35 protein-coding genes are annotated in these 49,526 nt (G+C 37.9%); 20 read left to right on the top strand and 15 right to left on the bottom strand.

Annotation, left to right across the window (positions count from 1 at the left end):
• The 3 genes from ABR854_RS24075 to ABR854_RS24065 form a co-directional block, all read left to right on the top strand.
• A partial coding sequence (locus ABR854_RS24075; RefSeq protein ID WP_350268412.1) for a T9SS type B sorting domain-containing protein occupies positions 1–4,895 on the top strand: 4,895 nt, incomplete at its 5' end.
• A 293-nt stretch (positions 4,896–5,188) separates the two neighbouring features.
• Positions 5,189–7,750, top strand: a complete 2,562-nt coding sequence (locus tag ABR854_RS24070; protein ID WP_350268411.1) for an OmpA family protein — start codon at positions 5,189–5,191, stop codon at positions 7,748–7,750.
• 143 nt (positions 7,751–7,893) lie between these two features.
• Positions 7,894–8,382, top strand: a complete 489-nt coding sequence (locus tag ABR854_RS24065; RefSeq protein WP_350268410.1) for an ExbD/TolR family protein — start codon at positions 7,894–7,896, stop codon at positions 8,380–8,382.
• A 44-nt stretch (positions 8,383–8,426) separates the two neighbouring features.
• Here the strand turns inward: ABR854_RS24065 and ABR854_RS24060 are convergent, their stop codons facing one another.
• From ABR854_RS24060 to ABR854_RS24030, 7 genes are all read right to left on the bottom strand, one after another.
• Positions 8,427–9,494 carry a right-handed parallel beta-helix repeat-containing protein gene (locus ABR854_RS24060; protein ID WP_350268409.1) on the bottom strand — a complete coding sequence of 356 codons (1,068 nt, stop codon included), beginning with the start codon at positions 9,492–9,494 and terminating at the stop codon, positions 8,427–8,429.
• Between the two features lie 35 nt (positions 9,495–9,529).
• Positions 9,530–10,813 carry a 3-coathanger stack domain-containing protein gene (locus tag ABR854_RS24055; RefSeq protein ID WP_350268408.1) on the bottom strand — a complete coding sequence of 428 codons (1,284 nt, stop codon included), beginning with the start codon at positions 10,811–10,813 and terminating at the stop codon, positions 9,530–9,532.
• A gap of 70 nt (positions 10,814–10,883) precedes the next feature.
• Positions 10,884–11,945 (bottom strand): hypothetical protein, encoded by a 1,062-nt coding sequence (locus ABR854_RS24050; protein ID WP_350268407.1) that lies wholly within the window; start codon positions 11,943–11,945, stop codon positions 10,884–10,886.
• Between the two features lie 34 nt (positions 11,946–11,979).
• Positions 11,980–13,488 (bottom strand): 3-coathanger stack domain-containing protein, encoded by a 1,509-nt coding sequence (locus ABR854_RS24045; protein ID WP_350268406.1) that lies wholly within the window; start codon positions 13,486–13,488, stop codon positions 11,980–11,982.
• A 12-nt stretch (positions 13,489–13,500) separates the two neighbouring features.
• Positions 13,501–14,934, bottom strand: coding sequence for a tail fiber domain-containing protein (locus ABR854_RS24040; RefSeq protein ID WP_350268405.1), 1,434 nt, complete (start codon positions 14,932–14,934; stop codon positions 13,501–13,503).
• Positions 14,935–14,955: 21 nt separating this feature from the next.
• The gene (locus tag ABR854_RS24035; protein ID WP_350268404.1) at positions 14,956–16,737 is read right to left on the bottom strand and encodes a WD40/YVTN/BNR-like repeat-containing protein; all 1,782 of its coding nucleotides are present in this window, start codon (positions 16,735–16,737) and stop codon (positions 14,956–14,958) included.
• A 35-nt stretch (positions 16,738–16,772) separates the two neighbouring features.
• Positions 16,773–17,126 (bottom strand): LytR/AlgR family response regulator transcription factor, encoded by a 354-nt coding sequence (locus tag ABR854_RS24030; RefSeq protein WP_350268403.1) that lies wholly within the window; start codon positions 17,124–17,126, stop codon positions 16,773–16,775.
• A 397-nt stretch (positions 17,127–17,523) separates the two neighbouring features.
• On the opposite strand from ABR854_RS24030, the gene ABR854_RS24025 reads away from it, so the two are divergent.
• The 4 genes from ABR854_RS24025 to ABR854_RS24010 all read left to right on the top strand — a co-directional run bounded on the left by ABR854_RS24025 (position 17,524) and on the right by ABR854_RS24010 (position 24,390).
• Entirely contained in the window at positions 17,524–19,368 is a 1,845-nt protein-coding gene (locus ABR854_RS24025; RefSeq protein WP_350268402.1) for a sensor histidine kinase, read from the top strand.
• Positions 19,369–19,383: 15 nt separating this feature from the next.
• Positions 19,384–20,007 carry a response regulator gene (locus ABR854_RS24020; protein ID WP_350268401.1) on the top strand — a complete coding sequence of 208 codons (624 nt, stop codon included), beginning with the start codon at positions 19,384–19,386 and terminating at the stop codon, positions 20,005–20,007.
• A 122-nt stretch (positions 20,008–20,129) separates the two neighbouring features.
• A complete protein-coding gene (locus ABR854_RS24015) occupies positions 20,130–21,338 on the top strand; it encodes an exonuclease SbcCD subunit D C-terminal domain-containing protein (protein ID WP_350268400.1) in 1,209 nt (402 codons plus the stop codon).
• On the top strand, positions 21,328–24,390 hold the full coding sequence (locus ABR854_RS24010; RefSeq protein ID WP_350268398.1) for an AAA family ATPase: 3,063 nt from the start codon (positions 21,328–21,330) through the stop codon (positions 24,388–24,390). Before ABR854_RS24015 ends, ABR854_RS24010 begins: the two co-directional genes overlap by 11 nt.
• Positions 24,391–24,456: 66 nt before the next feature.
• Here the strand turns inward: ABR854_RS24010 and ABR854_RS24005 are convergent, their stop codons facing one another.
• Complete coding sequence (locus ABR854_RS24005) at positions 24,457–24,756, bottom strand: thioredoxin family protein (RefSeq protein WP_350268397.1); 300 nt, start codon at positions 24,754–24,756, stop codon at positions 24,457–24,459.
• A 152-nt stretch (positions 24,757–24,908) separates the two neighbouring features.
• Here ABR854_RS24005 and ABR854_RS24000 point away from each other — a divergent pair, with 152 nt between their 5' ends.
• Both ABR854_RS24000 and ABR854_RS23995 read left to right on the top strand, forming a co-directional pair.
• Positions 24,909–25,832, top strand: a complete 924-nt coding sequence (locus ABR854_RS24000) for an RluA family pseudouridine synthase (protein ID WP_350268396.1) — start codon at positions 24,909–24,911, stop codon at positions 25,830–25,832.
• A gap of 145 nt (positions 25,833–25,977) precedes the next feature.
• The gene (locus ABR854_RS23995; RefSeq protein ID WP_350268395.1) at positions 25,978–28,782 is read left to right on the top strand and encodes an outer membrane beta-barrel protein; all 2,805 of its coding nucleotides are present in this window, start codon (positions 25,978–25,980) and stop codon (positions 28,780–28,782) included.
• A 4-nt stretch (positions 28,783–28,786) separates the two neighbouring features.
• On the opposite strand, the gene ABR854_RS23990 is transcribed toward ABR854_RS23995, so the two are convergent.
• On the bottom strand, positions 28,787–29,941 hold the full coding sequence (locus tag ABR854_RS23990) for a dipeptidase (RefSeq protein WP_350268394.1): 1,155 nt from the start codon (positions 29,939–29,941) through the stop codon (positions 28,787–28,789).
• A 166-nt stretch (positions 29,942–30,107) separates the two neighbouring features.
• The gene (locus ABR854_RS23985) at positions 30,108–30,410 is read right to left on the bottom strand and encodes a DUF4286 family protein (RefSeq protein WP_350268393.1); all 303 of its coding nucleotides are present in this window, start codon (positions 30,408–30,410) and stop codon (positions 30,108–30,110) included.
• Between the two features lie 201 nt (positions 30,411–30,611).
• Here ABR854_RS23985 and ABR854_RS23980 point away from each other — a divergent pair, with 201 nt between their 5' ends.
• Positions 30,612–33,065 (top strand): YfhO family protein, encoded by a 2,454-nt coding sequence (locus ABR854_RS23980; protein WP_350268392.1) that lies wholly within the window; start codon positions 30,612–30,614, stop codon positions 33,063–33,065.
• A gap of 65 nt (positions 33,066–33,130) precedes the next feature.
• Positions 33,131–34,012: a hypothetical protein gene (locus ABR854_RS23975; RefSeq protein WP_350268391.1), complete on the top strand. Its 882-nt coding sequence runs from the start codon at positions 33,131–33,133 to the stop codon at positions 34,010–34,012.
• A 97-nt stretch (positions 34,013–34,109) separates the two neighbouring features.
• Here ABR854_RS23975 and ABR854_RS23970 read toward each other — a convergent pair whose 3' ends face one another.
• Together ABR854_RS23970 and ABR854_RS23965 are read right to left on the bottom strand one after the other, a co-directional pair.
• Positions 34,110–34,928: an anti-sigma factor gene (locus ABR854_RS23970; protein ID WP_350268390.1), complete on the bottom strand. Its 819-nt coding sequence runs from the start codon at positions 34,926–34,928 to the stop codon at positions 34,110–34,112.
• 61 nt (positions 34,929–34,989) lie between these two features.
• Entirely contained in the window at positions 34,990–35,568 is a 579-nt protein-coding gene (locus tag ABR854_RS23965) for an RNA polymerase sigma factor (RefSeq protein ID WP_350268389.1), read from the bottom strand.
• A gap of 115 nt (positions 35,569–35,683) precedes the next feature.
• Between ABR854_RS23965 and ABR854_RS23960 the strand changes: the two genes are divergently transcribed.
• The 6 genes from ABR854_RS23960 to ABR854_RS23935 all read left to right on the top strand — a co-directional run bounded on the left by ABR854_RS23960 (position 35,684) and on the right by ABR854_RS23935 (position 42,467).
• The gene (locus ABR854_RS23960) at positions 35,684–35,827 is read left to right on the top strand and encodes a hypothetical protein (protein WP_350268388.1); all 144 of its coding nucleotides are present in this window, start codon (positions 35,684–35,686) and stop codon (positions 35,825–35,827) included.
• 84 nt (positions 35,828–35,911) lie between these two features.
• The gene (locus ABR854_RS23955; protein WP_350268387.1) at positions 35,912–36,952 is read left to right on the top strand and encodes an agmatine deiminase family protein; all 1,041 of its coding nucleotides are present in this window, start codon (positions 35,912–35,914) and stop codon (positions 36,950–36,952) included.
• A 114-nt stretch (positions 36,953–37,066) separates the two neighbouring features.
• Positions 37,067–37,414, top strand: coding sequence for an avidin-fold protein (locus ABR854_RS23950; RefSeq protein ID WP_350268386.1), 348 nt, complete (start codon positions 37,067–37,069; stop codon positions 37,412–37,414).
• A 165-nt stretch (positions 37,415–37,579) separates the two neighbouring features.
• Positions 37,580–39,976 carry a peptidylprolyl isomerase gene (locus ABR854_RS23945; protein WP_350268385.1) on the top strand — a complete coding sequence of 799 codons (2,397 nt, stop codon included), beginning with the start codon at positions 37,580–37,582 and terminating at the stop codon, positions 39,974–39,976.
• 75 nt (positions 39,977–40,051) lie between these two features.
• The gene (locus tag ABR854_RS23940) at positions 40,052–41,398 is read left to right on the top strand and encodes a peptidylprolyl isomerase (protein WP_350268384.1); all 1,347 of its coding nucleotides are present in this window, start codon (positions 40,052–40,054) and stop codon (positions 41,396–41,398) included.
• A 97-nt stretch (positions 41,399–41,495) separates the two neighbouring features.
• Complete coding sequence (locus ABR854_RS23935) at positions 41,496–42,467, top strand: AAA family ATPase (protein WP_350268383.1); 972 nt, start codon at positions 41,496–41,498, stop codon at positions 42,465–42,467.
• A gap of 74 nt (positions 42,468–42,541) precedes the next feature.
• Here ABR854_RS23935 and ABR854_RS23930 read toward each other — a convergent pair whose 3' ends face one another.
• Positions 42,542–43,423: a Ppx/GppA phosphatase family protein gene (locus ABR854_RS23930; protein ID WP_350268382.1), complete on the bottom strand. Its 882-nt coding sequence runs from the start codon at positions 43,421–43,423 to the stop codon at positions 42,542–42,544.
• 172 nt (positions 43,424–43,595) lie between these two features.
• Positions 43,596–45,215 carry a sodium:solute symporter family transporter gene (locus tag ABR854_RS23925; RefSeq protein ID WP_350268381.1) on the bottom strand — a complete coding sequence of 540 codons (1,620 nt, stop codon included), beginning with the start codon at positions 45,213–45,215 and terminating at the stop codon, positions 43,596–43,598.
• A 216-nt stretch (positions 45,216–45,431) separates the two neighbouring features.
• Here ABR854_RS23925 and ABR854_RS23920 point away from each other — a divergent pair, with 216 nt between their 5' ends.
• Positions 45,432–46,688, top strand: a complete 1,257-nt coding sequence (locus ABR854_RS23920) for a sensor histidine kinase (RefSeq protein WP_350268380.1) — start codon at positions 45,432–45,434, stop codon at positions 46,686–46,688.
• Between the two features lie 175 nt (positions 46,689–46,863).
• The gene (locus ABR854_RS23915) at positions 46,864–47,547 is read left to right on the top strand and encodes a response regulator transcription factor (RefSeq protein WP_350268379.1); all 684 of its coding nucleotides are present in this window, start codon (positions 46,864–46,866) and stop codon (positions 47,545–47,547) included.
• 80 nt (positions 47,548–47,627) lie between these two features.
• Here the strand turns inward: ABR854_RS23915 and ABR854_RS23910 are convergent, their stop codons facing one another.
• Positions 47,628–48,086 (bottom strand): Lrp/AsnC family transcriptional regulator, encoded by a 459-nt coding sequence (locus ABR854_RS23910; RefSeq protein ID WP_350268378.1) that lies wholly within the window; start codon positions 48,084–48,086, stop codon positions 47,628–47,630.
• A gap of 251 nt (positions 48,087–48,337) precedes the next feature.
• Between ABR854_RS23910 and ald the strand changes: the two genes are divergently transcribed.
• Complete coding sequence (ald, locus tag ABR854_RS23905; RefSeq protein WP_350268377.1) at positions 48,338–49,453, top strand: alanine dehydrogenase; 1,116 nt, start codon at positions 48,338–48,340, stop codon at positions 49,451–49,453.
• Positions 49,454–49,526: the final 73 nt, after the last annotated feature.

Raw genomic sequence — 49,526 nt, 5'->3', positions numbered from 1 at the left:
GCACAGCAGGAAGTTATACAGCGACATGTATCAACAGTTGTGGTGAAAGTGGAGTGAGCAATGTAGTGGTTATCACGACAGGCAGTAGCCCAGCAGCTCCAGTAATCAGCAGCAATAAAAACAGCTTGTGTAATGCAGAAACGGCGACGTTGACAGCGACAGGTTGTACAGGTGCAATTGTTTGGAGCAATGCTGTAACAGGAACAAGTATTTCAGTAAATATCGCAGGTACATATACAGCTAAATGTACAGGTGTTGGCTGTGGTGAGAGTGGGGCATCGAATCAAATTGTTATTACAACAGGTTCAGCTCCAGTATCGCCAATTATCAGTGCGAATAAAGTAGAACTTTGTGGAACAGAAACAGCTACATTAACGGCATCTGGCTGTAACGGAACTGTTAAGTGGAGTAACGGAGTAACTACCAGCACAATTACGGTAAGCACAGCAGGAACATATACAGCAACTTGTAGTAATGTTTGTGGCGAAAGTGGAAACAGCAATGTTCTTATAATCAAGAAAACAGCTTTACCAGTAGCACCAGCTGTATCAGCAAACACTACAAGTGTTTGTGGAACAGAAAAAGCAAGCTTAGTAGCAAATGGATGTATCGGTCTTGTAACTTGGAGTACAGGTGCAACAGGCTCAACACTCGCTGTGAATGCATCAGGAACATACACCGCTATTTGTTCTAACATCTGTGGTGAAAGTTCACCAAGTCAAGGCGTAGTGATTCGTCAAGGAAACTCTCCTGCAGCACCAATCATTTCTTCTGATAAGATGAGTGTTTGTGGAACAGAAAAAGCAAACTTGATGGCAATGGGATGTACAGGAACAATTACTTGGAGTACAGGTGCAACTGGAACAACAATTCAAGTGAGTTCAGGTACTTATTCAGCAACTTGCGTAAATGGTTGTGGTACAAGTGGAGTTTCTAATATCGTAAATATCTCGAATGGTGGAACACCAACAGCACCGAAAGTAACTGCCGATAAAACAAATCTTTGTGGAACAGATACTGCAATTTTAACAGCAACTGGTTGCTCTGGAATTGTAACTTGGAACTCAGGAACAACAGGCAGTACTACATTATCTGTGTCAACTGCGGGAACGTATTCTGCAATATGTAAAAATGATTGTGGAACAAGTCTTGCTTCTGATAAAATAATAATTACTACTGGTGGAAGTCCATCTGCACCGAATGTGATAACAAACAAAACAGAAATTTGTACAACGGATTCAGCAGTATTAACAGCAACGGGTTGTTCGGGAACTGTAACTTGGAGTACAGGAGTAACAGGAAGTAGCTTGACAGTTTCAACAATAGGAACTTACACAGCAGTTTGTACAAATACTTGTGGAACAAGTGCCGCTTCTACATCAATCGTGATTAAAGCAAAAGCTGAATGTGGATGTACAGTACCAACAGCACCAACGGTAGTAACTAATAAAACAAGCTTGTGTGGAACTGAAGCTGCTACTCTTACGGCATCTAACTGTACCGCAACCGTAACATGGAGTACAGGTGCAACAGGAAGTGCATTATCTGTAACAACCGTAGGAACTTATACAGCAACTTGTAAAAATGAATGCGGTACAAGTCCAGTGTCAAATGCAATAGTGATTACAACAGGTGCTAAGCCAACTGCACCAATTTTGACTGCTGATAGAACAAGTCTTTGTGGAACAGAAACCGCTTTATTAACAGCAACAGCATGTTCTGGCACAATTACTTGGAGCACAGGAGCAACAAGTACGACACTATCGGTATCAACAGCAGGAACTTATACAGCAACTTGTAATAATGTCTGTGGAACAAGCGATAATGCGGCCGTAATTACGATAACAAGTGGTGGAAAACCATCTGCACCAATTATCACTACTAACAGAACAATCTGTTGTGATGCAAACTCTGCGACACTGACAAGTTCAATTTGTAGTGGCACAATCACTTGGAATACAGGTGCAACAGGCAGTGTTTTAATCGTGAATGAAACAGGAACTTATACTGCAATCTGTACAAATGCTTGTGGTACGAGTGATGCTTCAAAATCTATCACCATAACAAAAGTAAATCAGCCATTACCACCGGTAATTGCAACTGATAAAACTAATGTGTGTGGTAGCGAAACCGCAAAATTAACAGCCACTGGTTGTTCGGGCAATATCAAATGGAGTAACGGAGCAACTACTCAGACAATAACAGTGAGTACTGCTGGCACTTATACCGCAACTTGTAGTGATGATTGCAGTGAAAGTAAACCATCAAATGCAATCACTATTACTGCCAATTGTGGAACGGGATGTACAGTGACTGCTCCAGTAATTGCTGCATCGAAAACGACTATTTGTAAACCAGAGAATATCACTTTGACTGCAACAGGTTGTTCAACAGGAACAATAGTCTGGTCAACTGGTCAGACAGGAAGCTCGATAACGGTAAAACCAACAGCAACATCAACTTACACCGCCGTTTGTAATGTATCAAGCACTTGCTCAAGTCCATTATCAAATGCAGTTCAAGTGAAAGTCGGAACAGTCTCAACACCAACCCTTGCTTGTAGCACCGACTTAGTATGTAGTGGTGAATCTGCAACAATCAAAGCTTATGGATGCGAAGGAACGATAGTGTGGTCAAATGGTTCGACAGGTGAGTCAATCATCATAATTCCAGATGGCACAACTAAATACTCAGCAATTTGTAAGGTTGGAGAGTGTGAAAGCCCAAGTTCAGAGCATATTGGTATTGCAGTGGGTAGTCCTAACAAACCATTTGTCTCTTGTAAAAACAATGTAATTTGTTATGGTGGAACAGCTACCCTCACAGCTTCAGGTTGTACAGGAATCGTAGTTTGGTCTAATGGTTCAACAGGTGGTGTACTTACTGTTTCTCCAATCGTAGAGAAAACTACATACACCGCAATCTGTAAATCAATTGGTGGTAAATGTGTAAGTGATAGCTCAAATGCAGTCGTAATAACAGTTGGTAAGAAAGTAGAAGCACCGAAAGTGATTGCTGAAATCAAGAATGTATGTCCATTCAATACAGCAGACCTCAACACGGCAATTCTAAGCGAGCCAACCACAGTAGGAGGACAATTTGAATTCCATACCACAAGTTCACCAAACTCTCCTTTGGTAACAAACCCAGGAGTGGTAACAGCAGGTACATACTATGTATTTGAGCGTAGTGCAGTAGGTTGCTATGGCGATGGTGTAGCGGTGAAAGTAACCCTCACAACTTGTGAAGGTGGCGGTATAGACCCAAGTATCCCAGTAGTAGATATTGCAGTGAAGAAAGTAGCCTCTGCTTCGATTGTTCCAGTAAATGAAATCGTTACTTATAAAGTGACTGTTAAGAACAACGGACAGGTAAAAGCAACGGGCATAGAAGTACGTGACATCTTGCCAAGTGGACTAACGTTTGAAAGTGTAACCAGCAATGCAACATTTGCCAACGGAATCGTAACTCTCAAACTTGATTCATTAGTAAGAGGTGATAGTACAGTATTTACTTACAACACGAAAGTAACAGCGGCAGGTAAAATTGTAAACAAAGCAGAGTTATCGAAGATAAAAGAAACAGATAATGTTTTATCTAATAATTTAAGCGAAGCAATAATCAACGACCCAGCATCTGGACAACTAATAGGTTTGAGTAAAGTATGTGACCCAGCAGTATTGGTAAGCGACATGATTTACAACGTACCGTTCGTAATTTATGTAACCAACCTCGGTGGAACTGATGTAAGTAAACTACAAGTGAAAGACGACCTTGACCGTGCATTTGGTAGTGGTGCTAAGATTCTGAACGATACAATCAAAATTGTAGCAGACTCAGGCTTGGTAGTAAATCCAAAATACACAGGTCGTGGATTGAATACCAATATGTTGATTGACTCGTTGAGCAGCATCAAGAAAGGTCAGAAACTCGCAATGAGATTTACAGTAAAAGTTGACTTGAAAAATGCAACAATCACTGACTTCTTTAACGTTGCCGAAGTGACTGCCAACGGTAAGACTGACATATCAACTGACGGTGCAAACTCTGACCCTGATGGCGATGGCGACCCAACTAACAACGATGACCCAACACCAATTCAGTTTAAGTTAGATATTTCGCCAGACCGCCCAGCAATTGGTATCGCATTATCAGTAGCCGACTCAGCTAAGATTGATGCAACTTGTTACAGCGTAACTTATTTAGCCCTTGTGAAAAACTTCGGCAATGCTAAGTTGACAAACGTACAAGTAGCTGATAGCTTGAGCAAAACATTCGCCGATAGCGTTACTTACAAAGTATTAGGTTCGACCGTTAGAAGCAATAGTACATTGAAGTTGAATCCAAGCTTCGATGGTAAAGATGATGTAAACCTCTTAATCGCTGACTCAACCAGCAAATTGGAAGTTGGTCAATTAGATTCATTATTCTTTACTGTGAAAGTATTCCACAACGGAATCACTGGACCATTCAACAACAACGCTTATGCTAAGGCAATCGGTAATGGTAAAGTCGTAACTGACATCTCGAATGCAGGTACTGAAATTAAGATTAACGAATCAACGCCTACAAGATTAGTATTGCCAATTGGTGATGGTGAACTCGTCATCCCAGAAGCGTTCTCGCCAAACGGTGATGGCAAAAACGATACCTTTATCATTGAATTACCAGCGGGTGCTAAGATGATAGCGTGTGACATCTACAACAGATGGGGTCACGTAGTCTTCAAAGACAAAGATGGTATCTTGTCAAGTAAAGGATGGGATGGTAAATCAAACCAAGGTGTAAGATTCGGAACCGAAGGTGTGCCAGATGGTACTTACTATTTCGCACTCGATTACGAACTTGATGGACAAAGAGTTCATAAAGTGAGTTACCTAACTCTTGCGAGATAAGAATCTAAATCATATTTAACTACTAAGTGCCACTTCTCAAAACGTTTAAAAAACGTAATGAAAGTGGCACTTTTTTTAAGTAATATTACTTATTGAAACAGACCCCAATAGTACACTATTCGTTTCATGGATAAATAAGTACTATAATTTTTCATTCAGTTTAAAGTATTGATTATAAGTTAAATATCATATTTATGAATCATAAATCGTCAGTTATAAACTTTATAAAATGCCTAAAGGCATGATTTTTGTCAATCGTTCGTTATTTAAACAAGAAGCACCATTTTTTTGCGATGTCATTAAGGAGACTCATATTTATAATATATCTCACAACTACGACTTTTGCATTATTTGCCCAAAATACATCGAAGGTTTTTCAAAAAGCCAATACACAATTCGAGACACTGGGCTATGCAAAAGCGATAGAGCTATATGAGACTGCCCTGAAGAAACCAAAAGGTGCTACTGAAGAAGAAATCGTAAAAGCTAAACTTAATTTGGCTCTTTCCTATAAACTCGTAAAAGACTATACTAACTCTGAGCGTATTTATCGTGAAACTCTTAGTGCAAATCCAATCCTGAAAGGCGATGATATTAAAGCGTATCGCCATTTTGCACAGGTGCTAACGAGCAACGGAAAATTTCCCGAAGCCAATCAATATTGGCAAAAATTCAACGAATTACAAGAGCAAGATAAGCGTGGTGTAGAATTTATCAAGCTTAACAGTAATCGAGAAGCCTTGGAACGAAACGCAGGAAGTTATAGAATCGAATACGTAGGAATCAATTCGAGTAGTGCTGATTTTAGTCCTGTTTATTATAAAAAAGGCTTAGTATTCGTTTCGGGGAGAAGTGCTAATTCGGGAATCCGTAGAGTTTTTAATTGGGATGCCTCTTCGTTTCTCGACTTATTTTATCTCGAAGACCTAAAAGCAATCGGCAACGAAAGTAGTGGTGCATCGGCCATTGGTTCGAGTACGCAAACGCCCATTCAAAAGACCGCCCCACCATCAAAAAAACTCGGTACTGATTATTATACTCCGCCTACTCCCAACGATGCAAAAACTGTTGGCCGAAAAGGTAATGAATATATCACAGGAAGTAAAGATTTAGATTACGAAGAAAATCCAACGATTCCGACCGAAAAGTTTAGCAAAAATCTAAATTCAAAGTATCATGAAGGGCCTTGTGCATTTTTTCATGATGGCTCAAAAATCATTTTTACCCGAAATAGCCAAATCGGCGGGGGAGGGATTTTCGGGCAGAAAAAAAACGCAACTATTAATCGGTTAAAACTTTATTCAGCTGAATTTGAGGACAATGATTGGCGAAAAATCAAAGAAATTCCGTTCAATAGTAATGATTATTCGTGCGGACACCCAACCCTAACGATTGATGATAAAATCATGTATTTTGTGTCAGATATGCCTGGTGGTTATGGAGGCACTGATATTTGGATGACACGATACAATAACGGAGAATGGACAAAACCACAGAATTTGGGTGGAGCGGTCAATACTCGTGGAAATGAAATGTTTCCGTTTATTGACGAACGAGGAAACCTCTATTTCTCCTCAGATTTTCACCCAGGGCTGGGCGATTTAGATATTTTCTTTATTCCGATGAATACCGCAACGGGTATGCCGAGTGGTAAAGTGCGTAATATAGGAGCTCCGCTCAACTCCAATAAAGACGATTTCGGAATCATTACCGACAGCGAACGTCAAACTGGTTTTCTGAGTAGCAACCGCAAACGTGGCGGTGTGGATGATGATATTTATAAATTTACTCGCCTCGGTACGCTTTACGGTTGTCGAGAATTAGTAGTAAATATCTATGATAATGAAACCAAAAAACCTTTCGACCGAATCAGGTTTGAATACGAAATCAAAGGAAACGCCACGAGCCGAGAAAGTGCTATTACGAGTAGTCTCGGTACAATAAAACTCTGTCTTGAAGCCGATAATGATTTTAATTTCATTGTAAAACAAAATGGATTTCAAGCCGAAACCGTTAGTTTTTCAAACAAAGACGCTTCAGATTACGAATCTTCAAAATTGGATATTTATCTGAGAAAAGAAATAGTAGTTGTAGATAAGAACAAAAAAAATAAACCTGCTGAAATCAAAGCTCAAACCGAAAATGATATTTTGGTAGCACGCCGAAACGGAAATCCAGTTTCGACAATTTTCAGAGGTATCGTAACGGCAGGAAAAGACAGTACGCCCATTGCTGGCGTGAAAATCAAGTTTATCAACCAATGCACTGGCATTGCCCAAGAAATGATAACTGGCTCAGATGGTTCGTATGAGTTTAAACGTGAACTAAATTGTGATTATATCTTAGAGTCTTTTAAAGAAAATTTTGGTAAATCATCAGAATTAGTAGCAAAAGTTGGAGAAAAACGCAGTATTATTAATATTTTTCGTAAGAAAACTCCCGCACCAAGCGTAGGCTCGTTATTCGATACAAAGCTCTATAAAGTGGGTGACGTAGTGAAATTGGATAATATTTACTACGACTCCGAAAGTTATAAAATACGGAAAGATGCTGCCCGAGAACTCGAAAAACTCGTACGAACGATGCAGAAAAACCCTAATATGATTATCGAGATTCGTTCGCACACCGATACCCGTGGCAATGCTCTCGATAACCTAAGTTTATCGCAGCGAAGAGCCAACGAAGTAGTAGATTTCTTAGTTGATAAAGGCGTAGCTCGTGCCAGAATGCGAGGCGTAGGAAAAGGAGAGTCCGAACCTGTAAATAGTTGTGGTGATGGCGTACAATGCACCGAAGCCGAGCACCAACGCAACCGCCGAACCGAATTTAAAATTCTTTCGATTGAGAGAAAGTAATAGTTATTAATAAAGATTTTAACGTCGGCATCGCTTCAAGCGATGCCGACGTTTTTTATTTTATAATTTTCTTGGAAATTTAAAATAATATTTAGATATTTATCTAAATAATTAACAAGTATTCAACTTAAACTTTTACAACAATGGCCGAACTCACCACCAACACCCGCCAACCACGAGTAGATATGACCCCAATGGTAGATTTGGGTTTTCTGCTCATTACGTTTTTTGTATTTACCACAACTTTTTCATCAAATTTTATGATGAAATTGAATATGCCTGATAACTCTAATGACCCACGTCCACCGATTAAATACCAAAATACGCTAACGCTCATTTTGGGTAAAGACAATCGAATTTTTTATCACCAAAAAGGTCCCAAAGATTTGAATACGAGTCTTTTATCCGAAACAGCTTATGGCACAACATTAAGCAAACTAATTCTTGAAAAACGAAATAGTGCTATCGAAAAAGACAATTTTACGGTAATCATTCGCCCAACTGATGAATCTGTTTACAAAAACACAGTTGATGTACTGGACGAAATGAAAATAACCAACCAACCGCTTTATGTACTGACTGATATTTCTCCGAGAGAAGTGGAGGTGTATCAGAGTAAGGTGAAGTTATGAAATAATTGAGCCGCTTGAAAAACCTCAAGCGGCTCGAAAAATACTTAATTATTGCTTCTCGCTTTTACATTAATTTGCAAAGGACTATTTACATTGCCAATGCCATTGATTGAAAAATCAGTAATAAAAGGAATATTGGTTAAACCCGATGGCACAAAAGGAGTAGTACCCGAAAATGCTCCAATAGGTGTGCTACTTGGCCCAACCGTAAGTGCAGGTGAAGTAGGTGAAAGTTCTAAATTACTTTCAAGAAAAGGATTTACTGACCAAGGGTTGGTTACTTTAAAAACTGTACTTGAGCTAACCGAGTTTACATTGCCATTATTAGCTGGTAAGCCTGCATGTCTGGTGCATAAGTTATTGGATAAAGTTGTTCCTTGACAAGTTGTTCCCAAGGTGGCAAAAAAACTACCTGGGTCTCGGGCATCAAAAATATTTGCAGTGATGCTACTTCCATCTACATCATTAAATATATATTGTGTTGATTGATTAGCATAAAAAGTATTTCTGGTTATAGTAGCTGACACAAGACCACCAATCGTATTATTAATAATATTATTGGTAATAATACTATTATTTGTTGTTGCTCCAGCCCCAGAATCATTTCCTAAACCACTTATATAAGTTGCAAAGTTATTACGGATTATTGTATTGTTTGCAACCGTTGTTACACCTTCAATAGTTTGTTTTCCTAAGTAGATAGTATGTATCTTACATCGCTCGATAATACAATTAGCATCACTAATAGTAATTGTACTTGTTATGTTTAAACCAGTTATTCTACTTCCAGCACTGCCTTGATTCATATTAATATTCTGAATAGAAACTGTTCGTTTATCAAAACTTGAGCCCGTGACCAATGTTGGGTCATAACCTGTTCCAATAAGTGTAATTCGACGATTAATAGTTAAGCTACCGTAGTCTGTATTATCAGTATTAACAGGTTCAAGATAAATAATATCGCCAGCTACCGAGGCATCGTGGGCGGCTTGGGCAGTTGTGTAAATGTTTACACCAGTAACACCGGGTGTTGCATTTACTCTACGAATTGTCTGAGCCTGTGCAAAAAATGACAAACTCACGAAAAGAAAAATGTAATGGATGGTTTTCATAAAGTATTGATTTTAAATGGTTTGATTAATTGTTTTTATTCGCATCCGCCTTTTTGGGCGATAAAGATTGTTCCTCTGCCAGCTTCAAAGCCAGGGGCTAAAAGAATGTATCTTCCTGCTTCGTAAGTGGCCATTGTTGCATTGTTCAAGATTTTGTTTGATGCCGTTATACTCCCTGTCGTTGCGTTACTTTTAATAGCCGTAGTACCGCTGACAAAATCGTTTCCACTAATCGGCAAAACAACATCTTGCGGACAAGGCGGCGGACAGTTGGCCGATACAACGAGTGGAATTTCGGGGTAAGCATCAAGTGTCGGGCTGGTAGAAATAAGTCTGATTTTATACGAACCTAAAGCCGTACCAGCGGGTATCGTTGCGGTAATGTTTCCCGAAGTACTGGATGATAAACTTCCCAAACGACCGACCAATTGCCCGCTTTCGGTATAAAGGTCAGCATGGAAAATATTACCAGCATTAAAATTGCCATAAACCTGCACAGGAATCGCAAAAGTTTGAGCTAAACACCAAGTTGGCGGCACCGAACCAAAAGCCAACGCTTGGTTGCTAACTATAAAAGTATAACTATTCACTTGACTCCAACGACCGTTCATGTCTTTCGCCCGAATGTGCATATAATGTTGCCCCAAAGCTAATCCGCTCAGACTTACAGTTGCATTCAGGGTTGTGTTTGTTGTTGAAGAAATCGGTATCGAAGTGGCCAGCCCAAACCCAGGGTCGGTATCTATAAAATATTCCACTTGTGCCAAGTTTGGTACAGGAATAGCAGGCGGAACTGACCCCGAAACTCTTAAAAATGGATGGTTTGAAACCATAGTCCAACGTCCGTTTTCGTCTTTAGCTCTCACAAAAAACGTATGCAAACCTTCCGCAACATTTGCCATCGAGACAGGAATTGTGAGTGAATTGATAGTTTCTGCTGCACTTATCGTTACCTGCGTAGCCAGCCCGTAGCCAGGGTCAGTATCTAAAAAATATTCGATTTGTACAACTTTCGGTACAACAGGCTGAACTTGCGGCAGTAGCGTTACCCTCAAAAAAGGATGAGATTCTACCTGTGACCAACGCCCATTAGAATCTTTTGCCCGAATATGCAGTTTATGAAGCCCATCGCTCAGATTGGTCATCGGTACTTGAAAACCCAAGTCGGTGATGGTAGCAGCTTCGGTGATTGGTACGGTAGTAGCCAATCCAAAGCCAGGGTCGGTATCAACGTAATATTCTACTCTCGTAATGGTTTGAGCATGAAGCGAGTAGCTGATACAACCAATACAGAGTAGAAGTAGTCGAATATATTTCATGATAAAATGAGAGTTTGACTACTCCCAAGCAGAGATTTACTCGGAAGTAGTTAGATTTGACCAATAAAAATTAGTTGTTTCCTCTGACAGAAATCGTTACGTTCATCGGTGTTGATGGCGTATAAATACTGTTAGAAATTTGAGAAGAATAAGAAGTTATCTGGGGAATAGCTGGCAAACCCGATAAACGAAAGGGGTCAGCAGTACCAAATGGGCCTGCATCAACACCACCCAAACCTGCTCCTTTGGCTGGAGAACTATTGCTCAAAATATGGTGTCTTGGGATGCTTGGTACACCCCCATTTGCGTAGCCAAAAAGAGCTATGTCTAAAGGACCGTTGACATTGTTACTGCCTACATCGCAAGGTTTATCAATACAAACATTATTTGAACCTACTTTATTCGGGCAGCGAGGAGTGTAATAAAGGTTATCGCCATAAGAATTTGTAAAATGCAGAATATTAGAGTGCAATTGAATATTAGTCATATAACTTAAGCCCGAAAAAAGATAGTTATTGCGAATAAAGATATTAGAAATGGCACTTTCATTCTCATATTGACCACTTATCACTCCACGAATAATATTATTTGCGATAGTTATATTATTCAATGTTGTTATACCTGAATTATTTTTAAGGCTAAGACCAAATATATTCGAGTGTGATATGATAGAACTTGAAGGGTCTTGATTTACAGAAATCTTTAATAATTCAAGAAAGTAAAAATCACATCTTCTAAGAATAACTCTGGTTCTTGCATACATGTATTCAATTTTTAAACCTTCAATAATAGTTCCATCCCCGAAGTTAAGATTTACATTACCCACAATAGAAGTACCTGTATTATAAGGTGCGTTTGCTCCCAACAAATCTTTGTTTTCATCAATGCCATACCCATTTCCAATGATGTGAAGCCTTTTGCTACTTGTGAGGTCGCCATAACTTGCTCCTTGATATGAACTTTGAACATAAATAATATCACCCTCAGTAGCAGCATCGTGGGCGGCTTGCAAAGTGCTATACATATTTAGACCTAACGGAATATTCGGGTCGTTGGTTACTCTACGAATCGTCTGAGCTTGTGCGAAAAATGATAAACTCACGAAAAGAAAAATGTAATGAATGGTTTTCATAAAGTATTGATTTTAAATGGTTTGATTAATTGTTTTATTGACATCCACCTTTTTGAGCGGTAAATACTGTGCCGTTGTTTGCCACGAAACCAGGGTTGAGTGTTACGCTTTTTCCTGCTAAATAAGTTACTCGTGCTGTGCCTGTTATTTTGTTGGTAGCAACCACAATACCAGTTTGGGCATTGGTTTCTTTAATCAAAACCCCACTCGAATAGTCGTCGGCGGTGCTGACCAGCGTAAGCGAAGTAGCACAAGGCGGCGGGCAAACATCAAGAACACTAAACTCAACGCTTGGGTTGTCGGTGATGGTAGGTGAAGAAGAAACCACTCGAATACGGTAACCAGTACCAAGAGTAGTTGATGGCGGAATATTGGCCACAATACTACCCGAACTCACCGAAGCCAAAGTACCGAGCGTAGTGGGCGAAGCAAAACTCCCCGAAGCATCGGAAAGTTGAGCCGTGAAAACATTGTCAGAGCCGTACGTGCCAAACGCCTGAAATGCCACATTGAATGGAGCAGTTTTGCACCAAGCCGAAGGGGTTTGGCTCGTTACTAAACCAAAAGTGCTGGCAACCGTAAAGGGCTTAGTGCCGACCATACTCCATTGATTATTAGTATCTTTGACCCTAATATAAATGTTATGATTGCCCAGCGGTAAGTTGCCCAAAGCAGCAGTAAACGGAATTACGACTGGCGTTCCTACCGTAAAATTGACAGCCGTAGCCGCCCCGTAACCAGGGTCGGTATCAATAAAATACTCCATCGCTACTAAGTTTGGTAGGGTTCGTGTAGCTAAACTTTCCTTCAAAAATGGGCGAGTAATGACTGAACTCCACTGATTATTGGCATCTTTCACCCGAACTGTTAGGTAATGAAACCCTTCGGAGATATTATTCGGCAACGGAATAGAAAAACTATTATCGGTAGTAAGAGCCGCCGTGACAGGTACGGCCGTAGCCGCCCCATAACCAGGGTCAGCATCAATAAAGTATTCTATGGCTGTAATTGTTGAGGTGGGTCGAGGAGTCAAACTTTCCTTCAAAAACGGACGAGTAATGACTGAACTCCACCGATTATTGGCATCTTTTACTCGAACGGTTAGGTAATGAAATCCTTCTGAAATATTACTTGGTAGCGGAATTGAGAAACTATTATCGGTAGTGAGAGCCGCCGTAATGGGTACGGCCGTAGCCGCCCCATAACCAGGGTCGGCATCAATGAAATATTCTATGGCGGTTACGGTTGAGGTCGTACGGGGCGTAAGATTTTCTTTCAAAAACGGACGAGTAAGTACTGCACTCCATTGATTATTGGCATTTTTGACTCGAACTGTTATATAGTGAAAACCGTCGGAAATATTACTCGGTAATGACACCGAAAAATTGACATCAAGCGTAGTGCCAGCCGTAAACGGAATATCAACGCCCGCCCCATAACCAGGGTCAGCATCAACGAAATATTCAACTTTGGTAAGTTGCTGTTGAGCTTGTAATTGACTACAAAAAAGTAGTAAAAAGTAAACAAAGTATTGTTTTTTCATGAGAGTAGATGCTTATTTGCTCGTTTGTTGGTTTGTTTGTTGATTTTTTATGCTTTCGAATGTTGTAAGTTTCTGCTCAAAACCTTCCAGCATTTTCTTTAAAGCATTAATTTGAGCTTGTTGTTCCTTTACTGCATTGACCAAAGGCATCACGAAATCAGAATAGGCCAAAGAATAATATCCATCGGCCGATTTTTTCAAACCACTAAATGGTAGATTTAAGTCTTTCATTACTTGTTCAATGTCTTGAGCAATGAAGCCATCGTAGCGAATTTTGTTTTTATCATCAATGTAATTGTAAGAAGCAGTTTGAAGGCGATTGATAAAATCGAGACCGAGTTTAGTACTATAAATGATGTTTTCTTTGAGGCGTCTATCTGAAGGATTACTCCATGCTACTTGTCCTTCAATGACTGTCACAGAAGTGCTACCGATACGTACTTTATTGCTGGCATTTACTTTGGCATCGAAGCCTATGGCTGTTGCATTTGATAAGCCCGTTAGGGTCACATCAGCACCACTACCAATGCCTGTATTATTGTTGCCGGTTGTATTCGTATTCAGTGCATTTAATCCAACACCAGTGTTACTGCTACCAGTGGTGTTATTTTCAAGCGAAAAACTACCTACAGCGGCATTATTTGTACCTATTGTATTATTTTTGAGGCTTAATAGTCCATTGGCTGTATTTTGAGAACCAGTTGTATTTGTAGAAAGGGAAAAATGGCCAGTTGCAGTATTATAACTACCAGTTGTGTTATTTAAAAGTGCTTGATTCCCATTAGCTGTATTAAAGCTACCTGTCATATTATTGTTAAGTGCCCGACTTCCAACGGCAGTATTATTATTACCAGTTGAATTTGTACCAAGTGTAGAGAAACCAATCGCCGTATTCTCATTCCCGATGTTATTTACGGCTAAAGAAGAACTGCCTACTGAAGTATTCCAATAACCCGTTGTATTTGAAGATAAAGCTCGATTACCGACCGCACTGTTTGAAAATCCTGTTGTGTTTGACTGCATTGCCCACATACCAATAGCCACATTAGTTCGCCCAGTTGTGTTTTGAGCAAGCGTATTTCCGCCCACTGCTGTATTCTGAAATCCATTTGTATTAGAGCGTAAAGCATTTGTTCCAATACCAATATTAAGCTCTCCGCTACTATTGAAAAATAGGCTTGAATCTCCAATACTGATATTTCCATAGCCAGTAGTATTTGTGTAAAGACTATTTCTTCCGATGCCTATATTACTATACCCTGTTGTAATTGATTTAAGGTTATTAGTACCTAAACTAATATTAGTAGTAGAGCCATTACCGCTGGTTTTACCTTGAATACCTCGTGGACTTATAATTACCGAGCCGTCGCTGGTATCTTGGGTATTAATTTGAGCATGGCCTAAGAAGGTAATACTTGAAAATATTGAGATTAATATTCTTTTCATGAGTTCGTTTTGGTAAAATCTTTAATTACATCCTTCAATTTTAGTCGAAAAAACACTTCCATTGGTTGCCTGAAATGTAGGTAGAAGCGTCACGCTTTGAGTGGCTGAATAAGTGCTGTTAGTGCCTGCTGCCACACTTTGGGTAGAGGTAATTGTGCTTGCACGCTGCACAGAGGTAGTGGCTGTACCTGATAAAACCGAATTCAGATTGCTCACCGCAACTGCATTCGATACACAAACGGTATTACTATATCTCAAGATATTTCTTTCACTGGCAAAGTCTCGCCCAATTATCCAGCCACTGCTGCCACTCGGGTGCATGAAGATTCTATTGCCGATATATTGGCTTGGTTGGGTAAAAGATACTGATTCCTTAAAGAAGGTATTACCTCCATTTTTGGTTGTAATAATATCTGAACCGAGAATATTTGATGATAACATCCATCCCCGATTGCTATCAATAAATTGTAAAGAGTTAATACTTCTATTGGCATAAGTTGTGGTTTGTAGAGCCGAATACGACAGCCAGTTTGTTCCTCCATTGCTGGTTTTTGATACATCAGGGAGTGTAAGGTTTGGGTTAGAGCTACGCCCGCCTGTCCAACCCGTATCATTATTAAGGAAAGAAAGTTTTCGGATAACACCTGCACTTGTAGTCGTTGAAGTTGCCCAGTTTGTGCCGCCATCAATGCTTTTACGTACAAAACTCGTACTATTGGTCGAACTGCTACCTGCTACATAACCCGAATTACTATCAGTAAACTGAATATCAGTGTAGGTATCATTTGTTGAAGCTCCAGTATCAATACTGATTCTACTCCAAGTTGCTCCGCCATCAACTGTTTTAAGTACTACGTATTGACTACCAACAGCCCAACCTGTGGTTTCATTCAAAAAAAATACATCAAGTAAATGATTGCTGACACCGCTTGATACGGCCTGCCACATTGTGCCACCATTTGTGGTACGAATGATTACACCATTAGCCCCCACGGCAATACCATTATTAGTGTTAGTAAAATGAATGGAATTTAAAGTTGTCGTGGTTCCGCTTGTTTGTTGCATCCAATTATCCCCACCCAGAGTTGTTTTAAAAATTTGTCCCCCACTTCCAAGTACCCAGCCTGTGGTGGAGTTAATAAAAAAAACATCAATGAGTTGTTGAGTATTAGGAGATGTCAAAGTGGGAGATGCTAAAGTTGGTATCCAATAACCGTTTTCCGTAGTAGTTGTTACATGGTAAATACCCGCTTCGGTAGGCGTATAAGTAGCACTGGTAGCTCCAACAATAGCATTTGAGTTTTTGTACCACTGAAAAGCGGTTGCTCCGTTTGCCGATGCAGTAAGCACAGAGCAAACTAAGCCAGAACCTGTTATAGTAGGAATAGTTGTTTCACTACAATTTGAAGTACTTGATGTTGATGGTACATTAATGAATGCTACCTTTTCTTTCGTTGCTGTTGCTGTTCCACACTCCCAGCCAATAGAATTTTTGTAAGTATAAACTTCTAATTTTACAGTATAAATACCTGGTACAGAAAACGAGATAGTGGGATGAGTGGCTGTATTACTATTGATTGTGTATCCAGTGGTTGAGCCACCACTATTGGGAATTATTGTCCAAGTATAATTAGTGATTTCACACAAATTAGTAGAGAGATTATTCAACGTATAAGAAACCCCCTTGTTTAGTGTTACGCTGGTAGCACTCTCAGGGAAATTTGAAATACTAAAGTCTGCTCCTAATTGTTGAGCACTTACCAAAAAAGGCAGTAGAATGAAGAACAGTATAAATTTTTTCATTGATTTTTGATTATTAGTGAATAGTTCTATTGAGTTTATTTAGCCATTTTCTCCATGATTAATCTTCCTTTTCGTCTGGAAAACGGAATTACTTGGTTGTTTTGAAGTATTAGTTGTTTGGCACAATGACTACGTACGTAATCCCAGTTGACTACGAATTTTTTGTTGGTACGAACAAAATTTCCGTGGGAATCAAGGCTTTCTTGAACTTTTTTTAACGTTGTTGCAATGATGAAATGCTCGCCATTGAAGAGGTGAACGGTGGTATAATTAATATCAGCGACCAACATTAGTATCTGTTTGGGAGTAACAGATTTTCGTCCCCCAATGAAAATCTTATTTGGTTCTAAAATACAACCATTTTTTTCGTTGTTTATATTGGGCTTCATTAGAAAAATTATATTTTTATATCTGACAAAAGTTGTAAGTTGTACTGACACAAAAGTACAGGAGAAGAATAATGCGAAACAATACCACGTTGGGGGGATTTTTCGTGGAGGATACTCGAAAATTAGAAGATTGACTCGATTTTTATCATTATTTTATGAATAAGGAGAGGAAGAGACTCCAAAGTACCGAATAATAAAAATGTAAAAAAAACATTACTGAATCTTACTTTTATTCTTATTTTTGAGCTTTTACAAGAAGTAATATCAAATGTTTTTATTTTTTTAACTTAAAACAAATCCAATATGAGTTTATTCTCGTACATCCGTACTTTGTAAATTTTGGAGTAATAATTTGAAAATAGGCAAGCCTAAACAACTATATAACCAAACCAATATTTTGAATAGAATTATACTAAACTTTATACTTTTTTTGCTCTTATATTCGCAAATTTTAGTAGGGCAAAATATTAAAAAAGTACAATTTGATAAATGTTTTAAATATTTGTATCTATCGGGTGAAAATGAATATATAAAACTCCAAAAACAACTAACACTAACCGAACTTACTGATGATGCAAACACCAGTTCTTTGAAGTTTTCTCGCAACTTCAAGACTATGCGAGACAGTAGTATTTACTGTATAAAGATAGAAATGGAAAATACTGATAATGAAGATATTGAAGTAGTAATGCTCGTCGATGACCCACGCATTGATCACTTTAATTTTGTGATGTTTGAAGATGGAAAACCAGTTAAGACTTTTTCAAAATACATTCTTGATCCCCAAGTAAAAACTTTGGGCAATAATTTGATAAACGAGTTGCCTTTAAACCTAAAAGCCAAAACGAGTTATAAATTATACTTCCAGATAGATAATAAAATCTCGCTCAATAAGCTTAAACTTCCGCTTAAGTTTATTGCCAAATCATATTATCCTACACAACAATTTTGGGCAACATTATTTGAGAAAATTTATCTCGGAACATTATTTTTTATTGTAATATTTACCCTAATTTTTGTCGTTTTTTACCGCAAACGTATTTATTTTTCTTATTTATTATACCTATTAGGTTTGGTCCTATTTTACATTTGTGTCAATAATTTTACCGTTTACTTTTCAGATATTGATACATTTTTTAAAAATAATTGGATAGGGCTTACCCTTAGCTATTTTCTAATGATGATTGGTTATGTTCATTTTGCTGAAGAATTTCTGAATGTTTCCCAGTTTATCAAATCTGCTCACCTAAAACCTTTTCGCATATTAAAAAAAAGCTTTTATATCTACTATTTCATTTCATTCACCGCCTTGTGTTTTTTTAATTCGACCTTGGTTCAATTAGCATCTGTAGTGGTGTTCTTCATCAATCCATTAATACTATTGTATGTATGGTATTTTATATTCAAATCCATTCAAAATAAATTTAGACCCGCCTATCTTTTCGGATTTAGCTATTTACCTATTTTCTTAGTGGCTTTTTTTCTTGACCCACTTGGTACTTCTGGCCTCATTGGTGGCAATATCAACGCCATTTTTTATAGCTCGCACGTACTTGAATTGTTTACACTATCAATCGCCATCATTTATAGGTTTAGATTGATTGAAACTGAAAAAAACGACCTGAATATTGTCGTGCTAAAACAAAAAGAAAATTTACTAAATGTTGAATTGAAAGCACAAGAAACGGAGCGTGAAAGGCTAGCAAAAGACCTGCATGATGATTTGGGCGGAACACTTACAGCTATCAGAAATTCGATTGTTACAAAAAATAACGAAGTGCAACTACTGCCACTAATTGACCGTGCAATTATTGATTTGAGAAATGTTTCAAAAAATTTGCTGCCACTCAATCTGTCAAGGAATGGCCTATTAAAGGCTGTTCAACAAAATATAAATTACCTTCAAATTACATCGAATATCGAATTTGACTTTATTACATTCGGTGATGAAAAACGACTGAATGAAGAGCAAGAATTACATACCTATCGAATAATTGCAGAATTGTTAAACAATATAGCTAAACACTCTGTAGCTACAAAAGCTACAATGCAGATATTATATTATGATGATTATGCCCATATTTCGATAGAAGACAATGGTGTAGGTATTGATAAACATAAAAATAGTCAAGGAATTGGTTTATTGAATATCCAATCTCGCATTGAGTTTTTAAAATCTAACCTCATCATAGACACTAACGAAAATGGTACACTAATTACTTTTGATGTGTATTATTCATGAACCTGACTCAACTGAATGAAGCCTAAGATTATTATTGCCGATGACCACATACTTGTAAATGATGGAGTAAAGTATTTATTGTCAGTCGACTATGATATTATTGCACAAGTAACCGACGGAGCAAATGTAATGGAAGCCTTGCAGCGTTCAACACCGAATGTTATTTTATTGGATATAAATTTGCCCAATAAAAATGGTTTTAAAATAGCCGAAGAGATAAAACGAAGTTTTTCGACCGTAAAGATTGTCTTTTTATCTATGTATAGTGAGGCGAGTTTTATCGAAAGAGCTAAACTTACAGAAGTACATGGTTATATGCTTAAACATTCGACCAAAGAAGAACTTATTGTGTGTATCAATGCAGTATTGGACAATAAAATTTATTATGACCCAAAACTCGAAGAACCTGTCATCAATCTACACCAAAAAGATATTTTTGTCAAGCAGTTCGCTGTTTCTCCAAGAGAATTAGATGTCATCAATCTGATCTGTAAAGGGTTAAATTCGCAAGAAATTGCTCAGAAGCTATCAGTTAGCATCGAAACCGTAAAAACTCATCGAAAAAATATCTATTTCAAACTCGGCGTAACGAGTGTCTTTGAATTGGTTGAATTTGTTGATAAGAATAGTTTGTCGTAGCACGCTATTTTGACAAAAATCATAAATAAATGGCATATCTCGAAAGGATATGCCATTTTTGTTATTAAATAGCATTCAAAATAAAACTGTGGTCAGTGGACTGTTGTCTATGGACTAAATATATGAAAATACTACATACCGCCGATTGGCATTTGGGCAAAAAACTGCATAAACACGACCTCTCAAAAGACCATCAGATGTTTTTGGATTGGTTGATAAACCTCATTCAAGAACAAAATATTGATTTACTGCTCATTTCAGGTGATATTTTTGATTTGGCAAATCCACCTATCGAAGCAAGGGCAATGTATTATTGGTTTTTACGCCAAATGATTCAACTTAAATGTAAAATCATTATCACAGGCGGGAATCACGACTCGGCTCAGATGCTCGATGCACCCCGTGAAATTTTGCAATTGCTTGATATAAAAGTCGTTGGAGGTGCAACAAATCCAATCGAAAACGAAATTGTGGTGCTTGAAAACCTCGTTGTGTGTGCCGTTCCGTATTTGCGTGATGCTGATTTACGCCAAGCAATCGAAGGCGAAAGTGGTACTTCGAGAATCGAAAACGTAAGATTAGGCATCAAAAAACATTATGATACTTTAGCCGAAATCTGTCAAGAAAAATATCCAAATCTGCCCAAGGTTGCGATGGGGCATTTATACGCTCATGGTGCGAGTACTTCTGACTCCGAGCGAGAAATTCAGATTGGTAATGAAGCTGGAATAGACAGTGATTGTTTCTCAAAAACCTTTGATTACGTAGCATTGGGGCATATTCATCGCCCGCAAATCATTGGCGGAAACGAGCGAATTCGTTATTCTGGCTCACCGATTCCATTGAGTTTTAGTGAGAAAAACGACCAAAAAATCGTGCTAACTCTTGAACTTTCCGAAAGTAAAATTCAAGAAATAAAGACCATTGAAATACCAAAATTTAGAGAATTAAAACGTATTTCGGGAACGCTTGAAGAAGTGAAAGCTAAATTGCTGACATTTCATAGTGAAACTCCACTAAAGTCATTTATTGAAATTGAAGTAATCGAAGATAATTATAATCCATTGATTAATAAGGAATTGAATGATATAATTAGTGTTTATGATGATGAGAATACCGTTGTTTTGAAGCATAGATTTTCATTCAAAAACGAAATAAAAAGCAGCGAAGAATTATTTGTGGAAGGAGAAAATTTGGAAGATATTTCGGAGAAATCAATGCTACAAAAACGCCTTGAAAAAGAAAATACGCTTTCTGACGAACACCGAACTTTGATGATGGAAGCCTTCACCGAATTATTACTAATGGTTGAGCAAGACGATGAAAATTAATAAAATACACCTTAAAAATATCAATTCATTCAAGGATAAACATGAAATTGATTTTACAACTAATCCATTACTGTCAGCAGGGCTTTTTGCCATCGTTGGGCCAACGGGTGCTGGAAAATCTACGTTGTTAGATGCCATTACGCTCGCACTTTTCAACCAAATTCCGAGATTCGATAAAAAAATATCAAAAGATTTTGTGGCTTCGGCTGGCTCGATTCTTACCAGAGGAGAGCGAGACTGTTTCGTTGAAGTTGAATATTCGTGTAAATCGGGCAATTTTGTATCGAAATGGTGGATTGAAATGAACCGTAATCAAAACCTCAATGATTATGGTATGGAAATAACCGATTTGCAAACGGGGCAACTGCTACCACTCAAAAAAAGCGAAGTTCCGAAGCGAAACGAAGAATTAATCGGGCTTTCTTACGACCAATTTATCAAGTCGATTTTGCTTTCGCAGGGGGAGTTTGCCAAGTTTCTAAAATCAGGAAAAGACGAACGAGGAAAACTACTCGAAGACATAACAGGTACACAGATTTACCGAAAATTGGGAAAAAAAGCCTTTGAAATTGCAAAAGAAAAAGGGCAAACCCTCAAGGATTTACGCATCAATATTGACACCGAAAAACGTAAACTCAGCACACCCGAACAAGAACAAATTTGGCTCGACCGTAAAGCGGAAATTGAAAAAATACTCCAAGATTTAGACGCTCAGTTACAGGTCTTTAAAACAAAAATTGAACTCAAGAATCAGATTCTAAATTTTCAGAAAAACATTGCCGAAAAAAGCGAACGACAAGCCAAAGAACAACAACATTTAAACGATTTTGAGAGTTTTGAAGCAAAAAAGCTGCAAAACCATGAAAAAGCCGAACCCTTTCAGTCGCTTATTTTGCAGCTCGAAAGCCAACAAAAAGCACTTCAAAACTTACAAGAACGCTTGACAAGTGAAGAGGAAAGTTTGGAAAAAAATACAAGCTTGCTCAATAGAATTTTAATTAAAATTGGTGAATTAACCAAAGAACAAAACACGCTTACTCTTGAAAATGCCCTCGAAATTCTACAAAATTTCCGAGAAAAATTAACTCAACTTGAAAATCAAAGAGGCGTAAAAGAAGCAGCAAAAAAAGCCAATGAGGCTCAGATTGAGGAATTAATTAATAAAATTTCCGAAAAATCGCTCAATTTTGATGCCCGACAGATTAATGAAGAGGTAATAGAGAGCATCAAAAATGTAGGTGTTATGTATAAAACTACGCTTGATGAAACCTTTAAAATTGCCCAAATCAATGCTTTGGATGAAGTTTCAGCTAAAAGAGAAACTTTGGCTGAAGAGCATCGAAACTACACAGCTTTGAAGCAACATGTTTGGGAGTACGTAAAGATAAATAATGATTTAAAGAAAGAACAGGAACAAGAAAAACAGCAAAACGTATTTATTGCTACACAAAAGCCAGAGCTTGAAAAAGTACAAAAAATAATTGCCGAAATTGGTCAAAAAATTAAGCAACTTGAAACTGAAAAAGAGACACTCGGTAAGTCATATAATTTTGAAAAAGACCGCCAAACTTTACTCAAGAAAGACGAGCCTTGTCCACTTTGTGGATCGCTCGAACACCCATTTTTGAGCCATTATGCCAATAATTATGTAGAGATTGACTTGAAACTCAACGAAGCAAAAAAAGAAGAAAAAACCTTTAACGAAACCTCGCAAAACCTTAATACAAAACTGGCCTCAGCCGATAGTTTATTAAAAAATTCGATAGCTAAAATAACAACTTTCAGTGAGCAAATTTCGGGCATAAAAATAAAAATTGAAGAGAAAAAGCAAGACTTAAAACTTGAAAAAGTAGGAGGAAATACCGATATTATTGATGCTCAAATCAAGGCAATCGAAGCACAGCAAAATGCCTTAAATGGCATTGAGGGTAAAATGCAAAAACGAGAAGATTTACGAAGTTTATATAATCTTTGTTCAAGTACTAAAATACTTCAAAAAGAGTTTAATTTATTGACTGTCAGTATCAAAGAGTTATACAATGGTTTAAATTTTGAGAAAGAATATAATGATATTCAGACTTCGTTCGTAAAAACCCAAGCCAATATTCAGTCTTCTTCCAAAATCATTAAAGACCTTAAAGATGAACTTTCGCCTAAGCAAAAAGCGTTTGAAGCCGAGAAAGTTAATCTTGAAAATCAAGTAAAACTCATCGGTTTTGAAGATTTGAAGACTTGCCAAACAGCCATCTTGAATAGCGAAACTGCAAAAGCTTTAAGAGACAAAAAACAAGCGTTACTTCTGGCTATTCAAACCTTGATTGAACAAATAAAAGATCATCAATGTGAGTTGGATAAATTGCAAGAAAAAGATGATAAAAATATAGATTTGGCGACTTTGCTGTCGCTGCAAAACGAAACAAATGCGAAGCAAGAAACAACAAGAAAAGAACAAGTAGAAATATCAGTAAATCTGGCCACTCAAACCCAAACAAAAGCAGCGATTGAGCAATTACAGACAAAATTGCAAAACTTAGAAAAAGACAATTTGAAGTGGGAGTTGTTGGATAAATATATTGGTAATGCCGATGGCAAAAAATTTGCTACTTTCGCACAAGGATTGACTCTGTCGAGATTAATGGCTTTGGCGAATCGCCGTTTGATAGATTTATCAGATAGGTATTTGCTTGATAAGCCAGGCGAACACGATGAAGACGAATTGATGATTGTAGACCAATATATGGGTAGCGAACGCCGCTCCGTAAAAACCCTTTCGGGTGGCGAAACCTTCATGATTAGCTTGTCGCTTGCTTTGGCTTTATCTGATTTAGCCTCGAAAAATATCAAACTTGATAGTTTATTTATTGATGAAGGATTCGGAACACTCGACCCCGAAACGCTTGATTTGGCATTGAACACCCTTGAAAAATTGCAACAGGAAGCCCAAAAGAATATCGGAATTATTTCGCACGTAGAGTCAATAAAGGAACGAATAGCAACCCAAATTCGCCTCGAACGTAATAATCGAGGTTTTAGTCATATTATTATTAAGTAAAACTAAAAATGTGGCACACCTGTTATCAGCGATAAACGGGTGTGCCACATTTTTTATCTATCTTATTTACAAAGCTCTATTAACGGCTCTCACAACTTCGGGAACAGAAATAAGTCCTGTGTGTCGCCATAATTGTTTACTATTTTGAAACAAAATGAGCGTAGGCACGGCATCAATTTTATATTTTTTGCGGAGGGCAGTATTTTTATCAACGTCGATTTTCATTATCGTAATATCTTCGTCGAGTTCTTCGGCCAGTTGATTGAGCATCGCATCAATTTTGCGACAAGGTTTGCACCATTCGGCCGAGAAATCTATCAAAACGGGTTCGTCCGAACCCACCAATTCTTCAAAAGTACCAGTCATTGCATTAAATAGTTTTACTGAATTTATATTACGTTTTTTCTTGGGTTTTGGTTCTGTGCGTGCATCATAAATGATTGATAATGCCTTTTTACCGAAATTTTAAGGGAATTTCTACCTACCTTTGAGTAAATATTTAGAGAATAAGAGTAGAAATGAGACAGCAAGATAGGAAATTTAAGCCAGCAAATATTGTAAAACCAGTAAAAGCAGAAACTACCCAATTTAAAGTAACCGAAGAAACCGAACTTTTGGTGTTTTTGTTAGCCAAAATCACGAGTAGAAGCCGAAACGATGTAAAGGTTTTGCTGCGTGATAAACAAATATATGTTGATGGTCAGCCAATTACTCAGTTTAATCATCCGCTAAAGCCCGAACAAGTGGTTGAGGTAAAATGGAGAAAAGCTCCCGAAGAAGCAAGGTATCGTGGACTTAATATTGTTTTTGAAGATCAATATTTGATAGTTATCGAAAAACAGGCAGGTGTACTTTCGATTGCCACCGAAAAACAAAAAGATAATACGGCGTATAGTATTTTGAGCGGGCATGTAAAAAAGCAAGACCCTCGTAATAGAATTTTTGTGGTGCATCGCCTTGACCGAGAAACATCTGGTTTGATGATGTTTGCCAAGAGTGAAAAAATACAAAAACTTCTACAAGAATCATGGAATGCGACTATCGAAGAACGAACATATTTGGCCATTGTTGAGGGTTATGTAGAGAAAAAGCAAGACACAATTACTTCATATTTAGTCGAAAGCAAGGCTTTGATTGTTTATTCGAGCAAAAATCCCGAAGTAGGGCAGAAGGCCATCACGCATTATGAGGTTTTGAAAAGTAATAAAAACTTTTCGTTGCTAAAAGTAAATCTCGAAACTGGTCGTAAAAATCAAATTAGGGTGCATGCCAAAGACCTCGGTCATTCGGTGGTTGGCGACGAAAAATACGGAGCAAAAACTGACCCTATCAAGCGTCTCGGCCTTCATGCGTGGGTGTTGGCTTTCAAACACCCGATTACAGGTAAAGATTTGCGTTTCGAGACCGAAATACCAAGCAAGTTTATTAATCTGTTTAACTAAAGTTTGCTTTTGACGAATCATCTGCTTTTTTGGTCTGCTAAAAATGCTTAATTGACGTTTTCTGTAAATCGGTCGAATATTTCAAACATTTTGGTGCTTATATTTGTAAAATACATCTCAAAACTATCATCAATACGCCAATTTCATGAGAAAAACACTATTCTTATGCTTCTTGTTTTTTTCGTTTTTGGCATCTGCACAACATAGAATCTCGATTAGAGGCAGTATCGTTGACGAAGGAAATCAGGCGATGCCTTTTGCTACTGTGAGTATTTTAAACCCAAAAGATTCGAGCAATGTTAGCAATCAATTTTCAAAAGAAGATGGTAGTTTTGAATTTCAGAATTTGCTTCCCAAAAATTATCTCATTAAAGTTTCAGTGGTTGGGTATGATGCTGTTTTTCAGTCAGTTAACTTTGATAATCAAGAGTTAATTGATTTAGGGAAAGTAATAGTTAGAAGTGCAGATAATATCTTGAATGAGGTTGTAGTAAAAGGAAACAAAGAGCCAGTAGCCGTAAAAAAAGACACGCTCGAATTTGATGCGGGTGTGCTAAAACCTCAGCAGAACGATAATCTCGAAGATTTATTAAAGAAAGTTCCAGCTCTTGAAATCGACGAAAATGGAGGCATAAAAACCCAAAATAAAGTCATCAAAAAGATTTACATTGATGGCAAAGAGTTTTTCGGAAACGACCCACAGCTTGCCCTCAAAAACCTTCCTGCCGAGTCGATAGAAAAAATACAAGTAGTAGAAAAGAAGACCGAACAAGCAGAATTTTCGGGTGTTGATGATGGTGAGCGAGAAATGGTAATCAATGTTACGCTCAAAAATACCCACAAAAAAGGCACTTTTGGTTTCGCATCAGTGGCGGGTATGCCAGCCATAGGTGGGTCTAATACTTACTATAATGCCAAAACTTCTGTCAATCGTTTTAGCCCAAGTGAGCAGTTTTCGGTCATTGGTTTGTTCAATAACCTTAACCAGCAAGGTTTTACACCCCAAGATGCCGCTAATTTTTCTGGGTTAAATGCTCAGTCAAATCGTGGTGGCGGAGGTGGTGGTTCGGGCAATGTCAATTTGCCAATTGTGGTAGGCAAACGCCCTGGAATCATTTCTACCGAAGGTACAGGTTTGAATTATAATAATCAGTATGGTAAAAAATCTTCCTTACAAAGCAGTTATTTCTTTAATGCGAGCCATACCGATTTGGTCAGAAATTTGTTCAGACAGAGTTTTCTTCCCGCTAAGACCATCAATACCGACCAAAATACGACGCAAAACAGAGATAATCAAAATCACCGACTCAATGCAACTTTAAGACATGAATTTAATGACCGAAATTTATTGAAATTCACCACTGCCCTCAACACCGTTGAAGGTGATGCCATGACGAGAAGTCTTTCAAAAATTAGTACATTTACTGAAGGCGATACCGTAGAAAATAATTCAAACCGCAATGTACGAAATCACTCGCAGGGCATTAGTTTTAATAATAACCTTTTGCTTCGTCATCGTTTTGCCTTGCCTCGTAGAACTATCAGTTTAAATGCAGTTTTCAATCTAAATAACGATAAAAACAGTGATTCCACCAATACTTTGAACCAAAATCAAGTAAACGGAACTATCGTTGAGCGAATTATCAGGCAAGAAAATAATCGACGAACTTCTCAACAAAACCAACGAATCCAGTTGGCATTTACTGAGCCACTCGCCAAAAATATGACGCTCGAAGGCAATTATGCGTACCAACAAAATGTAAATCGTTCAAACTTTGATGTTTGGGATATTGTGAGTGATAATCGAGTACCAAATGCTACTTTGAGCAATGCTTACAGTAGTAATTTCAATTTCCAGCAGATGGGTTTTAAGGTCAATAGCGAAACCAAAGAAAAAACATTTATGGTGGGAGCTTTCTTTCAAAAATCTGTTTTGCAGAGTGTTGTGAAACGTGGAACTGATAATGTTTTGGAGCGTACATTTCAGAATGTTTTACCTTCAATACGGTATTCATTCCGAAAAAATGCCGATAAAGAAAAAGCCACTAAAGCAAAGCCTAATGCAAAGAACAAAAGCATTACATTTGAATATAATACGGCCGTGAATGAGCCTTCAGTGCGAGATTTACAACCAATTACAGTCAATAACAACCCACAGAATATTTTCTTGGGCAACCCCGATTTGAAGCCAGAATATGTGCATCGAGTGATTATCAACGAAAATACTTTTAATCCAAAAACTTTTACTAATATTGGCGTAAATGGAAATCTGAACTATACCCAAAATGCCATCGGGTATGCTCAAACGGTTAGTGAAACACTCGTACGCACGACTCAGCCCATAAATTTACCTTATCGTTGGAATGCCAATTTAGGGTTTTACTATAATTTTTCGGTAGGGAAGCAAAAGAATAAACTACGCTTTTCAATTAGTCCACGGTATTTGGTTTCTCAAGGAAATAGTATGGTTAATGGTGTAAATAACCTCAATACGCAAAACCAGTACCGTGGGGATTTCAAGATTACTTATCTGACCGATAAAATAAACTTTGTTTTCACTACTAATTACCAAAAATCATTTGTTGATTACTCGGTCAATAAAGAGTTTAATCAGACTTTTTCGGTCTTTAAAAACATCACTGATTTCCGTTGGAAAATTACAAAGGAATTTACGTTTGCAACCGATTTTGATTATACCTATTACCAAAGTTCGAGGTTATCGAATAATCTTCGACCAATTCCTATTCTCAATGTGGCAGTTAAGCATCTTTTCTTGAAAAATAATCGAGGCGAATTAATGCTTTCTGCACAAGATATATTCAAGCGGAATGTGTATCTTTCTCAACGCTCAGACGAAAACTTCTTTGAAATAGACCGCTCAAATGCCATCAGTAGGTATTTTTTGCTGACTTTTACTTACACAGTTAGAAACCAAGGAGGTAAGAAGTAATAAATCAATCAGGTAAGTTTCGTAGGAAAAAATCTCGGATATTTCCGCCCATTATTTTCTCAATTTCGGGTCTCGTGAAGTTGTATTTTTCTAACGCCTCCACAATTTCTGGCAAGCCCGTTACATCGAAGTGTGTGCCGATTGCTCCATCAAAATCAGAACCTAAGGCCACTTTATCAACCCCAATTTTATCGGCAACGTATCTGATACTTTTGGCAGTTGCGGCGGCATCAGTACCACACACGGCTGTTTCCCAAAGGCCAATTCCGATGAGGCCATTGTGCTTGCCAATTTCAATAATTTGTGCATCAGTCAAATTTCGATTATTATCACAAACGCCTTTTACGCCTGTGTGCGAAACCACCACTGGGCCGTTGTGGTATTTCAATACATCACTAATGGTTTTCTGTGAAGCGTGAGCCAAATCAATCATAATGTGTGCATCTGCCATTTTCTTGATTAATTGTTTTCCTTTTTCGGTCAAACCTTCTTTTTTGATACCGTGAGCCGAACCAGCCCATTCGTTATCGAAAAAGTGCGTAAGACCAATATAGCGAACACCTGCTTTGCCAAACTCTTCTAAATTATTCAAATCATTTTCAAGGCAATGAGCTCCTTCAATGCCCAACATTCCTGCCGTAATTGAGTGATTATTTTGACGGTCGGAGATGTATTTTTGGAGGTCTTTTTTTGTTTTAATTACTCGAAATTTTCCATCAGAGCTTTTAGCAAAACCGTGCAGAGCTTCGCATTGGTGTAAAGCACGGGTTTTGATACTAAACCAATCGGCTGGATTTCTTAACTGGGCAAAACTCAGTAATGCTACTTGGTCAGTGTGGTCGTCGTTGTTTTCGATGTTGATTCCTCTTGGCGTTTTGCTTACAATTGAAAAAACTTGCATCGCCATATTTCCCTCAATCATGCGAGGTAGGTCAACATGCCCGTGGTCGTTTTTTTTGAGGAAATTTCTATCCCAAAGTAAAGCATCACAGTGCAAATCGGCAATAAACGGAATCGAATCATAATATTTTTGCTTCGGAAACGGAGGTTTTTTACTCACAACATTCATTGATTTATCAATCATTTGTGGAACAAAACCAAAAAATATGATTGCAGCAACGGCAAGAACTACGAGGAAGATTTTGATGGCTTTTTTCATGCTTGGTTTAGGGTTGGTTATTTGTTATCGGAAAACTGCGGGGCCGCCCGTGCGGTTATTGGTGTAAAAGCTATTTTATAAAAGTAATATTATTCTGATGTAGAATAAAAAGAAGCTCATATTTTTTCAACCAATGCCCAGTAACAAATAACCAATTTTCGAGTAACTAAACTTCTTGAAGCAAAGTAGTAAATTCAACGAGTTTTCCTCTGAAAAGCATTTGGTATCTATCCGAGATTCGTTCACGGTGCTGCATTTCAAACTGCATAAAATCTTCCATACTTTTGAAATGAAATTGAAACGCATACGTTTTATCTTCGTTCTCTTTTTCGTTGAGAAGTTTCATTACTTTAATGTCTTTAGGAAGTTTGGTTTCTAAGGCAACTGGTATAAAATTTGTTTTCATCCATTTAAGCCATTGTTCGCTGATTCGACTTTCGACATTAAATGTGATATTAAATATTAGCATTTCGAGGTTCGTTTTATTGATACTGGTGCAAAGTTCGCAAAGATTTTTGGTCTTGTGTCGTCTTAAATTAATTTTCTTTGCGTTCTTTGTAGTTTCGTAGCACAATTCTCCGAATTGTGACGCACACTTATTGTCATCTGTGGAGACGCAGACAATTACCGTCAAAAATCAAAAAACTTTAAAATATTTATTTTCAAAGCAATGTTCAAAAAATACATTCCTCATCTCATTGCAGTTGTTGGTTTTGTGGTTGTTAGCTTTATGTATGCTTCACCACTATTGCAAGGTAAAAGATTGGCCATGCACGATACTCAAATGGCTGCTGCATCGGCAAAAGAAATTAATGACTTTTATAAACAAACTGGAGAATGGGCTTGGTGGACAAACTCGATGTTTGGTGGTATGCCTGCCTATATGGTTGCGGGCGACTACGAAAACAGCCTTTCGACCAAAATAGGTTCGTTTTATATCAATCTTATTCCATCGCCAGCCAATGTACTTATACTGTTAATGCTGGGCTTTTTTGTGCTAATGCGAGTGCTGAAAGTCAATAATTGGCTTGCTTTTTTTGGTTCAGTGGCTTATGCTTTCAATTCCTATAACTTACTCTTTCTCGAAGCAGGGCACGTTTCCAAAATTATTGCTATTGCTTTTGCACCAGCGGTTTTGGCTTCGTTTATAGCAGTTTTTAGAGGAAGATACGTGCTTGGTATTGCCATGACGACTTTCTTTATGGCCATGGAAATGTATGCCAATCACCCACAAATTACTTATTATTTATTCTTCTTGCTCGGAATTTATGTGCTTTTTGAAAGTTATTTGCACGTGAAAAAAGGTAACTTTTCGGGACTTTTGAAAGCTTACGCCGTTGTATTGATTGGCTCAGCAATTGGACTCGGAACGCACAGTATGCACCTTTGGAATAACTTTGTTTACTCGAAAGAAACCACTCGTGGAAAATCAGAACTTACGCTCGGAAACCTCAATCAATCGGCTGATGGTTTAGGTCGTGACTATGCGTTTTCGTATAGCCCAGGCAAAATCGAAACGTTGACATTGCTGGCTCCAAACTTCGTTGGTGGCTCATCTGCTACAAATTTGGGAGAAAAATCAGAGACTTATAAAATGCTGATCGATAAAGGTGTGGATGCTTCTACGGCAGCTCAATTTAGTTCAAATTTACCATTATATTTTGGGCCACAAGCTTATGTTTCGGGAGCAAACTATTCGGGAATCATTATCCTATTTTTGTTTATTTTGGGTTTGATTTTAATCAAAGACGGACTTCGTTACGTGCTGATTCTGACCTCAATTTTATACTTGTTTATTTCGTGGGGAAGCAGTTTTAGCGGTTTCAATTTCTTCATGTTCGATTACTTCCCATATTACAATAAGTTTAGAGACAGTAAAATGATTGTTACGCTCATGCACTTGTGTTTTGTGCTTGGGGCGATGTTGGGCGTTAATAAAATCATTACCGACAAATTGAGTTTCAACGACCTCAAAAAGCCTTTGATGTATAGTCTGGGAAGTTTACTGTTACTAATTTTAGTAGGCTATTTCTCGCTTGATTTCCAATCTGCTCGTGATGCTGATATGCTCAAAAGCATGGCACAGGCAAACGGGCAAGAATTTGCTAATGCATTTTCTGCCTCGTTAATGGCTGACCGCCAATCGGTCGTTACGAGTGATTTACTACGCTCAGTTTTCTTGTTACTTATTTCTGCTGGATTAATTTGGGCTTTCTCTACGCAGAAAATAAAATCGACAGTTTTTGTAGCGGTTTTGGGCATTTTGGCTGCTTTTGACCTTGCTTTGGTTGATAAACGTTATTTCAATAATGATGATTTTCAGACCAAAACACGTGTAGCTGAAAGCTTCAATCCATCGCCTGCCGACGAGCAAATCATGCAAGACAAAGACCCGAATTTTAGGGTAGTTGATATGGCCACTAATCAAGGTTTTTTTGCTGATGCTACCGCTTCATATTTCCACAAATCAGTGGGTGGTTATCATGGTGCGAAATTGAAGCGAATTCAAGAGCTATACGATAATGCCATGACCAAAGATGGCAAGTATAATCTGCCGATTTTTAATATGCTGAATACGAAATATTTTATTACACCAGGGCAAGATGGAAATCCTGTGGCCCAACAAAATCCCGATGCTTTGGGCAATGCGTGGTTTGTGGGTGAAGTGAAAATCGTAAAAAATGCCGATGAAGAAATCAAAGCCGTAGGAAATTTCAATCCTCGTGCAGTGGCTTTCGTAGATGAGCGTTACAAACAATATTTAAGCAATACAAAACAAGATTCAACAGGAATAATTAAGCTCACTGATTACAAACCTAATCATTTGACTTACGAATCTAATTCTGCAACGAATCAAGTGGCTATTTTCTCTGAGATTTTCTATCGTGGAAATGAAGATTGGAAATCATACGTTGATGGTCAAGAAACACCGCATTTCCGTGCAAATTACGTGCTTCGTGCGATGACAGTTCCAGCAGGAAAACACAAAATCGAATTCAAATTTCAACCTAAATCAGTGATTGTAGGTGCAAAAATTGACTTGGTCGCATCTATTCTGATGGTGCTATTGGTTGTTGGGGCATTGGTAATGGAGTTTAGAAACAAGAAAAATAGCGAAGCTTAAAAATATGAACTTCCCGAAAGTGTAGAAATTACTTTCGGGAAGTTTTTTTGTAACAAAATAGAAAAATGTTTTTTGACTATTATATAAAAACGGGTGCTTTTTTTGAGAATTCGCTTCAATCGGTGGTTTCGGTGATGAAAGTAATATTACTCTCGAAACTCGGACTTCCAAAGTTTTCTAATCAAAAACCAAACGCTTCGATTTTAGGCAATGGACCATCACTCAATCAAGCTCTTGCCGATAATCTTGATTTTCTGAAAGAAACCGATATTTATTGCGTTAACCTTTTTGCTCTTTCAACGGTTTATGCTTCTCTAAAACCACAAAATTACGTTTTGCTCGACCCTGCTTTTTTTATGTTTAGCGAACAAAATGATGGCCGCCAAGACATAAAAAAGACTTTCGATGCCATTATTCAGCAAACCGATTGGCCAATGAGACTTTTTGTGCCTGCTCGTAGCAAAAATTCGTATATCGTTAAGAAACTCAAACAAGAACGTCCAAATATTCAAATTTGCTTTTTCAATTATACCATTGTAAGGGGCTTTCCTATTTTTCGACACTGGTTTTTTAAGCATAATTTAGGAATGCCTCAATGCCAAAATATCTTGGCTGCATCGCTTTACGTGGCTTTATTACAAGATTATAAAAATGTTTATCTTTTTGGTGCTGACCATTCGTGGCACGAAGAAATCAGGATTACGGAGCAGAATGAATTTGAGATGCGTCAAGTGCATTTTTATGATAATGCCAATAATGTTAAGCACGAAAAAGTAATTGATGTGCGGAATAATTCTCGGCCGAGGCTGCACGCTCAGTTTTTGTCACTACACAAGGTTTTTTATTCTTACGAAATCTTAGGAGCTTTTGCTAAATCAAGAAATATCAATGTCTTAAACGCCAGTAAGAAAACCTACATTGATGCCTTTGAGCGAGTGACGGTTTAGTGATTTCACAATAAAAAAAGAGAGATGAAAGCTTTAAAAACCTTCATCTCTTTTTTTTTATTGTAGTCACTGTTTGTTGACCACCGACTGTGGACTATTAAATTCCCATTACCATAATATCCGAAGTTGGAACTGGGCTACCGCCTTGTTTTTCGAGCGTTACGGCAAATGCTTTTGCAGGTGGTACTTTCTTTAATTCTTGTGTGTTATTCTTGATGTCAAACACTCCCGCATCCACAGGTTTATCATCAATAATCGCCCAAAGCTGATACTGCATTCCTGCTGGTGGAGTTGGCAGATTTCCTCTTACGACATATACTTTGTTGGTTTTCGTATCCCAAGCGAGCATAACTGTCGAGTTTTCTGCACCTTTTTGTCCGACTAATTTACTCATTTTTATCTGCGGGTCCATCAATAAATTAACCTCGCTCGACTGCATCATTCCTTCCTGAGATTTAATGTCTTTCTGAAGTTTGATATTCTCGTTTACCGCCAACGAAAGATTTGTTTTAGTCTCTTTCCATTGAGTTGCGAAATAGATATTTGCCAATAAACTACCCAGTAATGCTACCGAAGCTGCCACTCTCAAATAACTTCCGAAGAAGCCTGTCAATTTGGGAGCTTGTTGTTGGGTCAAATCAATCTCTTTTCCAGTATCAAAGTCTAATACTTTTGTCTGCTTTTCCTCCGACTCTGCCACAATTTGTTCCCAAATCTTACTTTGTAAATGTGCTGGAGGAGTTTGGGCGTTGGCAAAAGCATAGCTTTCTAAAGCATCTTCGATAGCTCGAAGCTCTAACTTTATTTCGGGATATTGCATAGCCAGTTGCTCAACCTCAGCGACCTCTTTCGCGGAAGCCAAGCCAAGCACGTAACTTTCTAATACCCCAGATGCTATGTATTCTTGAATATTCATTATTTTATTTATATGAGTGATACTCTTCACTCCAAAGTTCACTAAGTTTTATAATTAAGACTCAAAATAGGAAATTTACTATCAGCCACAGCCCACTTAGCATGGCTCTGAGGCTACCAACAGCAGCTTTTATTCTGGTTTTTACAGTTCCAAGCGGAATACCGTATTCTTCCGATACTTCTGCTTGCGTATAACCTTGATAATAGACTAACTCAATGAGCTGACGATACTCAGGTTTCAGATTGTCAACAACTTTTCTCAAACCAATCGAATCCACGTCCATCACAGTCTGATGTTCGGTATCTACTTGATAGATAATATTTTGCTCCATTGAAATATTCTGTGATGAATCTCGGAAATCAGCCGAGCGAACCCTGTCAATGCTCAGGTTTCGTGCAATATTCATCATCCACGTAAAGATGCTACCCTTCGAAGAATCATAATTGTCAATGTTTCGCCAAATCTTTAAAAAAGTATCTTGAAGCAAATCATTGGCATCGTCGTCTGACTGTACTATTTTATTAATTACACCAAACAACGCTCCTGAATAATTATTATACAGGATATTAAAGCCCTTCTGGTCTTTATTTTTCAATAAAGACACTAACTCTTCTTCTGCTATGCTAATTCGACGTGCCAAGCGATTTTCTTTAATTTAAGCTAAATAACTATTTTTTTTTGAAACATGTTTGCTTTTCAAGCATTTTCTAAAAAATAAATACTCAACCTGAGGTTTTAACGGTTAATATAAGAAATTGAAATACGTAAATTTTCTTTCTTGGTATTTGCATTCATTTACGGAAAATAATCCACTTTGGATTTTATCGGTTGAAACATTTAGTATTTTAGCTTTACCTTTGCAGGAAAATAATGATTTGTGGGTAGTTAGCAGTTTTTAATGGGCAGTTTTCAAAAAACGAAAAGTACTAAAACATAATACCTAAATACTGCAAACTGAAGATTTTAATATTGATAATTGAAAAATGACTCCAAAACAACAAGGTTTTTTCTTCCCTGCCGAATGGCACACGCATAGAGCAACATGGCTAAGTTTTCCGCAAAGTTCTGATTCTTGGGACTACGGCGACCGTTTAGAGCGAATTTATCCATCATACATGGCTTTCGTAAAGGCTATTTCTGAAAGTGAAAAAGTATGTATCAATGCCAAAGATGAAGCCCATCAGGCACTGATTTGGGATTTGATTGAAAAATATGAAATTGATAAAAATCAAATTGAAGTTCCGATTCACCCAAATAATGATTCTTGGTGTCGTGACCACGGCCCTGCGTTTTTGATAAACCCTGAAACAAAAGAACGAATGATTGTTGAATGGGGCTATAATGCTTGGGGCGGAAAATATCCACCGTATGATGATGATGACCAAATTCCTGTGAGAATAGCCAATTACTTGAATCTACCTTATGTGGTGCCAGGAATAATTATGGAAGGTGGTTCGGTAGAATTTAACGGCAAAGGCACGGTACTTACGAGCAAGTCTTGTTTATTAAACCCAAACAGAAATCCGCATTTGTCACAAGCCGAAATTGAAGACTATCTTCGTAATTACTACGGTGTAGAACAAGTTTTGTGGGTGACAGAAGGAATCGTAGGTGATGATACCGACGGACACATTGATGATACTACTCGTTTCATCAATGAAGATACTGTGCTGACGGTTGTCGAACCCGACGAAAACGATGAAAATTATCATCCTCTCAAACAAAACCTTGAAGATTTAAAAGCTATGCGTTTGCCAAATGGTAAACCATTAAATATCATTGAGTTACCAATGCCAGATGCCGTTTATGATAGCGGTGTAAGATTGCCTGCATCGTATGCTAATTTCTTGATAACCAATGGCTCAATAATAGTTCCGATTTACCGTTGCGATAAAGATGATATAGCCTTAGAAATCATTCAAAAATGCTTTCCAAACCATAAAGTTGTGGGCATCGATGCCACCGAAATCATTTGGGGATTGGGTAGTTTTCATTGCCTTTCGCAACAAGAACCAATCATCTAATTTGGAGTGAATTGAGCGATGATTGCTTCCAGTTCACTGTTATACAAAATTGTGGCATATAATTTTGTAGGAACGTCTAATTTGGACGTTCCTACAAGCAAAAAACAACAAAACATGAGCATAAACTACCACCAAAAAACCTTCAAATCAATCTCCAATACCGATAATGGAGAAGTGGGTGACCAAACGATTTTTTATTACCAACAGCAAGGCAACGTTGTGTGGGCAGAATATGGCGGAGGGGTAATCGTGAAAGGTTTTCTGGTGGCAAAAGTTATTGAAAATGATGTTTTAGATATGCGTTATGAACACATTAATTCAGCAGGAGAAATTATGACAGGGAAATGTTTTTCAGCCCCCGAAATCTTATCCGATGGACGCATCAGATTATACGAAAAATGGCAGTGGACAAGCGGAGATTTGTCTTCGGGCGAATCAATAATTGAAGAAATTATTCAATAATATCTCGTAAAAAGCAGAAATTTCGCTTAATTTTGATTTTTTAAAAACCTCTTGATGTTCCGACGTCATTTGGATGAGGTTTCCCTTACTCACAAAACTAATATTCATCACAATAAATTTTAACGTTTAGAGTTGTTTATTGAGGATGATTCTTTTATGTCTTTTATGAAGAAATACAATATATATATATATGCAACCTTAGTTTTTATTCAGTTAGCTTGCCAAGTAGCAAAAAAGCCCTTACCAAAAACTAATCAGCAAACCAGCAAAAAAACTACTGAAGATGTTTTTTCATTGCCAACAGCATCAACTCCAGTAGTCAATAGCCCAATAGTTGTCGAAGTAAAACCGGAGCCAGTTGCCATTACGGTAGGTACAAGCGAGTTAAAAACGGCAGATTTAAAAGCTGCTTTTGAAAATCAGATTTCAGAAGATACACTCTCGCCCGATGCTTTCCTCGAACAAGCCATCAACGACCAACGCATTCTTGCCGATGCCCAAAAAAGAGGTTACGACAAAACCGATTCATTCAAAGAAGAAGTAGAAGGATATCGCAGTATGTTGGCTGAATCATACTTGACCGATAGCACAACAATCAAGCAATTATTGAAAGAAACCTACTCATGGTTAAAAGAAGAAGTACATGCGGCTCATATCATGTATCAACTTTCAGAATTTGCCGAGCCGTCTGATACATTGGCTATTTACAATAAACTGATTGATATTCGTAATAAAGCATTAGCTGGCGAAGATTTTGCGGCTTTGGCTCAACAATTTTCTCAAGACAAAAAGTCGAATAGCATTGGCGGAGATTTAGGTTGGTTTAGAGCCATGCGTTTCCTTTACCCGCTCGAAAAAGCTGCTTACACAACGCCTGTTGGACAGGTTTCGATGCCTGTGCGTACAAAAGGCGGCTTTCACCTTGTAAAAGTTATCGAACGTCGTCCGTATAGCGGAAGCGTTTTGGTGCAACACATTCTAAAATCAGTTCCCCCGAATACACCCGAATCTGAAAACCTTAAAGCAAAAGCTAAGATTGACTCACTTTATAATTTAATCAACAAAGGCGAAGCATTCGAAGATATTTGTCGTAGATATTCAGATGATACAAAATATAAAAATTTTGGCGGATATTTACCCGCATTTGCCATTGGAAGCAGAGAAGAGGTTTCGTTTGAGCAAGCCGCATTTGCTTTGCAAGAAGGCGAAGTTTCAAAACCAGTTCGCACAACTGCGGGTTGGCACATAATCAAGCTTTCAAAGAAAATTCCATTAGAATCTTTTGAAGAGCTTTCTGCAAAACTCAAAGATAAGATTGTGACAGATTCGAGAGGCGACGTTGTGCGTGAAAACACCCTTAATAACCTGAAAAAACAAATGAAGTTTGTTGAGGATGAGGAAGTATTAAAAAAAGCATTTGCCGCTGCCGATACTAACATTCTGATAAAAAAATGGAATTATGCCATCAACGATGAATTAGTGGGTAAAACAATTTTCAGCATTGGCTCAAAAAAATATCCAACAAAATCTTTTTTTGACTACGCCGTTGACCGCCAAACTTTCGAGCGAATTCCTGCAGGTTATACTCCGACGATGGTAATGAGAAGTTTTTATAAGAAATTTGTGGAAACTACCGTAAAATCTTATGCCGAAGCCAATCTCGAAGAACTAAATCCGGAGTTTAAGGTGTTGATGAATGAGTATAGTACCAGTTTATTAAAAATGGAGTTGCTCAATGATTTGGTTTATGAAAAATCAACCTCAGATACAACTGGGCAACGTCTTTTCTACGAAAAAAACAAAGAAAAATACCAAATGCCTGAGAGAATCTTGGCAACGGTAATTGCCTCGAAAGATGCAAAGACGGTCTATCAAGTAAAAGAAGTTTTTGAGAAAGGAAAGCCTTATAATTTAAAACGCTTATATCGTACGCCACTATATTACACTAAGAATTTGAGCGACCTCACAGCCGAACATAAAACTACGCTGGTGTATATCCTCGAAATCATGCGTAAGAATAAAGGCTACGTTGTAGAAATTGGAGGTCATACCGACCAGCACGAAAATGATAATACTTCGGCCGAGCGTTTGGAAAAAACTAAGGCGTTTTTGATAGCAAATGGCTTGTCAATTGAGCGTATCATTGAAAACGATTATGGTAAAACCAAACCAGCCGATAAATTTGATTGGGCAAAAAATCAAAGAGTTACGTTTGCGTTTTATAGTACTTTGAAGAAGGATGTTGAGAAAATATTTAATTCTAAAGACCCCAACAGCGTAACGATAGAAGAAGGATATTTCAAAAGAGGAGAGAATAAATTTGTTGATATTGCGAAGTGGGATGTAGGTACACAATCAGTTGCAAAAGAAGGCCAGTTTGCCGATGTGATAATCGAACAAGTAGAACCCGCAAGATATAAAACCCTCCGTGAGTGCAGAGGTCAAGTTCTGGCTGAATACCAAAAGTATCTTGAAGCACAATTTAAAGCAGATTTAAAAAACAAATATCCTGTTAAATTGAATGATGAAGAAATTCAGAAAGCAATTGGCATAAAAAAGTAATAATACACTCGTAGAGGCGTATGAAAATACGTCTTGAGTTTAAACGTTGACTAATAAAGTATCCAAATAAATAAAATGTTAAAGAAATTATTCCTACTGATTTGCCTTCCGATGTTGGCATTGGCACAAGAAGCCCCCATCAACATTGACCGCATTGTGGCAAAAGTTGATAACTACATCATTCTTCGCTCTGAAGTAGAGCAGTTGTATCTCCGAGGAGTTCAGCAACAACAACCCGTAAGCAAATGCCAAGCTTTAGAAAGCATGGTTGTTAACAAATTATTGGTTGCAAAGGCTGAAATTGACTCTGTTTATGTAGAAGACAAGCAAGTTGATGACCAACTCACTGCTCGTATGCAACAAATGATTCAGTTGTATGGCAATGAAAAAAATATTGTGGAGCAATTCGGGAAATCTCTCGAAACACTCAAAAGTGAAGTGCGTTCGCAAGTAAAAGAGCAACTTACAGCTCAGAGAATGCAAGGGAAAATTACTGAGAATCTAAAGATCACACCTAATGAAGTAAAGAAATTTTTCAATCGTATTCCGAAAGATAGTATTCCCGAAATTCCGACCGAAGTTGAATTAGCTCACATTGTTCGCTTGGCTAAAGTAACAAAAGCACAAAAAGAAGAGTTATCAGAAAGATTACTTGATTATAAACGTCGAGTTTTGGCAGGTGAAAAATTTGAAGATTTAGCGAAAGAATATTCTGAAGACCCAGGTTCACGTCAGTTTGGTGGCGATTTAGGTTGGTCGAAACGTGGTGCGATGGTTCCACAATTTGAAGCATCAGCTATGAAACTAAAACCAAACGAAATTTCTGATGTGGTAGAATCTGATTTTGGACTTCACTTAATTCAAACCCTCGAGCTTCGTGGACAAGAATTTCACGCACGCCATATTTTATTACGTCCTGATTACAATCGTTTAGATGTAACAGACGCTACGAAATTTTTGGATAGTATTCGTACCGAAATTGTAAAAGATAGTATCAAATTTGAGAAGGCAGCGAAAGAGTTTTCGGATGATAAACAAACACAAGATGGCGGTGGAATTTTGATGGATCCGCAGACTGGTTCGAGCAAAATGCCATTGGATGAATCAATGGAACCAACGCTTTATTTTATGATTGATAGTATGAAAGTTGGCACGATTACTGCACCCATGCCATACAGAAGCGAAGACGGAAAAACGGGAGTCAGAATCATTTATTATAAAGCAAAACATGCACCTCATAAAGCAAGTTTGAACGATGATTTTGAGAAACTCAAAGATTTTGCCATGATGGAAAAACGTAATGTGGAGATAGAAAAATGGTTCAAAAAAGCTACTGCCGATGTGTATATTAAGATTGACCCAGAGTTTGAAGCATGTAATATTTTTGGTAAAGACCGTGTAAGTGGGGGAGTGGAATACTAATTAAAAATTGAGAATTAAGAATGATTTCAACACTCATATCTTGAATTTCATATCCAGTGTCTGAAAAATTAATCATTAGAGTTATTATAATCCATAAATGAGCAAAGTTAAATTTACTTCGGACGTAGAAGCTGCAGATGCCCTCAAAGTGGCGTTTAATCAATTACAAAAAGAAATCGGACAGGTAATTGTCGGACAAGACGAGACCGTTCGTTTACTCCTCACAGCTATTTTCTGTCAAGGTCACTGCTTATTGGTTGGTGTGCCAGGGCTTGCAAAGACCTTGTTGATTCAGACAATGGCTTCGGCACTTGATTTGGATTTCAATCGTATTCAGTTTACGCCCGATTTAATGCCATCGGATATTTTGGGTTCAGAAACCCTTGATAATGAGCGTAATTTTCGCTTTATCAAAGGACCCGTATTTGCCAATATCGTTTTGGCAGATGAGATAAATCGTACTCCACCAAAAACGCAATCTGCTCTGCTTGAAGCCATGCAAGAGTTTGCCGTAACAGTTGGTGGAACGAAGCATAGTATTGGTCGTCCGTTTTTTGTATTGGCAACTCAAAACCCAATCGAACAAGAAGGAACGTATCCATTGCCCGAAGCACAGCTCGACCGTTTTATGTTTATGGTAACGCTCGATTATCCGTCGTATAAACAAGAACTCGACATTGTAAAAAATACAACTTCTGACCGCAAAACTACTGTTAATAAAGTACTTACGGGCGAAGAGATTTTATACTTCCAACATTTAGTACGCCGTGTTCCGGTGCCAGATAACGTAGTTGAATACGCAGTTGGATTAGTACATAAAACTCGTCCAAATTCAGAATTAGCATCTGCCGAAACCAACAAATATTTAGAGTGGGGTGCAGGCCCAAGAGCCTCTCAGAACTTGATTTTGGGGGCGAAATGTAATGCACTCATTAATGGTAAATACTCGCCTGATATTGAAGATGTGAAAGCCGTAGCGGTATCGGTGCTTCGCCATCGTTTAGTACGTAACTTCAAAGCTGAGGCAGAAAACGTTTCGGTAGAAGAAATTATCAAGAAAATGTTATAAGTTTATATAAGGTTTGACGCACAAAAAAAGCTCAATGATGCAAATCGTTGAGCTTTTTTGTTGGTTGATATATTTTACTCCTCATTCATCAAAGTCTCATAAACCAGCATCAAAATACCATCCTTCAGACCTAAATCTGGCACCATGATTTCAGTTGCACCAGCCCATTTCATTACTGAAATATAGATATCCGATGCAGGAACTATCACATCAGCACGGTCGGCGTTGAGTTGGAGTTTATTCATCCGTTCTTCCAAACTAAATTTTTCAATATAGTTTCGCATTTTTTCGAGGTCTTTTAAACTGGCTTTGTTATCTTTTTTGCTTTCAATCATATTGAAAAGTTTCGAGATATTTCCGCCCGTTCCAACCGCAACCACATTTTCATGGCTTGGAATGCTGGCATCGACCCACGCTTGCATCTTTTTCCAAACATCAGGTGCTTCTTTATGCTCCAATAAGCGTACCGAACCAATTTTAAATGATTTTGCCGCAATTTTTTTCTGACCTTTATAAATGTTCAATTCTGTACTTCCGCCGCCCACATCAATGTGCAGATAAGTGCGGTCATCATCAAGTACCGTAACGATCACATTATTGATTAGCTCTGCTTCTTGTTCGCCCTCAATCAGATGAATCTCCATGCCCAGCTCGTTTTTGATACGCTCAACAATATTGGCACCATTTTCGGCTTCACGCATGGCACTTGTAGCACAAATCATGTATGCATCTACTTCATGGAGTTCCATCAAAAGCTGATATGCTTGTAATAGTTTCTTTATTCGAGCCTCGCTGGCGTGCGAAATTCTTCCACCATTAAATACATCCATGCCCAAACGAAGAGCAAAACGTACGTATTCAACTTTTTTGAAACTAATTTTATTTTTGTTGGTCAATACCGACGAAATTTGCATTCGGGCGGCATTTGAGCCAATATCTATTGCGGCAATTTTCATAAAACACCCCTAACCCCTAAAGGGGAATTATTATTAAAGTTTTTATAAGTCTGCAAAAGTAGTGATTTCGTTTTAAAATAAGTTAATAAATAAAAAAGGTACTGCAATTTCTCGCAGTACCGATTCAAAATGTTTTTTTTTGATTATTTTATTCCAATTCTAACTTGAAATCTTACCAGAAGTAAGTATAAAGTGAGATAATCGTAATGATTACGATAGCTGCCCCAACGGTAAAGCCTGTCGTAGTTTTAAACATCGAAGCATCAATTTCAAGACCTTTCTTTTCGTCAGGTAGTACTAAGCTCAATATAAACATTACAACCACGCAAATCACAAATACCCAACCCATACGGTCAAGGAATGGCATTGCACTCCAGTCAGTTCCTGGAAGCCAGTTGTTGTGCATTGATAAAGCAATCAAGAAACCACCCACAATCGCAAAGAACGCTCCTGCTGAATTGGTTTTTTTCCAGAAAAAGCCCATAATAAAGGCTGCAAAAATACCTGGTGAAAGTAAACCTGTCATTTCTTGGATAAATTGGAACCCGCCTTTTTTCTCAATTCCCATGAATGGAGAAATCACAATCGCTAATATCATTGCAATTACAATAACAACTCTTCCAACTACAACCAGTTGTTTTTCACTCATATCTTTGGCAAAATATGGGCGGAAAACATCCAACGTAAAAATCGTAGAAATACTATTGGCTTTACCTGCCAATGAAGCCACAACTGCCGCAGTAAGTGCTGCAAATGATAGCCCTTTTAGGCCCATTGGTAATAGATTTAATAAAACAGGATAAGCTCTATCTTGATTGAAAGTACCATCTACACCCAACATTTCTTGTTGGAACATTCCTTTTTGATACAACGCATAAGCAGCAATACCGGGCAAAGTCACAATTACAGGCATCAATAACTTCAAGAATGCCGCAAACAATAAACCATTACGAGCGGTGTCGAGGTCAGCACCTAACGCTCGTTGCGTAATATACTGATTACAACCCCAATAATTGAGATTTACAATCCACATTCCACCAAAAAGAACCGTCAAACCAGGAAGCGACATATAATGCGGGTTTCCTTTAGGGTAAATCATGTGGAAGTGGTCGTCGTGGTTCTGAGTCATTAGTTTGAAGCCATTTGCCAAACCTTCCATTCCGTATTTGTCAGAAACCAACGTCACTGCTAAGTAAGTAGCGGCTAAACCACCGATTACCAAGAAAAATACTTGAATCACATCAGTAAAACCGATTACTTTCATGCCACCAATGGTAATAATAATGGCAAAAACTGCCAAGAAAACCATACAAGTATAGAAATCTAAACCCGAAATACCCGAAACTGCCAAAGCTCCTAAGTAAAGAATCGAAGTAAGATTTACCATGATATAAAGCAATAACCAAAATATTGCCATAATCAAACTCACAGTTTTGTTGTAGCGTTGGCTCAAAAACTGTGGCATTGTAGAAATGTTATTTTTTAGGTAGATAGGCATGAAGAATACTGCCACAATAATTAAAGTTGCTGCCGCCATCCATTCATAAGTCGAGATACCCAAGCCCATTGAAAAACCGTTGCCCGACATTCCAATCATCTGCTCGGCTGAGATATTAGAGGCAATCAACGATGCTCCAATTGCCCACCAAGTAAGTGAGCCTTCGGCCAAGAAAAAATCCTTGGTTGATGTTTGTGCCGATTTTTTTTTGTTGTAAATCCAGTAGCCGTAGCCTGCCACAACGATAAAATAAAATAGAAAAACTAAGTAATCCAGTGTTTGTAGTTTTTGCATATTGCTTAGGGTTAATTAATAAGTGTCAAAAATACATTTTAAATTTTGCTTAAACAAAATAAGAGATAAAATTTGCTTTTTCAAAGAAAAATCATGGTTTTTAGAAGAACACGATATTGAGAAGAAATTAACCGTTCAATAAGAATTTTACAAACAATACTTATTTTTTTGTAATGAAGCAAGATTTGCCTATTTTTACGAAAAAACTGTCCCGTTTTGAATAGAAATACAATCAGGCTTCTGGTTTTACTCGGTACGCTTTCGATTTCGGGAATTATTGCTGTGCAAGCCTACTGGGTAAAACGTGCTTTCGACTTAAAAGAACAACAATTCAGACAAACCGTCATGATTTCGCTGCGAAACGTTGCGAACCGAATATCTACGCTTTATAAACTCTCTAAATTTGATAATCCAGTCACGCAGCTTTCGTCTGATTATTACGTGGCAAATCTTAGAGTTCCGCTTGATGCTGATATACTTGAGCATTACCTGAAAGAAGAGTTTAAAAAACAAAATCTGAATACTCCATTTGAATATGGCATCTATGACTGTGAAAGTGAAAATATCGTTTATGGTTCTTATATTGATGCCGATTTTGAGCCAAGTAGCGTTTCTACGAAACCTTTGCCTAAAACCGACAAATATCTCAATTATTTTGGCGTAAGGTTTCCGAGTAAAACCAGTTATTTGGCCAGTAGGCTCGATATTTGGTTAATTTCTTCGCTTATTACGCTGGTCGTGACAGTATTTTTTGGTTATGCTATGTTCGTGATTTTACGCCAAAAACGCCTCAGCGAAGTACAGCGAGATTTTGTAAATAACATGACGCACGAGTTTCAGACACCAATTTCAACGATACGTATCGCAACCGATGTTTTGAGCCAGCCTAAAATAATGGAGCAGCCCGAACGTTTGAAAAAATACGTACAGATTATCCGTCAAGAAAACAATCGACTTAAAACTCAAGTCGAAACGGTACTGAATACTGCTCGTTTGGAAAGAGGAAAAATGGAATTGGATATTCAGCTTCAAGAGTTGCATAGTTTGATAAATGAAGTAACAGAAGGTGTGCAAGCCGAACTTGAAGATAGTTTAAAAGTAGAGCTAAACGCAACTAAATCAAGTATATATGCCGATCGTACCCAATTGGTTAGTTTGATAAGAAATTTGCTCGAAAATGCTATAAAATATTCTCCACGACCGCCGAGTATAACGATTCGTACTGAAAATGTAAATGATACTTTAGTGTTTTCGGTGGCAGATAAAGGTATTGGTATTCCGAAAGAAAGTATTGCAAAAATATTTAATAAATTTTATAGAGTTCCGACAGGTAATTTGCATAATGTAAAAGGTTTTGGTTTAGGGTTGAGTTATGTGAACCAAATCATAAAGGCCCACAAATGGCAAATAAATGTAGAGAGTGAAGTAGGAGAAGGGACAACTTTTAAAGTGACGATGAAGCAAGATGCTTAGTTACTGGTTGATTGGTTACTGGTAAACTTCGGGGTCGTCCACGGTACGCCGCTGCCGTGCAGTTATTAGTTTTCTCTTTTAAACTTTGCCAGTAAACTGAATGCAACTCACAAATAAACCAGTTTCCCAATAACCGTACAGGCGGCTCCGTAATTCCCTTATAACTAATTAGACAATGCCCAAAATATTATACGTTGAAGATGACCCAAATCTCGGGTTTGTGACAAAAGATAATCTCGAACTCGAAGGTTTTGATATTGTACATTTTCAAGATGGAAGAGAGGCTTGGAAGAGTTTTAGCAAAGAGAAATATGACCTTTGTTTGCTTGATGTGATGTTGCCCGAATTAGATGGTTTTTCGTTGGCTGAGAAAATCAGAAAGCAAAACCTACAAGTGCCGATTATCTTTCTTACTGCCAAAATCATGCAAGAAGACCGCATCGCTGGCCTAAAAATTGGTGGTGATGACTACGTAACAAAACCTTTCAGTATCGAAGAATTGTGTCTGCGAATAAAGATTTTCTTGAAACGAAAAGAAGTTTCAAAAGAACAAATACAAGGCTCTTCTACTTGGAAAGTTGGCTTGTATGAGTTTGATTATCAGCAACTTAGTTTAAGATCAAACACGAAAACTGAACAACTTACGCATCGTGAAGCCGAAGTATTGAAGTTTTTGTGCGAACGAAAAAACCAAGTTATCAAACGTGACGAAATCTTAACTGCCATCTGGGGACGTGATGATTATTTCTTGGGCCGAAGTCTTGATGTTTTTGTAACCCGCCTAAGAAAAATGCTCGCCGAAGATTCTTCTATCAAAATCGAAAACGTTCATGGAATCGGATTTAGATTTGCGTGTTGATTGTTATGATTAAATGATAGAATATTTTTGCATTTTTGAAACTTCAAGAATGCAAAAACACTTTTTACCAGTAACCAATATCAAATAGGCAAAACGGTTGTGCTTTTCACCTCCGACATCACAAAAAAACTGTGTATCAACGATACCCCCGATAACACCGATAATTTCTGCTGGTGAAATTGATGGTAACTTTCCATATCTGGCACAACTATTTTGAGCATATAATCAAAACTTCCTGATACAAAATTACATTCTACCACTTCGGGCAAATTCAAAATTGATTGATTGAAACCTTCGGACGTATCATGGGTTTGCTTAATGAGCGTAACTTGACAATAAACCGTCAGGTTCTGTCCCAGCTTCTTTTTATTCAAAATCGTTACGTATTTTTCAATGATACCTTCTTGTTGTAAGCGTTTCACACGGTCGTGTACGGGTGTGAGCGAAAGATTTATTTGCTTCGCAATATCTTTCAAAGTCAGATGAGCATCTTCTTGCAGTAATCTGAGAATTTTTTTGTCGGTTTCGTCGAGAGTCATAAAATATTGAATGAGAATGATAGAATTTTTTTCTTTTTAGAACTTAGAAAAGGTGCCTTTGGAGTAAATATTTCTTTGTAAATATTATATAGAATGAAATAATTCTTTTTTTTTCAAATATATCAATAATATTTTCTTTATACACTAATTTTGTGGTGCAATTATACTTCATCATATAAAATATACATCTCCGCTACGGTTTTGCCGTAGCGGAGAGCAATTACACTTCATCAATATAACATTTCAGTATTATGATAATCGGAGTACCAAAAGAAATCAAGAACAACGAAAATCGTGTAGCTCTTACGCCAGCAGGTGTAGCCGAACTTAAAAAACATGGTCATACCGTTTACGTGCAAGCAACTGCGGGAGTGGGAAGTGGTTTTGGCGATGCCGAATATACCGCTGCAGGAGCAACGATGTTGCCAACGATAGAAGAAGTTTACGGCATTGCCGAAATGATTATCAAAGTAAAAGAGCCGATTGAGCAAGAGTATAAACTCATCAAGAAAGACCAATTATTGTTCACTTATTTCCACTTTGCCTCGTCTGAGCCGTTGACTCATGCCATGATTGAGCGTGGAGCAGTTTGTTTGGCTTATGAAACTGTTGAGAAAACTGACCGTAGTTTGCCATTATTGGTACCGATGTCAGAAGTTGCTGGTCGTATGGCGATTCAGGAAGGTGCAAAATATTTAGAGAAACCATCGGGTGGAAAAGGTATTTTGTTGGGTGGTGTGCCAGGCGTTCCGCCAGCCAAAGTTTTGGTTTTAGGTGGTGGAATCGTAGGGACACAAGCTGCTAAAATGGCCGCTGGATTGGGTGCAAGAGTAGTGATTATGGATGTAAGTTTGCCACGTTTACGTCATTTGTCAGATATTATGCCGCCAAATGTGACTACAATCATGTCGAACCATTATAATATTCGTGAAGCAATCGCTGAAGCAGATTTAGTAGTTGGAGCGGTATTGATTCCAGGAGCAAAAGCTCCGCATTTGATTACCCGTGATATGTTGAAATTGATGCGACCAGGTACCGTTGTAGTTGACGTAGCAGTTGACCAAGGTGGTTGTATTGAAACTTGTACGCCAACAACGCACGAAAATCCGACTTTTATCATTGATGAAATCGTGCATTATTGCGTAGCCAATATGCCAGGTGCTGTGCCTTATACTTCAACTTTGGCTTTGACAAATGCTACTTTGCCGTATGCAGTTCAGTTGGCCAATAAAGGTTGGAAAAAAGCATGTAGTGAAAACGAAGAATTGAAAAAAGGGCTCAACGTAGCCAACGGTAAGATTGTTTATAAAGGTGTTGCCGATGCGTGGGGACTTGAATTTAACGAAGTAGAAGATATTTTAGCGTAAGAAACTTCATCACCACTAAATAAAGTATGCCTTTTCTCTGCAAAGAGGAGAGGCTTTTTTTGTGATGAAAATA

Source organism: Emticicia sp. W12TSBA100-4, from assembly GCF_040253585.1.
GTDB lineage: Bacteria > Bacteroidota > Bacteroidia > Cytophagales > Spirosomataceae > Emticicia.
The sequence above is the reverse complement of the archived record's forward strand: the minus strand, read 5'-3'. Positions and strand labels throughout refer to the sequence as shown.

Bases quoted from the DNA above. Each gene is read 5' to 3' on its own strand.
- ABR854_RS23985 (WP_350268393.1), bottom strand. From the start codon at position 30,410: ATGCTAATATTTAATATCACATTTAATGTCGAAAGTCGAATCAGCGAA.
- ABR854_RS23910 (WP_350268378.1), bottom strand. From the start codon at position 48,086: ATGACTCTCGACGAAACCGACAAAAAAATTCTCAGATTACTGCAAGAA.
- ABR854_RS24010 (WP_350268398.1), top strand. From the start codon at position 21,328: ATGAAAATTAATAAAATACACCTTAAAAATATCAATTCATTCAAGGAT.
- ABR854_RS23970 (WP_350268390.1), bottom strand. From the start codon at position 34,928: ATGAATATTCAAGAATACATAGCATCTGGGGTATTAGAAAGTTACGTG.
- ABR854_RS24070 (WP_350268411.1), top strand. From the start codon at position 5,189: ATGTCATTAAGGAGACTCATATTTATAATATATCTCACAACTACGACT.
- ABR854_RS24020 (WP_350268401.1), top strand. From the start codon at position 19,384: ATGAAGCCTAAGATTATTATTGCCGATGACCACATACTTGTAAATGAT.
- ABR854_RS24005 (WP_350268397.1), bottom strand. From the start codon at position 24,756: ATGACTGGTACTTTTGAAGAATTGGTGGGTTCGGACGAACCCGTTTTG.
- ABR854_RS23950 (WP_350268386.1), top strand. From the start codon at position 37,067: ATGAGCATAAACTACCACCAAAAAACCTTCAAATCAATCTCCAATACC.
- ABR854_RS24040 (WP_350268405.1), bottom strand. From the start codon at position 14,934: ATGAAAAGAATATTAATCTCAATATTTTCAAGTATTACCTTCTTAGGC.
- ABR854_RS23940 (WP_350268384.1), top strand. From the start codon at position 40,052: ATGTTAAAGAAATTATTCCTACTGATTTGCCTTCCGATGTTGGCATTG.
- ald (WP_350268377.1), top strand. From the start codon at position 48,338: ATGATAATCGGAGTACCAAAAGAAATCAAGAACAACGAAAATCGTGTA.
- ABR854_RS23980 (WP_350268392.1), top strand. From the start codon at position 30,612: ATGTTCAAAAAATACATTCCTCATCTCATTGCAGTTGTTGGTTTTGTG.
- ABR854_RS24055 (WP_350268408.1), bottom strand. From the start codon at position 10,813: ATGAAATATATTCGACTACTTCTACTCTGTATTGGTTGTATCAGCTAC.
- ABR854_RS24060 (WP_350268409.1), bottom strand. From the start codon at position 9,494: ATGAAAACCATCCATTACATTTTTCTTTTCGTGAGTTTGTCATTTTTT.
- ABR854_RS23930 (WP_350268382.1), bottom strand. From the start codon at position 43,423: ATGAAAATTGCCGCAATAGATATTGGCTCAAATGCCGCCCGAATGCAA.
- ABR854_RS23990 (WP_350268394.1), bottom strand. From the start codon at position 29,941: ATGAAAAAAGCCATCAAAATCTTCCTCGTAGTTCTTGCCGTTGCTGCA.
- ABR854_RS24050 (WP_350268407.1), bottom strand. From the start codon at position 11,945: ATGAAAACCATTCATTACATTTTTCTTTTCGTGAGTTTATCATTTTTC.
- ABR854_RS24000 (WP_350268396.1), top strand. From the start codon at position 24,909: ATGAGACAGCAAGATAGGAAATTTAAGCCAGCAAATATTGTAAAACCA.
- ABR854_RS24035 (WP_350268404.1), bottom strand. From the start codon at position 16,737: ATGAAAAAATTTATACTGTTCTTCATTCTACTGCCTTTTTTGGTAAGT.
- ABR854_RS24030 (WP_350268403.1), bottom strand. From the start codon at position 17,126: ATGAAGCCCAATATAAACAACGAAAAAAATGGTTGTATTTTAGAACCA.
- ABR854_RS23995 (WP_350268395.1), top strand. From the start codon at position 25,978: ATGAGAAAAACACTATTCTTATGCTTCTTGTTTTTTTCGTTTTTGGCA.
- ABR854_RS24045 (WP_350268406.1), bottom strand. From the start codon at position 13,488: ATGAAAAAACAATACTTTGTTTACTTTTTACTACTTTTTTGTAGTCAA.
- ABR854_RS23975 (WP_350268391.1), top strand. From the start codon at position 33,131: ATGTTTTTTGACTATTATATAAAAACGGGTGCTTTTTTTGAGAATTCG.
- ABR854_RS23925 (WP_350268381.1), bottom strand. From the start codon at position 45,215: ATGCAAAAACTACAAACACTGGATTACTTAGTTTTTCTATTTTATTTT.
- ABR854_RS24065 (WP_350268410.1), top strand. From the start codon at position 7,894: ATGGCCGAACTCACCACCAACACCCGCCAACCACGAGTAGATATGACC.
- ABR854_RS24015 (WP_350268400.1), top strand. From the start codon at position 20,130: ATGAAAATACTACATACCGCCGATTGGCATTTGGGCAAAAAACTGCAT.
- ABR854_RS23915 (WP_350268379.1), top strand. From the start codon at position 46,864: ATGCCCAAAATATTATACGTTGAAGATGACCCAAATCTCGGGTTTGTG.
- ABR854_RS23955 (WP_350268387.1), top strand. From the start codon at position 35,912: ATGACTCCAAAACAACAAGGTTTTTTCTTCCCTGCCGAATGGCACACG.
- ABR854_RS23945 (WP_350268385.1), top strand. From the start codon at position 37,580: ATGAAGAAATACAATATATATATATATGCAACCTTAGTTTTTATTCAG.
- ABR854_RS23935 (WP_350268383.1), top strand. From the start codon at position 41,496: ATGAGCAAAGTTAAATTTACTTCGGACGTAGAAGCTGCAGATGCCCTC.